Source organism: Caulobacter sp. GW821-FHT09B08 (genome assembly GCF_059418225.1).
Genome location: NZ_JBWKPL010000002.1, coordinates 634,751 through 690,666 on the forward strand (window position 1 = coordinate 634,751; position 55,916 = coordinate 690,666).

Consider the following 55,916-nt stretch of genomic DNA (forward strand, 5'->3'; position numbering starts at 1 on the left):
CCAATCGCCGTCGGGCGCATTGTCCAGTTGTATCCCCCCTTTGATTTGCACTCGCCCCGAAGCCCCAAAGCTTCGGGGCTTTTATTATCCGGGGATGTCGGCCAGCAGCGTCGAGACCGTGTCGAGGGCTTCGCCCAGCACGGCCGCCTTCGGGGCCGCGCCCAGCGAGATCCGCAGGCCGCCGGGATGATCGGGCGTTGTCGCGAACGCGTCGGCGGTCACCAAGGACAACCCCCGGGCGGCGGCCAGGGCGCGGACCCGGCTGGGATCCCAGCCGGCGGGCAGGTCCAGCCAGACGTGAACGCCCTCGGCCGCGCCCCGCGCCATCGGCAGACGCTCGGCGGCGATGGCGCGGCGCAGCCGGGCCTCCTTGCGCACCCCGGCCAGGACGCGCTCGGCGGCGCCGTCGCGAATCCAGCGCACAGCGACGGCCGTGGTCAGGGGCGAGCCCATCAGCGCGGTGGCGTGGAGCTCGGCGGCGATCCGATCGGCCATGACGCCGTCCGGCGCCGCCAGAAACGCAGTCCGCAGACCCGGCGACAGGGTCTTGGACAGGGTCGCGATATATAGGGCGCGGTCCGGAATCAGCGAGGCGAGGGCGGGCAGGGGACTGTCGAACAGCCGGCTGTAGGGATCGTCCTCGATCAGCCAGGTCCCGGCGCCCCGAACGATCCGGGCGATGTCGCAACGCCGCTCCAGGCCCATGGTCGTGGCGACGGGGTTGCGTGTCGTTGGGGTCAGATAGACGACCGCCGGGGCCTGCTCGGCGCAGAGCCTGGCCAGGGCCTGGGGCAGAAAGCCTTCGTCGTCGACGGGGCAGGGCAGCAGGGTCAGGTCCAGCCGCTGGGCCAAGGCGATCAGGCCCGGATAGGTCAGGGGCTCGACCACGATGCGACCACCCGGGCGGGTCAGGGCGGTGAGAGCGGCGACCAGGGCCGACTGGGCGCCGGGACAGACGACGATCCGCTCGGGATCGACAGGACCCAGACAAGGCTCCAGCCAGGCCGCGCCCGCCGCCCTCTGGCCCGGCGTTCCTGGTCCCGCGTGATAGGCCATCAAGGTCGCCACATCGGTGCGGTCGAGGACGGCGGCGGTCGTCTCCTTCAGCAGGGCGGCCAGCGAAACGCCCTGGGGCGGCGGCGGCAGGTTCATGCCGAGATCGACCAGGCCGGCCTCGTCCTCCACGGCTAGGCGGCGCACGAAGGTGCCGCGACCGACCGCGCCCTCGACCAGGCCTTGCTGGCGGGCGGCGCCGTAGGTGCGGGTCACCGTCGTGAAGTCCACGCCCAGTTGCTCGGCCACGGCCCGTTGCGGAGGAAGCTGGTCGCCAGGCTGCAACTCGCCATCGCGAATGGCGGTCTCCAGCGCGTCCAGCAGCGCCAGATAGATCGGTCGCCCGCTGTCGCGCCGCACGCGCCTGAGCCAGCCGGTGGTGGGGCGATCGCGGCTCACGGTTGCGTTCTCATGCCCGAATACATACATTGTGTAAGAAATGTATGCAAGAAGGCTCGCATTGTATGGAACGCCCGGCCATCACTTCCTTCCACGCCCCATCCAGCCTGCACGCCGGGCTGTTCTGTCGCTGCCCGCGCTGTGGAGAGGGCAAGCTGTTCGCGGGCTTTCTGAAGCTGGCCAAGCGATGCGACCGCTGTGACCTGGACTACGGCTTCGCCGATCCGGCCGACGGTCCGGCCTTCTTCGTGATGACCGGGGTCGGCATCCTGGTGATCGCGATCTGGGCCTGGGCGGTGATCGTCCGCCAGCCGCCGATCTGGGTGCAGTTCGCGACGGTGTTTCCCGCGCTGCTGATCGGTTGCCTGGGCACCCTGAGGCCGGTCAAGGCCTGGCTGGTGGCCGAGCAGTACATCCACAAGGCCAGCGAAGGCGGAGCCTCCAGCGTTCTGGAAAACTAGGCGAGGGGACGCCCACGGCGGGGGCGGTGCGGGCATCCCCTCGGGCGCGCCGCTTGGGGTGCGGCGCGCGAGGCGTCACCAGTTGAACAGCGTGCCGTCTTCCAGGCGGTTCACCGGCAGGCTGGCGGGGCGGTAGGGGTATTTGGCGGCCAATCCTTCGTCGATATCGACGCCATGGCCCGGCGCTTCGCCTGGATGCAGGTCGCCGTCGTTGAAGCTGTAGGCGTGCGGGAACACCGCGTCGGTCTCGGGCGTGTGGCGCATGTATTCCTGGATGCCGAAGTTCGGCACCCACAGGTCGAAGTGCAGGGCCGCGCCCATGCAGACGGGCGATAGGTCGGTGGCGCCGTGGAAGCCGGTGCGCACATTGTTGATCTCGGCCAGGGCCGCGATGCGCCGCAGATGCGAGATCCCGCCCGCGTGGACGATGGTGGTGCGGATGTAGTCGATCAGCTGTTCGTCGATCAGCTGCTTGCAGTCCCAGATCGAACTGAACACCTCGCCCACGGCCAGGGGCGTGGTGGTGTGCTGGCGGATCAGGCGGAAGCTGACCTGGTTCTCGGCGGGGGTCACGTCCTCCAGCCAGAACGGGCGGTAGGGCTCCAGGTCCTTGCCCAGGCGGCCGGCCTCGATGGGGGTCAGGCGGTGATGGCTGTCGTGCAGCAGGTGCACGTCCCAGCCCAGGGCCTCGCGCGCGGCCTCGAACAGCTTGGGCACGGTGGGCAGGTATTTGGACGTGGACCAGACGTTCTCGGTGGGCAGGGCCGCGTCGGCGGGTTCGTAGAACAGCTTGTCGCCCGAGACGCCGTAGGTGCTGGCCAGGCCCGGCACGCCGGTCTGCAGGCGGATGGCCTTGTAACCCATGGCCTTGTACTTCAGCGCCTCGTCGATGGTCTCCTCGACGCTGCCGCCGTTGGCGTGGCCGTAGACCATGACCCCCGTGCGGCTGGCCCCGCCCAGCAGCTGGTAGAGCGGCAGGCCGGCGACCTTGGCCTTGATGTCCCAAAGGGCCGTGTCGACGGCGGCGACGGCCGACATCGTCACCGGCCCGCGCCGCCAATAGGCTCCCCGGTAGAGGAACTGCCAGATGTCCTCGATCTGATGGGCGTCGCGGCCGATCAGGCAGGGGATCACGTGGTCGGTCAGGTAGCTGGCCACCGCCAGCTCGCGCCCGTTCAGCGTGGCGTCGCCGATGCCGTGGACGCCGTCCGAGGTCGTGATCTTCAGGGTGACGAAGTTGCGCCCTGGGCAGGTGACGATGACCTTGGCGTCGACGATCTTGGACATGGGCGTCTTCCGTAAATCCTGACTGGCGCGCTCGCCGTTTCCGGCGATCCAGCGCTCCCGCGTTCCCCCGAGGATTCGCGAAAGGGCTTAAAATGGTCAGGCCAATTGCGTCGTTCGGCGGCCTCGTGTCAAGCCGGATCAATATCGGACGCACGAGTGGCGGGCGGCTTGTCGACCAGCTTGTGGCAATAATAGAAGATAAAATTCAATTCACTACGCCATGACGATGGAAAATTCGGAAACCGGTGTCATCGATTTTTGACGAGAGGCCAGGGGAATATCTTGAAAGTGGCCTGGCCAATGAGTAGTGTGCCGCCACATCGACGCGGTCGCCCAGGGCCGCAAACAAGTCGAAACAACAAAAGGGGGAAACACCATGAAATCGCTGCTTTGCTGCGCGTCCGCGCCCGTGCTCCTGCTGGCCATGTCCGCGCCGGCGCTGGCCCAGACCGCGAACGACACCGTCAGTCTCGACGAGGTGGTGGTCACCGCCCAGAAGCGCGCCGAGAACGTCCAGAGCGTGCCGCTGGCGGTTTCGGTCGTCACCGCCCGCCAGCTGGAAAGCGCCGGCGTCAAGGAGTTCACCGACGTCTCGCGGGTGGCTCCGTCGCTGACGATCCGCCAGGCCGACCAGCCCATCAACGCCTCGGTGGCTCTGCGCGGCATCGGCACCTTCGCCTACGGTATCGGCGTCGAGCCCAGCGTCGCGGTGCAGCTGGACGACGTGCCGGTGTCGTTCCAGGCGCGGGCGTTCTCGGACCTGACCGACGTGGAGCGCATCGAAGTGCTGCGCGGTCCGCAGAGCACCCTCTACGGCAAGAGCGCCTCGGCCGGCCTGATCAACATCACCACCCGCGACCCCAGCGCCCAGTTCAGTGTGCTGGCCAACGTCCTGGCCACCGACGACCACGAGTATCGTGGCGCGGTCAGCCTGTCGGGGCCGATCACCGACACCCTGGGTTTCCGCCTCAGCGCCAGCCGCAGCGAGTACGACGGCAACGTCAAGAACCTCTATGACGGCACCAAGGTGAACGGCCGCGACGAGACCTCCATCCGCGGCAAGCTGCTGTGGAAGCCGACCGACGACCTGAAGGTCACCCTGGGCGCCAGCTATATCGATGGGATCGCCACCTCCGACGCGACGATCCGCACCTATGCGCCGACGGCCACCCTGCGGGGCGTGGCGGGCCTGACCGCGGCCGTGACCATGCCCGGCGTCGTGGCCGGCGAGGACAATCTGACGGTCAGCAACGACACGCCGCCCTACGCCAAGAGCGAAGGTTTCGGCCAGTCTCTGAAGGTCGAGTACGCCCTGCCCAAGGACTTCACTCTGGTCTCGATCACGTCGCACGACCAGTTCCGCCTGGACGACCAGCTGGACTCCGACCGCACCTCGTACGCCGCGATCAAGAATTCCCAGGGCGGCTACTTCAAGGCCAAGGCCAACACCCAGGAGCTGCGCCTGCTGTCGCCCGGCGACGGGGCATTCCGCTACACCCTGGGCCTGTTCTACGGCGACAACGACCTGCGGCGCAGCTTCAAGCGCGGCCCTGTCTTCTCGCAGGCCCAGTGGTACGCCCAGGCCACTTCGGAGAACAAGGCGGCGTTCGGCCAGGCCGAATGGACCTTCCTGCCCAAGACCACGGCGATCGTGGGCCTGCGCTACCAGAAGGAAGACATCGGCTACTATTTCAACGACATCTACAACGGCAACGCCAAGTTCTCGGGCAGCGCCTCGGACAGCTCGGCCACCTACCGCCTGGGCCTGCGCCAACAGGTCACCGACGACGTGATGGTGTTCGGTTCGTTCGCCACCGGCCACAAGGGCCAGACCTACGACCTGACCACCGGCTTCAATCAGGCCCGCGCCAATGTCGGCCCGATCAAGCCGGAGACCTCGGACTCGTTCGAGGCGGGTCTGAAGAGCCAGTGGCTGGATCACCGCGTGATGCTGAACGCGACGGCCTTCCACGTGAAGTACAGCGACTACCAGGCCCAGGGCATCGACACGATCGGCGGGACCCAGAACTTCCGCCTGACCAATGTGGGCAAGGTGCTGACCAAGGGGATCGAGGTCGAGGCCAACGCCATCGTCACCAGGGACCTGCGCCTGAACGCCTCGGTGGCCTATGTCGACGCCAAGATCACCTCGTTCCCCAAGGCGGCCTGCTGGCCGGGCCAGACCGCGGCCCAAGGCTGCGTCGCCGGCTCGCCGTCCTACCAGGACCTGAAGGGCGCGACCCTGCCCAATGCGCCCAAGTGGAAGATGAACGTCGGCGGCGACTTCACCCAGCCGATCGGCGACCTCGAGATGCTGTTCTCGGTGGCCTACGCCTACCAGACCAAGGTCAATTTTTCGCTGAACACCGATCCCGGCACGGTGCAGAAGGCCTATGGCGTGTTCAACGTCTCGGGCGGCTTCCGCAAGCCCGGCGGCGGCTGGCAGGCCGTGGTCTTCGTCAACAATGTGTTCGACAAGGGCTATGGCGTGAACGGCGCCAACCAGTACGGCAACTTCGGCAGCCAGACCGTCACCGAGTTGCAGCCGGCGCGCGACTTCCATCGCTATGCGGGCGTGCGCCTGTCGGTTTCCTACTAGGGCGTCCTCCCAGGCCCCTGAACGGCGGGTCCGCCGCTTTTCCTTCGAGTCCCGCGCGCGCAAGCCGCTAGGCTCCAGCTAGAACGTTCCAAGAGGCGAGGGCGTACGGATGACGGACAATTCCCAGGACGGCGGTCAAACCCGGCGCGGTCTGGTCACCCGCAGGGGCGCGGTCGGCGCGGCCGGCGGCATGGCCATGGCGGGCGTGATGGCCGGCGCGAGCCAGGTCCAGGCCCGCGCCGCCAAGCCCGGTCCCGCCACGGACGCGCCCAGCATTCTCTATCCCCATGAAAGCCCGACCCGCTCGACCAAGAGCCTGGCCGCCACCTGGCGTTTCCGCGTCGATCCCAAGGACGTCGGCGAGGCCGAGGGCTGGCAGAAGGGGCTGAAGGACTTCCGCCTGATCCCGGTGCCGGCCAGCTGGAACGACATCTTCGACGACGTGCGCAACTATGTCGGCTCGGCTTGGTACGAGACCGACTTCCGCGTCGACAAGGCCTGGTCCGGCCAGCGCATCCATCTGCGCTTCGGCTCGGTCAACTACACCGCCAAGGTCTGGCTGAACGGCAAGCCGCTGGGCGGCCATGTCGGCGGGCACCTGCCGTTCGCCTTCGACATCACCGACGCGGTCTCGCTGGATGGCGACAACGTCCTGACCGTGCTGGTCGAGAACAAGATTCAGCTGGACCGCGTGCCCGCGACGCCCGACCGGGCCCGCTGGCACATGCACACCATCCACTTCCCGCAGACGGCCTACGACTTTTTCCCCTATGCGGGCATCCACCGCCCGGTGCTGCTGTTCACCACGCCCGACATCCACCTGAAGGACGTGACGGTGAAGACCACTCTGGACGGCAAGGTCTCGATCGACCTGGAGGCCAGCGCGCCTTGGTCGGGCAAGGCCGGCGTGACGATCTCGGACGACAAGGGCGAGCACAAGGGCTCGGTGAACCTGTCGGGCGGCAAGGGCTCGACAGTGGTCGCGATCAAGGGGGTGCGCCCGTGGAGCCCCGAGGATCCGCACCTCTACAGCCTGACCATCCGTCTGGAGAACGGCGCGGGCTCGGACGAATACGCCTTCAAGATCGGCGTGCGCACCATCGAGGCCAAGGGCGACAAGCTGCTGCTGAACGGCAAGCCGGTGTTCCTGCGCGGCTTCGGCAAGCACGAGGATTTCCCGATCCACGGCCGGGGCCTGGACGTGCCCTCGATCATCCGCGACTTCGAGCTCTTGAAATGGATCGGCGGCAACAGCTTCCGCACCTCGCACTATCCCTACAGCGAGGAAGCCATGATGCTGGCCGACGAGTACGGCCTGCTGGTCATCGACGAGACGCCCGCCGTCAGCCTTGTGTTCGCCGACCCGCCGGAGATCCAGGAAGCGCGGTCCAGGCAGCTTCGTCAGGACATCGTCGAGCTGGTGCGCCGCGACAAGAACCATCCCTGCGTGATCATGTGGTCGCTGGCCAACGAGCCGCTCGTGAAGCCCTTCCACACGACCGATCCCGAACCGCCCGGCGGCAACGAGACCGGCCTGAAGTTCTTCTCGCCGCTGTTCGACCTGGCGCGCCAGCTGGACGACACCCGCCCGGTGACCATCGTCAGCGTCCAGGGCGGTTCGATGGACTGGCAGGCCCTGGGCGACGTGATCTGCACCAACTCCTACCAGGGCTGGTATTCGCTGTCGGGGCAACTGGACCTGGCCGAGCAGGCGCTGAAGAACGACGTGGCCAAGCTGCGCGCCCGCCATCCGAACAAGCCCATCATGTTCACGGAATTCGGCGCCGACGCCGTGGCGGGGATGCACGCCCATCCGCCCGAGATGTGGACCGAGGAATACCAGGCCGACATGATCGAGATGTATATCCGGGTGCTGGGCGAGTACCCGTTCATCTTCGGCACCCACCCCTGGGCCTTCGCCGATTTCCGCACCTCGCAGAGCATCATGCGGATCGGGGCGCTGAACCATAAGGGCTTCTTCACCCGCGAGCGGAAACCCAAGCTGGCGGCCCACCGCGCCCGCGCCCTGTGGAGCACGCCGGCCAAGGTCTGAGCTAGGGCTGACGCCCCCGTCCTTTTTCCGTTTTGCCCGATGGCGCGCGAACCCTAGTCTGGTCAGACTCAAGAATCTGACGCGCACGGAGCAAACCCGCGTGACGACCACGATCTACGGCATCAAGGCCTGCGACACCATGAAGAAGGCGCGGGACTGGCTGGAGGGTCATGGGGTCGATTACGGCTTCCATGACTACAAGACCGTGGGCGTGGACCGGGCCACCCTGGAGGGCTGGAGCAAGGTCGTGGGCTGGGAAACCCTGCTCAATCGCGCCGGTACGACGTTCCGCAAGCTGCCGGACGCCGACAAGCAGGGGATCGACGAGGCCAAGGCCATCGACCTGATGTTGGCCCAGCCGTCGATGATCAAACGGCCGGTTCTCGTGCGGGGCGAACAGATACTGGTCGGATTCAAGCCTGACGTGTATGGTCGCGCCATGGGTTCGGGGGGCTGAATGGACGCCCAGGTCGATCTGGTTATCTTCGACTTCGACGGCACGCTGGCCGACAGCACCGCCTGGGCGATCCGCGCGGTGCGTCCGTTGGCCGAGCGCTTCAAGTTCAAGGCGGTGACCGAGGATGAGATCGCCATGCTGCGCGGCCGCACCAGCCGCGAGATCATGGCGTATCTGGGCCTGCCGCTGTGGAAGGTTCCGCTGGTGGCGGCCCACGGCAAGAAGATGATGGCCGCCGAGGCCCACGCCATTCCGCTGTTCTCGGGCACCGGCGACCTGCTGCGCGCTCTGTCGGCGTCGGGCCTGCGCCTGGCGATCGTCAGCTCCAATTCCGAGGCCACTATCCGCGCCATCCTGGGGCCGGACCTGGCGAGCCTGGTCGACCACTACGGTTGCGGCGCGGCGATCTTCGGCAAGGCCGCCAAGTTCAAGGCCGTGGTCAAGGCCGCCGGCGTGGCCAAGAACCGCGTGCTTTGCATCGGCGACGAGACCCGCGACATCGAGGCGGCGCGCGAGGCGGGCCTGGCCTGCGGGGCGGTGGAGTGGGGCTACGCCACGCGCCGCGCCCTGGCCGACCACAGCCCGACCATGATGTTCGCCGCCATGGACGAAATTATTTCGCGGATCGGCGCATCCAATCCCGTGGTCGGCGCCGACTAGTCTTCAGAAACGGCGCGAAGGCTCGCGCCGCACGGAGACGAGAGATGGACGACTTCGGTCGAGTCACCGCGATCCAGGACCTGTTCCGGTCGTTCTGGTGGATGATCTTCCCGCTGAGCTGGATCGTGATCGAGGCCTACCAGAAGTGGCTGGCCCATCGCGTGCGCCGCGACACGGTCGAACTGCTCAAGACCTATGCCGAGGCGGGGCGCGAGCCGCCGCCCGAGCTGCTGGCCCGGCTGAACCAGGGCTGATCCCGATTTCGGCGCCCGAGCGCGCCTGGAGACGATGACGATGGAAGACCTGTTTCGATCCTATTGGTGGCTGATCTTTCCGCTGAGCTGGTTCGTGTTCGGCGGCTACCAGAGCTGGCTGTCCTATCGCGCCAACAAGGATACCCTGGACCTGATCAAGGCCTATGCTCAGTCCGGCCGCGAGCCGCCGCCCGAACTGCTGGCCAAGCTGAACAAGCGGTGGAACGAGGGCGACGAGTTCGACGACCGTCCCCGCCACGACCGCCGCCACCGTCGCCAGCGCAGCTGGTATCAGGTGGCTCTGTTCGCCTGCCTGGGCATGGGCTTCACCTACGCCTCGGTCAGCGACCTCTACGAGGCCGGGCCGGCTTTCCTGATCGTCGCCTTCGTGATGGGCGCGCTCTGCGTGGCCTCGGTGGTGTCGATCCTGGCGGACCGAGGGTCGAGGGACTGATGGACGCGCCGCTTGTCCGGGCGGCGCGCGGTGGATCGCAATCGGCCTTCGCGCGGCTGGTGGCGGCGCACGAGAGGGCGCTGCGCGGGTTCCTGCGCAAGAGCGGTTTCGGCGACGCCGACGACATCGCCCAGGAGGCTTTCCTGGCGGCCTGGTCGAGCCTGGGGCGGCTGCGCGACGACGAGGGCTTTCGCGCCTGGCTCTTCGGCATCGCCTGGCGCAAGGCGCTGGATCACAGCCGATCCGCGCGCCGGGCGGCTCGGCGAGACGAGGCCTGGCGCGAGGAACAGGACGGGGAGGCGACGCGGCAGGCCGATCCGGCTGACCGCATGGCGCTCCAGACCGCCCTGGCCGACCTGCCGCCGGACCAGCGCGCCTGCGTCACCCTATGCCTGGGCCAGGGCTGGTCGCACGGCGAGGCGGCTCAGGCGTTGAATCTGCCCCTGGGCACCGTGAAGTCGCATGTGAACCGCGGACGTGAGAGACTGTTGGCCGTATTGGGAGACGCGTCATGAGCCCCGAAGATCGTTTGGCCGCTTTCCTGTCGGAGGATGAGACTCCGAACCGCGCTCCGACCGGCGTGGACGCCGTGTTCGTGGCCGAGGTGATGCAGAAGGTGGCGCGGCGCGAACTGGCCCTGACCCTGGGCTCGGCCGCCATGACCGCCCTGGCCGCCGGCGCGGTGCTGTGGGCCTGCGCCCCGGCGCTGGACCTGGCCGTCCGGACCCTGACGCCCGCCCTGACGCCTACCGCCGGTATCCTGACCCTGGTGGCCGCCGCGAGCCTGGTTGGAGGGCGGTTGCTGGCGCGTCGCTAGCCTTACGAAAGTTTCATCCGGCCGGGCGCCTCCAATCGCCATGGCTCAGGTCTCTTCCCTACAAGAACGACGCGCGACACGCTGTCGTCGGGAAAAGCGAGAGATTCGACATGGAAGACATTCTGGTTCCGTTGGGCCTGTTCACGATGATCGCCGCCATCGTCATCGTTCCCAACTATCTGCGGATCCGCGAACGCCGCGAGATGCAGAAGACGGTTCGCGCGGCCATCGAGAAGGGCCAGCCGCTGCCGCCCGAGCTGATCGAGGCGATGTCCAAGGACGTGCGGCCGCGCAAGGTTTCGTCGGCGCACCGCGACCTGCGGATCGGCGTGATCCTGCTGTTCGTGGCCGGCGGCATCGCCCTGACCGGCGTGGCCCTGGGCGGCATCAACGACAACGCCATGTTCGGCACCGTCAGCGGCGCGGCCATTCCCGGCATGATCGGCCTGGCGTTCCTCATTCTCAGCTTCTTCAACCCCAACAAGGGTCCGCCCGAGCTCTAGGCGCGGATACGGGGAGAGGGAAACAGATCCATGGGCCATGAACGCCCACCCACCGGCCACGATATCGAGCTGGCCGCCCTGGCGGCGGCCGGCGATCGAAGGGCCTTCGGCGAGCTGGTGCGCCGCCACGGCTCGGCCGTGCGGGGCCTGCTGCGCCGGCTGGGGGCCGACCCGGCCACCGCCGACGACATCGCCCAGGATGCGTTCCTGGTCGGTTTCGAGCAGATCGCCGACTATCGCGGGGAGGGGGCCTTTGCGGGCTGGATCAAGAAGACCGCCGCGCGGCTCTATCTGCGCAAGGTCAAGCGTGAGGCGCGGATGGTGCTGACCGAGGCGCCCGAGGACGAGGCTCCGGTCTCGTCGCAAGGGCAGGCGGCCACCGCCGATCGCCTCGATCTGGACGAAGCGCTCAAGCATCTTTCGAAGGCCGAGCGCCTGTGCGTCTCGCTTTGCTATGGGGCCGATTGGTCGCACGCCGAGGCGGCCGAGGTCTTGAATATCCCCCTCGGGACGGTCAAATCCCATGTCAAACGTGGTCTGGATAAACTCAGAGCCCGGATGGCCGCGCCGTCCGAAAGCGTATCGAACGACACCGTTCGGAGAGAAAGCCGTGGCTGACCTCGATTTCGAAGCTCAACTTTCGCGCCTGTATGGCCAGACGCCGGCGTTTCGCGACGCCGAGTTGTTCGCGCAGGAAGTGACTGATCGGCTGGATCGGGGCTGGGCTCTGCGCCGCGTGGCGATCGGTGCGACGGGCGTGGTCGCCGGCCTTGCGGCCGCGGTCCAGCTGGTCGGCAGCCGGTTCTCCAGCGAGCTGTCGACCGTCTCGCGGGACGGCGCCCAGCAGCTGGGCCTGAGCCTGGACAAGCTGACCAGCCGTTACGACCAGCTGTTCACCATGGGCGGGTCGGAGACCCTGTGGATCGCCGCCGCCCTGGCCATCCTGGCCGTGGCCTTCGGCGTCACGCGCCTAGTGGACGAGGTCTAGGCGGGTTTCACGGCCAAGTTTCGGGCCGCTTTTCATCGACGATGTTGCGGCGCCGCACGATCTGGCGGAAAACGGCACGCGTTTTTCGCTGGAGTACCGACCCTGTCCGCCCATCGTGAAGAGAAAATCCGTCGCCTGGCGGCCCCCGACATCGCCGCGCGCAAGGGCGGCGAGCCCATCGTCTGCCTGACGGCCTACACCGCGCCCATCGCCGCGGCGCTGGACGAGTCGTGCGACGTGCTGCTGGTCGGCGACTCGCTGGGCATGGTGGTCCACGGCCTGCCCAACACGGTGGGCGTGACCATGGAGATGATGATCCTGCACGGCCAGGCGGTGATGCGCGGCTCGCGCAAGGCCATGGTCGTGGTCGACATGCCCTTCGGCTCGTATGAGGGCGCGCCCGAGCAGGCCTACGCCAACGCCGTGCGGATCATGAAGGAGACCGGCTGCCAGGCGGTGAAGGTCGAGAGCGGCTCCACCGTCCCGGCCACCATCGCCTACTTGGTCCAGCGCGGCATCCCGGTCATGGGCCACATCGGCCTGCGCCCGCAGGCGGTGCTGGTCGACGGCGGCTTCAAGGCCAAGGGCAAGGACGAGGCCGGCCGACTCAAGGTGCTGGAGGAAGCGCGGGCCACGGCCGAGGCCGGGGCCTTCGCCGTCGTGGTCGAGGGCGTGGCCGAAGGGCTGGCGCGCGAAGTGACCGCGGCGATCTCGGTTCCCACCATCGGCATCGGCGCCTCGGCGGGCTGCGACGGCCAGGTGCTGGTCGTCGACGACATGCTGGGCCTGTTCGACTGGACGCCCAAGTTCGTGCGCCGCTACGCCGACCTGAAGGGCGAGATCGAACGCGCCGCCGCCGACTACGCGCGGGACGTCAAGGCCCGCACCTTCCCCGGCGAGGCCGAGACCTACTACGCCAAGAAGGGCTGACGAGGCTCGCGCGGCGGTTCCGCCCCGTTGCGGCTGATCCAGACACGCTATAGGTTCGCCGCCTCGGCGGGTCCGCTCGTCATGTGTTCATCTCTCGCGTGGGGCTCGGAGCGATCCGGGGCTCGCGCTTCAGGGCGCGGTTGTCGCCCGTATCGGAGCCTCGTTCGTGGTCGATGTGTTTGACGAGGTCGAAGAGCAGCTTCGCTCCGACCGCTACAAGTCCCTGGCGCTGAAGGCCCTGCCCTGGGCGGGCGCGGTGGCGGTGGCGGCGATTCTGGTCGCGGGCGGCTGGATGGGCTGGACCAGCTATCAGGAAAGCCAGACCAACAAGGCCGGCGAAGCCTATCAGGCGGCGCTGATGAGCCTGGAGAAGTCCGGCCCGACCAGCGCGTTCCCGGCCTTCGAGGCGATCTCCAAGACCGGCCCCAAGGCCTACAAGGCCCTGGCCTTGATGCAGATGGGCGCCGTCCGCCTGGATGCGAACAAAACCGCCGACGCGGTGCGTTATTTCGACGAAGCGGCCAAGCTTGCGCCCAATCCGGTGCTCGCCGACGAAGCCGGCCTCAATTCCGCCTTGGCGCTCCTCGACACGGCTCCATACAAGGATGTCGAGGCGAGGCTGACCCCGTTGATGGGCGAGAAGAGTCCCTATCGCGTGCAAGCGAAGGAAGCGCTGGCGTTCGCCAAGCTGCGCAACGGCGATCTCGTCGGCGCGCGCGCCGATTTCGTGGTGCTGGCCACCTCGCTGGACAACTCGTCGGACGACGTGCGCCAGCGCGCCCAAGCCGCGCGCGACATGATCGATTCCGGCTCGGCCAAGTCGCTGCCGGACGTGGTCAAGGCCGCCATCGCCATGCCGCGCCCCTCCGCCGCCCTGCCGCCGCCGACCGGCCCGCAAGCCGCCCCCGCTACCGCCCAATGAGCCGACGCCCCATGACGACTAAGCGCTATCTGCTTCTCACCGCGATGCTGACCGCCGCGGTGTCGGTGGCCGGCTGTTCGACGGTTTCCAAACTCAATCCCTTCGACAAGAAGGAAGCCAACAAGACCCTGGCCACCCAGGGTCAGCGGATCTCGGTCATCGCCTTCGACCAGAAGGTCGAGCAGTCCGAAGGGCTGAAGGGCACAGACTTCTACCTGCCGGACGCCACGGTCCAGGCCGACTGGCCGCTGCCGGGCGGCAACGCCGAGCAGTCGGTGGAGCATGTCGCCGCCGCCGCCAATTTCGACGTCGCCTGGAAGAAGGGCTTCGGCCAGAAGGGCACGCGCAAGTTCCACATCACCGCCCCGCCGGTGGCCGCCGACGGCAAGATCTTCGTGATGGACGGCGAGGCGACCGTGGTCGCCATCGACGCCAAGAGCGGCTCGACCCTGTGGCGCAAGGACCTGCGACCGGCCAAGGCCCCGGGCAAGAAGCACGGCCTGCTGGGCTTCGGCGGCTCGGGCGATCGCCTGGGCTTCGGCGGCGGCGTGGCCTATGCCGGCGGCAAGCTGTACGTCGCCTCGGGCTTCCGCTTCGTGGCTCAGCTTGACGCGGCGACCGGGAACGAAGCCTGGCGCCAGCAGATCGGCACGCCGATCCATTCGGCGCCCACCGTCGCGGACGGCCGGGTGTTCGTCATCTCGACCGACAACGAACTGCTGACCTTCAACGCCGCCGACGGCGCTCCGGGCTGGACCTACCAGGCCCTGATCGAGCCGGCCCGCATCCTGGCGGCCACCAGCCCGGCCGTCAGCGGCGACACGGTGATCAGCGGTTTCGCCTCGGGCGAGCTGGTGGCCCTGCGCGCCACCAACGGCAACGACCTGTGGAGCGAGGCGCTCAGCCGCGCCAGCCGCACCAACGCCCTGTCGGAAATCCGCGACATCGCCGGCCGTCCGGTGATCTACAAGGGCGACGTGTTCGCCGTCAGCCATTCGGGCGTGTTCTCGGCCACCGACCTGCGCACGGGCCAGGCCCGCTGGAACCTGCCGGTCACCGCCATCACCACGCCCTGGGTCGCCGGCGACGTGGTCTATGTGGTCGACAAATCGGGCCAGGTGATCTGCGCCTCGCGCGAGAACGGTCAGGTCTATTGGATCCGCGACCTCAACAACACCGACAAGCTGAGCAAGAAGCAGAAGAAGAAGCGCGCCAAGCACCCGGTGCTGTGGTCGACGCCGATCCTGGCTTCGGGCCGCCTGATCACGGCGTCCAGCGACGGCCAGGCCGTGGCGCTGAACCCCAAGACCGGCGAGACCGTCAAGACGCTGAAGCTGGGCCAATCGGTGCTGCTGGGCCCGATCGCCATGGGCGACACGGTCTATATCGCCACCGACGAAGCCGACCTGATCGCCATCCGCTAGGTCATTCCGGACTCGTTCCGGAACCACAATTCAGTCGCCATGAACCCGGGCTGGTCCTTACCAGTCCGGGTTTGTCGCTTTTGTCCCCGAAATCGACTAATCACAGCCCATGCCTTTGAAACTCGCCATCGTCGGCCGCCCCAATGTGGGCAAGTCGACCCTGTTCAACCGTCTGGCCGGCAAGAAGCTGGCCCTGGTCGACGACCAGCCGGGCGTCACCCGCGACCGCCGGTTCGCCCACGGCCGCCTGGGCGACCTTGACCTGGAGCTGATCGACACCGCCGGCTTCGAGGACGTGGCCGACGAGAGCCTGGAGGCGCGGATGCGCGCCCAGACCGAGCTGGCGATCGACGAGGCCGACGTGTCCCTGCTGGTGTTCGACGCCCGCGAGGGCCTGACGCCGCTGGACAAGATCTTCGCCGAGATCCTGCGCAAGCGGAACAAGCCGGTGCTGGTCGCGGCCAACAAGTCCGAGGGCAAGGCCGGCGACCACGGCGCGGCCGAGGCCAATGTCCTGGGCCTGGGCGAGCCGATCCAGATCTCGGGCGAGCACGGCGAAGGCATGGCCGAGCTCTACGCGGCCCTGATCGCCATCGCGCCGGAAGAGCTGCAGGACGAGCACGACGACGAGGACGACGACAAGCCGATCCGGATCGCCATCGTCGGCCGTCCCAACGCCGGCAAGTCGACCCTGATCAACCGCCTGATCGGCGAGCAGCGCCTGCTGACCGGTCCGGAAGCTGGCATCACCCGCGACTCCATCTCGGTCGACTGGGACTGGGGCGGGCGCAAAGTGCGCCTGGTCGACACCGCCGGCCTGCGCAAGAAGGCCAAGGTCAACGAGAAGCTGGAGAAGCTCTCGACCGCCGACACCATCCGCTCGCTGACCTTCGCCGAGGTGGTGTTGCTGGTGATGGACGCCACCCATCCGTTCGAGACCCAGGACCTGCAGATCGCCGACCTGGCCGAGCGGGAAGGGCGCTGCGTGGTCTTCGTCCTGGCCAAGTGGGACCTGATCGAGGATCCGGCCCAGATCCTGAAGGACTTCAACGAACACGCCGAGCGCATGCTGCCCCAGCTGCGCGGCGCGCCGGTGGTGGCGCTGTCGGGCGAAACCGGCAAGGGTGTCGAGCGCCTGATGCCGGCCGTGCTGAAGAGCCACAAGGACTGGGCCACCAAGGTCAAGACCCGCGACCTGAACGACTGGCTGCAGATGGCCATGCAGCGCCACCCGCCGCCCAGCGTCGGCGGCAAGCGCATCAAGCCCAAGTACATGGCCCAGACCAAGGCCCGTCCGCCCACCTTCGTGCTGTTCTCCAGCCGCGCCGACCAGATGCCCGACCACTATCGGCGCTATCTGATCAACAGCCTGCGCGAAAGCTTCGACCTGCCGGGCGTGCCGCTGCGCATCACCATCAAGTCGGGCGCCAACCCCTATGCCGAGGGCGAGGCCAAGGGCCACAGCGGCAAGGGCAAGCGCGAATTCGAACGCAAGGAGCGCGAGAAGGAACGCATCCGCGCCTCGCGCAACACGGTCAAGAAATCGGTGCGCGTAGCCGAGGCCGCCGCGGTGGCCGCAGCCGAAGCCGCGGGCCTGCCCCCGCCGTCGCCGAGCACGGGCAAGCCCGCCTCGAAGGCTTCCAAGGCGCCCAAGCCGACCGAGATCGCCGCGACGCCCGCCGCCGAGCCGGGCAAGGCGGCGGTCAAGTCGGTGAAGAAGCAAGGCCCCAAGGCCCAGAAGAAGTCGACCACGCCCAGCTACAAGGTCGGTTTCAAGTCGGCCGGCGGCAAGATGGCGGGCTCCAAGACCGCCGCGCGTCGTCCGGTGGCGGGCGCGAAAGTGGTGCGAGGCAACAAGGCTCCGCCCAAGGGACGCTAGAGCTTCGTCCGGCGTCTTGCTGGACCGCAGAATCTACCCTAGGTGTCGCTCTTGGGGCGATCCGGCCATGGCGGCCGGGTCCTGGGGAAGTTGCGTATGTCCATCGTCGTCGCCTGGTTGGCCGTGGCCCTGAGCCAGGCCGAAGCCGCTGTCGCGCCGCCACCGCCGCCAAAGCCGGCGACCTGCGTGGCCCCCACGCCGCCGGTCTCCATTCGGCCGACCCTGCCGCCGGTTCCCAAGCTGCCCGGCTGCGTAAACGAAGCCAAGGGCACGCACACCTGCCGCAAGGGCGAGATCGACCGCTACAACGCGGCCATGAAGTCGCGCAATAACGCGATGGAAGACTTCATCTCCGCCGCCAATGCCTATTCGGTGCTGCTGAACCAGTACACCCTGGCCGCCAACGACTATGCGCGTTGCGAACTGCGCGAGGTCCGCAAGGCCGAGGACTAGGCAAAGCGAACGGGCCTCCCCGCGAAGGAAGGCCCGGCGAACGCTTTGGGGTACGCAACGCTTACTGACGCTTACTGAACAAGGGCGCGCCGGGAGACGAGGGGGGGGGGGAATCGCCCCCCGGCGCATTCACGATCCGGATCTTCCGGAAACCGGATCGAGAAACCGTCTAGAACTCTTCCCACTCCGCCGCGAGCGCGGCGCTGGAGCCAGGGCGCAGCTGGGTGGCGAGGCGGGCCTGGGCCTGGCCGACCGGATTGGCGGCCGGGCGATGGGCTTCGGCGCGGGCCGGTTCGGGGCGCCGAACGGGCGCCGAGGCCGTGGCCCCGCCGGTGTCGAAGCGCTCGACCAGATTGGCCAGGGCGCGGGCTTCCGAGCGCAGGTTGGCGGCGGCGGCGGTGGCCTCCTCGCACATGGCGGCGTTGCGCTGGGTGACCTGGTCCATCTGGTTGACCGCGGTGTTGACCTGGTTGAGGCCGGTGGCCTGTTCCTGGGACGACTGGGCGATCTCGGAGATCAGGGTGTCGATCTCGGCGATCTTGCCGACGATGCCGCTGAGCGACTGGCCAGTGTCGCTGACCAGGCGGGCGCCGCGCTCCACCTGGGCGGTGCTGCTGGCGATGAGGGTCTTGATCTCCTTGGCCGCCTCCGCCGAGCGCTGGGCCAGGGCCCGCACTTCCTGGGCGACGACGGCAAAGCCTCGGCCGGCTTCACCGGCGCGGGCCGCCTCGACCCCGGCGTTCAGAGCCAGCAGGTTGGTCTGGAAGGCGATCTCGTCGATCACGCCGATGATCTGGCCGATCTTGCCCGAGCTCTGCTCGATCTCGCCCATGGCGGCGATGGCGTCGCGCATGATCTCGCCCGAGCGGGTGGCGTCCTCGCGAGTGTTGGAGGCGGCTGTCGAGGCCTGCTTGGCCCCCTCGGCGCTGCGGCGAACCGTGGCGGTGATCTCGTCCAGGGCGGCGGCGGTCTCCTCCAGGGAAGCGGCCTGCTGCTCGGTGCGCTTGGCCAGGTCTTCGGAGGCGTTGGTGATCTCGTCGGAGCCGTTGCGCACCCCGCTGGTCGAACCGGAGATCTCGAGCATGGCGTTGCGCAGCGAGACCAGGGCGCTGTTGAAGTCTTCCTTGATCGGCAGGAAGCGGCCTTCGAAATTCTCGGTGATCTGGGCGGTCAGGTCGCCGTTGGCCAGGCGCTTGAGATAGGTGGCCAGCGAGCAGACCACGGCGCTCTGCTCGGCCTCGGCCTTGCGGCGCTTTTCGTTCTCGATGCGCTCCAGCTCGACCTCGGTGATGTCGATGGCGAACTTGATGACCTTGTAGGGCTTGCCGTCGGCGTCGAAGATCGGGTTGTACGAGGCCTGGATCCAGACGTCCTTGCCGCCCTTGCCCACGCGCTGGAACTTGTCGGAGAAGAACTCGCCTCGGTTCAGCGTTGCCCAGAAGGTGCGGTACTCGGCGCTGCGGGCGTAGTCGGCGTCGACGAACATCTCGTGATGGCGCCCGACGATCTCCTCGAGACCATAGCCGACAGCGCCCAGGAAGTTACGGTTGGCGGTGATGATCGTGCCGTCGAGTTGAAACTCGATCATGGCCTGCGACCGGTTGATCGCGGCGACGGTGCCCTCCAGATCGGTCAGGCGTTGGGCCGCCTTCGGATCGGTACGCTTGGTTGAGAACAGCGACATGGCATTTCCCCGTGCAGGACCAATGGCGGCCCTATTGCACGAGGAGCGTGCATCCCTCGCGTTGAAAAAGGTCTTAACGTTAAGCGGGGAAAACACGCGTTATGCTGCGTCAGGTTGGCGCAGATCAATTTTAGGGCGACCTTGAAAAAGCTCGACCACGACACTGAAAATCAAAGCTAAAGCTCTGATTTTCAGGACTTTGTCGATATCCCGACACTCGGTCGACACGAGTGGAGTCGGCCACCGTCACGCTTTGGGGTGGAAAGGTGACGTTAATGCTCAACCTTCGGATCGAGGCCGCGCCTCAACCCACGCTGGCCGACTCCTGGCCGCGATCCTTTAGACGCACCACGCCCTTGGGTGGAACCCGGTCGGGGCGGGCCAGGTCGACGATCAGCGGGACGATGGTGTCGGGCGCCGGGACGCTCTGTGGGTCCTCGCCCGGGAAGGCGCCGGCCCGCATGCGGGTGCGCATGGCGCCGGGATCCACGCTGACGGCGCGCACCGTGGTGTTCTCCATCTCGTCGTCGTAGCAGGCGACGATGGCCTCCAGGCCCGCCTTGGAAGCCGCATAGCCGCCCCAGAAGGCCCGATGGGTCTGGGCGACGCTGCTGGTCAGGAAGATGGCCCGTCCGGCCTCGGCGCGGCGCAGCAGCGGGTCCATGGCCCGGATCAGCCGCCAGTTGGCCGTCAGGTTGGTGGCCATGATCATGTCCCAGCCCTTGGGGTCCAGGTGACCGACCGGGGTCAGGGCGCCCAGAACGCCGGCGGCGCCGACGACGACGTCCAGCTTGCCGAACCGCTCGTAGAGGGCCGCGCCCAGCTGGTCCAGGCCGTCGGCCTCGCGCAGGTCCAGCGGGACCAGGGTGGCGTGCTCGCCGGTGGCGGCGAAGATGGTGTCGTCCAGGGCTTCCAGAGCGCCCTGGGTGCGGCCCAGCGCGATGACATGGGCGCCGGCCTTGGCCAGGCCCACGGCGATGGCCTCGCCAATGCCGCGCGTGGCGCCGGTGACGAGGGCGATGCGGCCGGCCAGCGGCTTTTCGGAGTCGGAATTCATGGGCGGGTTCTAGTGGCTATGGCCGGCGATGGGAACCGGGATCAGGCTTCGTCCACCGGACGCGCGCCGTAGCGCTGGGCCAGGACCGAGCAGGCCATCAGTTGCACCTGGTGGAACAGCATCACCGGAAGGACCAGGATGCCCGCGGTGGGCCCCGGGAATAGGATGCCGGCCATGGGCACCCCCGTGGCCAGGCTCTTCTTCGAGCCGCAGAACACGATGGCCACCTCGTCGGCCTTGGAGAAGCCCAGGGCGCGCGAGCCGAACATGGTCGCGGCCATCACGACGGCCAGCAGCAGAAGGCTGGCCACCAGCAGGGCCAGCAGCTCGGGCAGCGAGACCTTGTTCCAGATGCCCTCGACCACGGCGGCGCTGAAGGCCGAATAGACCACCAGCAGGATCGAACCCCGGTCCACCCGGCCGACCAGGGTCTTGTGCTTTTCGATCCAGGCGCCGAGCCAGGGGCGGGCGATCTGGCCGGCCACGAAGGGCAGGAGCAGCTGGATGATGATCGACTTGATCGAGTCCCAGCCGCCGACGTCGCCATGGGCCTGCATCAGCAAGCCCACCAGCACCGGCGTCAGGAAGATGCCCAGCAGGTTCGAGGCCGAGGCGGCGCAGACGGCGGCGGCCACGTTGCCTCGCCCGATCGAGGTGAAGGCGATCGAGGACTGCACGGTCGATGGCAGGCAACAGAGGAACAGCATGCCGGTCGACAGGGTGGGCGACAGCAGGCCCGACTTACTGATCAGCAGGCCCAGCACCGGGAACAGCACGAAGGTGAAGGCCAGGATCGTCAGGTGCAGCCGCCAGTGGGTCATGCCCGCGACCACGGCCTCGCGCGACAGCTTGGCGCCGTGCAGGAAGAACAGCAGGGCGATGGCGATCTTGACCACCCAGCCCACGATCGTCGCCGCCTCGCCCCGTACGGGCAGGATCGAGGCCAGGACCACCATGCCGACCAGGGCGATGATGTAGCCGTCGATCTTCAGCTTGGCGAGGAGCGTGGAAACGGGATTGGGCACTGGGCGTCTCTCGATGCGTCTTCGCCCGGTCATCCGCGCGACCCAAGCCAAGCCGCCGGGACGTCCCGGTTAGCCCAGCTTGGGTCCCCCGAACAAGTCGGGGGATGACGCAGGTTGAGGAAACCTAGGCGCTCAGCAGCGACAGCTGCTTTTCGGCCTGGTCGTTGCGGCCTTCGGCGATCTCGCGGTCGGTCAGGCGGGTGGGATAGTCGCCGGTGAAGTAGTGATCGGTGAACTGCGGGTGGGCCGGGTCGCGCGGACCGGCTTCCAGCGCCTGGTAGAGGCCGTCGACCGACAGGAAGCCCAGGCTGTCGACTTCCAGGAACCTGGCCATCTCCTCCAGCGACTTGTTGGCCGCCAGCAGCTGATCGCGCTCGGGCATGTCGATGCCGTAGAAGTCGGGCCACTTGATCGGCGGGCTGGCCGAACGCAGGTGGACCTCGGCGGCGCCCGCCTCGCGGACCATGCGCACGATCTTCAGCGAGGTGGTGCCGCGCACGATGGAGTCGTCAATCAGGATCACGCGCTTGCCTTCCAGCACGGCGCGGTTGGGGCTGTGCTTCATGCGCACGCCCAGTTCGCGCACGCCCTGGGTCGGCTGGATGAAGGTGCGGCCCACATAGTGGTTGCGAATGATGCCCAGGTCGAAGGGCAGGCCGCTCTGCTGGGCGAAGCCGATGGCGGCGGGCACGCCGCTGTCGGGCACGGGCACCACCACGTCGGCCTCGACGCCGGTCTCGATGGCCAGGCGCTGGCCCATGCGCTTGCGCACCTCATAGACCGAGCGGCCGTTCACGACGCTGTCGGGACGGGCGAAGTAGACATACTCGAACACGCAGGGGCGAGCGGCGACGTTCTGGAACGGCTTGAGCGACTTCACGCCGGTCTCGGAGATCACAACCATCTCACCGTGCTCGACGTCGCGCACGAAGCGGGCGCCGATCATGTCCAGCGCGCAGGTCTCGGACGCCAGGATAGGCTGGCCGTCCAGGTCGCCCAGCACCAGCGGACGGATGCCCAGCGGGTCGCGCAGGCCGATCATCTTCTTGTTGGTGATGGCCACGATGGCGTAGCCGCCCTCGATCTGGCCGACGGCGTCGATGAAGCGATCGACGATGCGGGCCTTCCGCGAGCGGGCGATCAGGTGGAGGATCACCTCGCTGTCCGAGGTGGACTGGAAGATCGCGCCTTCCTGCACCAGGCGCTCGCGCAGGGTGAGGAAGTTGGTCAGGTTGCCGTTGTGGGCGATGGCCACGCCGCCGGTCTCGAGATCGGCGAACATCGGCTGGACGTTGCGGATGCCGCTGCCGCCGGCCGTGGAATAGCGGGTGTGGCCGATGGCCATGCCGCCGGGCAGGCGCTGGACCAGGTCGTTGCCGGTGAAGGCGTCGCCCACGTGGCCCATGTGGCGTTCGGTGTGGAAGCGCTGGCCGTCGAAGGCGGCGATGCCGCAGGCTTCCTGGCCGCGATGCTGCAGGGCGTGCAGGCCCAGGGCGGTGACGGCGGCGGCGTCGCGCACGCCGTAGACGCCGAAGACCCCGCATTCGAGGCGCAGGGTGTCGTCTTCGGGATCACGCCAAGGCTTGGACGAGAAGCGGTCGGTCGACTGGCCGAAGGACGTCATCGCGATTTCTCCACCAGATCGTCGACGGAACGACGCTGGTCCTTATCATAACCTGCTTCGCCCGACTTGCCGTCGGACGGTTTGTCGCTGGCGCCGTCATGGACGGCGTCCTCGATGGCGGGAGCCAGCTTGCCGGCCAGACCCGCGCCCTTGGGGGCGAACACCTTCAGCACGCGGCCGGCGGCGTTGGACAGGGGGTAGAGCGCCGACTTCGACATCCAGCTGGGGACGCGGTCGGGCGGGGTGGCCATGTGGAACACCAGGCTGAACACGCCCAGCACCACCAGGCCGCGCAGCAGGCCGAAGGCCAGACCCATCAAGCGGTCCAGCGTGCCCAGGGCGCCGTCGGCGTGCAGGGTCTTGCTGATCTGGGCGCCCAGCAGGCGCAGCAGGACGAAGATGATGACGAAGCTGACCAGGATCGCGGCCGCCGTGGCCGCCCAGTCCGGATCCATCATGCCGCGGAACAGCGGGCCGGTGACCCGCAGGGCCAGCAGGGCCAGCACGGCGGCGACGATGAACGACAGGGCCGAGGTCAGCTCGCGCGAGGCGCCGCGCGCGAAGCCCACCACGGCCGAAACCACCAGGATCAGGCCGAAGATGATGTCGAAAGGCGTCACGTCAGCTGGCCCCAGATCTCGTCGCCGATGCGCCGGACGGCGTCGGCCAGTCGCGCCACCCCGGCGACGGGCAGGGCTCCGCCGCCTTCGGGAAGCCCCGACAGCGGTCCCAGGGCCCGGCCAAAGCCGAGTTTCGCGGCCTCTTTCAAACGTGTCTCCATACGGCTCACGGGCCGCACTTCACCGGAAAGACTGACCTCGCCGAAGACGACGCAGTCCTGCGGCAGGGCGATGTCCAGGGCCGAGGAGGCCAAGGCCGCCGCCGCCGCCAAGTCCGCCGCCGGCTCGGTGATCCGCAGGCCGCCAGCGACGTTCAGATAGACGTCCTTGTTGCCAAAACCAAGGCCGCACCGTGATTCAAGCACGGCCAGGACCATAGCCAGGCGTCCGGAATCCCATCCGACCACGGCGCGTCTGGGCGTTCCGTACGCGGAGGGCGCGACCAGGGCCTGGAATTCCACCAGGACGGGCCGCGACCCCTCGATGCCGGCGAATACCGCCGCGCCCGCCGCGCGCTCGCCGCCCTCGTTGAGGAACAGGGCCGAAGGGTTCTTCACCTCGCGCAGGCCCGCGTCGCCCATCTCGAACACCCCGATCTCGTCGGTGGCGCCGAAGCGATTTTTGGCGCCGCGCAGCACCCGGAACGGATAGCCCCGTTCGCCCTCGAAGCTGAGCACCGCATCGACCAGATGCTCGACCACGCGCGGGCCGGCGATCTGGCCGTCCTTGGTGACGTGGCCAACCATCAGGATGGCCACGCCCTGCTTCTTGGCCAGACGGACCAGCTCGCTGGCGCAGGCGCGGACCTGGGTGACCGTGCCGGGCCCGGCCTCGTGGGCGTCGCTCCACAAGGTCTGGATCGAATCGATGACGACGAGGTCGAACTTCTCGCGCTTCAGCCCGTCCAAGATGTCGCGCAGGCTGCTCTCGGCGGCCAGCTTCACGGGGGCCTGGGCGAAGCCCATGCGGTCGGCGCGGCCGCGGATCTGGGCCACGGCCTCTTCGCCCGAGATGTAGGCGCAGTTGACGCCGGCCAGGCTGGCCTTGGCCATCACCTCCAGCAGCAGGGTCGATTTGCCGACGCCGGGGTCACCGCCGATCAGGATCGCCGAGCCCGGCACCACGCCGCCGCCGCAAACCCGGTCGAACTCGTCGACGCCGGTGATGATGCGGGGCGGGGGCGGGGCGTCGCTTTCCAGACCGGTGAACTGCAGGCCGCGCGTACGCGTGGCCTTGGTGCTGGACATCGAGCCGGGGGCGCGGACGCCGGTCTCCTCGACCAGGCTGTTCCAGCTCTGACAGGACGAGCATTGCCCCGACCACTTAGTCGAGACCGCCCCGCAGGACTGGCAGGCGTAGACGGCGCCGTCGCGGGCCATGGGTGCTCCTGATTCGAGGATGACAGAAGCGTACAGCCTGGGCGCCGCCCGCGCCAAAGGCGGACGTAGGTTCCGCCCGTCCGTCGATTACAAACCGTTACACAGAACCTTGTTCTCAATGTCGCGCAGGGCTGGCTATACAGAAACCGCGTCGGGGGACGTTCAGGATTCGCCAAGGAGGGCGCATGACTGTCATCGAACCCGGGAGCGCCTCGTCCGACCTGGTCGGCCGCGCCAAGCGCCTGCTGCTCTCGCCGTCTTCCGAATGGGACCGCATCGACGCCGAACCGGCGACGATCAAGGGCATCTACGTGGGCTATGTCTGCATCCTGGCCGCCATCCCGCCGTTGGCCGGACTGATCGGCGGACAGGTGTTCGGTCACGGGGGCTTCGGCTTCCACTTCAAGCCCGCGCTCGTGCCGTCGATCATCAGCGCGGTCCTGGCCTATGGGCTGAGCTTGCTGGCGACCTTCCTCGTGGCCCTGATCATCGACGCCCTGGCGCCCAGCTTCGGCGGCCAGAAGGACCGGGTCCAGGCGTTCAAGGTGGCGGCCTACAGCTACACGGCCGCCTGGGTGTTCGGCATCCTCGGGATCTTCCCGCCGCTGGGGATCATCGCGGGCCTGGCCAGCCTCTACGGCCTGTACCTGCTGTACCTGGGCCTGCCCAAGCTGATGAAGGCCCCGCAGGACAAGGCGCTGGGTTACACGGTCGTGACCATCCTCTGCGCCATCGTGATGTCGATCGTCATCGGCGCGATCACCGGCGCGGTGGCCGGAGCGGCGATGCTGGGCGGGATCAACCATGCGGCCAATGTCGGCACGACCACCGGCTCGGTCGAGTTCAACGGGACCAAGGTCGACCTCGGCAAGCTTGAGGCCGCGACCAAGCAGATGGAGGCCGCCAACAAGGCCGCCGCCGACGGCAAGCCCGTGCCCACCGTGCCGGCAGAGACCCTGAAGGGCCTGCTGCCCAACGACGTCGCGGGCTTCCAGCGCACCAGCGTGGAAAGCAATTCCGGCGGCGCGGGCGGCGTCTCGATGAGCGCGGCCTCGGCCAACTATTCCAAGGACGGCGGCAATTTCGACCTGCAGGTCACCGACATGGGCGGGATCGCCGGCATCGCGGCCTTGACCACGGCCATCGACGCCCAGTCCTCGCGCGAGACCGCCACCGGCTACGAGAAGATGGGCAAGGTCAACGGCCGGATGACCAACGAGGAATGGGACCGCGAGTCCAAGTACGGCAAGTATTCGGTGGTGGTCGGCGGCCGCTTCACGGTCGAGGCGCGCGGCAACGCCGACAGCGTCGAGGTGCTCAAGCAGGCCGTGGCTTCGGTGGACGCCGGACGGCTGGAGGCCCTGGCGCGCTAGCCGACGACGACGCGCCGCGCCCGGGGCGCGATGCGGGTCAGGAGTTCGTAGGCCGAGGTGCCGGCCGCCGCGGCGGCGTCGTCCACCGGCAGGTCGGGACCCAGGATCTGCATCATCGCGCCGGGGCGAGCGGCGTCGCAGTCGGTGATGTCGACGGCGATCAGGTCCATCGAGACCCGGCCCAGCATCGGCCGCAGGTCGCCGTCGAACCACACCGCGCCGCGCGGATGGGCGGCGCGCGGCACGCCGTCGGCATAGCCGGCCGCCAGTATGGCGATGCGGGTGGTGTCCTTGGCCACATAGGCCGCGCCATAGCCGATACTCTCGCCGCGCGGCACGACGCGGACCTGAAGGATCGGGGCCTCGAAGGTCGCCACGGCCTTGATCCGGGCGTCCGGCACGTCGTGCGGCCCGCCGCCGTAGAGGCTGATGCCCGGCCGGCACTGGTCGAAGTGGTAGTCGCCCCCCAGGAAGACGCCGCCGGAATTGGCGAGACTCCGGCGAGCGTTGGGGAAGAGGGCGGCGGCCTCGACGAAGCGCTCCAACTGCCGGGCGTTCAGGGCGTGCTCGGGCTCGCCGGCGCAGGCAAGGTGGCTGATCACCAGGCCGATGTTCAGGAACTTCAGCCGGTCCATGGCGCCGGTCAGCACCACGGCCTCCTCGGGACGAAGGCCCAGGCGGTTCATGCCGGTGTCGATGTGCAGGGCCGCGTCCAGCACCCGGCCGCGCGCGTGGCTGTTCCAGGCCTCGACCTGGGGCAGGCTGTTGAGCACCGGCGTCAGGCGGGCGGACTCGATGGCCGGGGCCGAGCCGGGGGTGACGCCGTCCAGCACGTAGATGGTCGCATCGCGGTCGCCCAAGTCGCGGCGCAGGGCCAGGCCTTCCGACAGGCGGGCCACATAGAAGCTGCGCGCGCCTTCGCCCCACAGCCGCCCGGCGACCAGGGCCGCGCCCAGGCCGTAGCCGTCGGCCTTCACGGCCGGCGCGATCTCGGTCCCGCCGGCGGCGGCCCGGAGCGTGGCGTGGTTGGACGCCAGGGCGTCCAGGTCGAGGGTGAGGCGGCTGGTTTCGGTCACGGGCCGGGACGTAGCCGAGCGCGCCGCCCAAGACCAGTGGAGATCGAGTGCAGCATCAATGCTTGGCCAGGAACTGCACGGCGAGGTTCTCGATGCCGCTGGCGACGATCTGCACGCCGATGCACATCAAGAGGAACGCCATCAGCCGCGACATCACCCGCGCGCCCGAAACGCCCAGGAACGACAGCACCCGGTCCGAGGCGCGGTACAGCAGCCAGACAAGCACCGCGATCACGGCGACGGCCGCGCCCGCACCGGTGAAGAACGGGATCGCCGAGGCGCCGCTCGCCGGCCGCTGGGAGGAGAGGGCGATGGCCACCGAGATCGCGCCGGGTCCCGTGGTGAAGGGCATGGTCAGCGGAAAGAAGGCGATGTCTTCCGGCTTGGTCAGCACGGGGGCGTCGTCGCCGGTCTTGTGCTCGGCATGGACCTCCGGCGACATCAGCAGCGCCCAGGCCCGGATCGCCACCACTAGACCGCCCGCCACCCGCAGGGCGCCCAGGCTGACCCCGAAGAAGTTCAGGATGTAGCCGCCCAGCAGCAGCGAGCCCAGCAGGATGCAGAAGGCGTAGAGCGCGATGGTCGGCGCCAGCTTGCGGCGGGTCTCGGCCGGGTGATCGACCAGGAGCTGGTGGAAGATCAGGGCCGAGCCGACCGGATTGACGATCGAGAACAGGGCCGGGAAGGCCAGCAGGAACGCGCCGACGGCCGTCGAGACGGGCAGGGGGCTGAATTCCATCTCGGCGACCTTGAGCAAGCGGACTTGAGAAAGGTCACCGTGACCCGGTTCGTCCGTTCACGTCAAACGCACTGGATCCCGTCTTCGTCGCTACTCGTCGTCGCCGCTGCGCATCTGGTGGAAGTAGTGGTCGCGGGCCAGGTTGCCGAAGCGCGTGGTGTCGCTGTTGAACGACAGGCGCACGGTGCCGATGGGACCGTGACGCTGCTTGGCGATGATCACCTCGGCCAGGCCCTGCAGGCGGTCCATGTCTTCCTGCCACTGCAAGTGCTCGGGCGTGCCTTCGCGTGGTTCCGACCGGCCGACATAGTAGCTTTCGCGATAGACGAACCAGACCATGTCGGCGTCCTGCTCGATCGAGCCGGATTCACGAAGGTCGGACAGCTGCGGACGCTTGTCCTCGCGCTGCTCGACCTGACGCGACAGCTGCGACAGGGCGATGACCGGGCAGGCCAGTTCCTTGGCCAGGGCCTTGAGGCCCATGGTGATCTGCGAGACTTCCTGCACGCGGCTGGCGTTGGACGACAGGTCCGAGCCGGTGACCAGCTGGAGGTAGTCGACCACGATCAGGTCCAGGCCGACCTGGCGCTTCAGGCGGCGGGCCCGGGCGGTCAGCTTGGCGATGGAGATACCACCGGTGGCGTCGATATAGAGCGGGGCCTCCTGCAGATCGATGGCCGCGTCGCGCACTCGGCCGAACTCCGAGGCGTCGATCTCGCCCTTGCGAAGCTTGTCGCCCGACACGCCCGAGGCGTCGGCCAGCATACGCAGGGCCAGCTGCTCGGCGCTCATTTCCAGCGAGTAGAAGGCCACCACCCCGCCGCTGACGGTCTTCTTGGTGCCGTCCGGCTGGGGCTCCCAGGCATACTTCTTGGCGATGTTGAAGGCGATGTTGGTGGCCAGCGCCGTCTTGCCCATCGAGGGACGGCCGGCCAGCACGATCAAGTCGGAGGGGTGCAGACCGCCGATCTTGGTGTCCAGGTCGATCAGGTCGGTCGAGACGCCCGACATGCCGCCGTCGCGGCTGTAGGCCTCGGCGGTCATCTCCACGGCGCCGCGCAGGGCGTCGCCGAAGCTGACGAAGCCGGAGCTGGCGGTGCCGCTTTCGGCCAGGGTGTAGAGCTGCTGTTCGGCCGCCTCGATCTGGTCGCGGGCCGGCAGCTTGACGTCGTCCTTGCCGACACCGCCGTGGGCCGTGGAGGCGATCTCGCCGCCGATGCGGATCAGGTCGCGACGCAGGGCCAGGTCGAAGACGGCGCGGGCGTAGTCGCCCACATTGGCGGCGGGCGGGGCGCGGTCGACCAGGTCGGCCAGATAGCGCAGGCCGCCTAGCTCGTCGAAGGCCGGGTCGTGCTTGAACTCGTCGGCCAGCAGGATCGGCTCGGCCAACTGGCCCTTGCGGATGTGGGTCTCGATCGAGCCGAACAGCCGCTGATGGAAGGGCTCGTAGAAATGGCGGCCTTGCAGGCTGTCGGTCAGGCGCTCGTAGGCGGCGTTGTCGTACAGCAGCACGCCCAGAAGCGCCTGTTCGGCCTCCAGGTTGTGCGGAGCAACGGCGACGACGATGTCGCCCATCGGGGAGGGTGGGCGAAGGTCTAGAGCAGGAACGAGAGACATTGGCACAAGTTAACGCGACGGCTGTGAGCGCGCGCGGCTTGCATGGCCGAACGCGTCAGATGAACGGGGATGTTCTGTGTATGTTTTGAAGCCCGGATTCGACAGAAGCGGACGTAGAAAAAGGGGCGCGACGGTCATCCGTCACGCCCCTTCGGCCTTAGTTCAAGTCGGTCAGCGACTTACCAGCTGTAGCTCAGACGCGTGTAGAGGAAGCGGCCGTTGAAGCCGTAGGGCGAGAAGTTGCTGAACGGTCCCGCGCCGCTGGTGTTGAGGTTCGGCGGCACCTGGTTGGTGTACTGGTCGAACAGGTTGTCGGCCCCGGCCGACAGGGTCAGACCGATGGGGAAGCTGTAGCGGACCTCGGCGTCGATCACGCCGCTCTTGCCGGTACGCCAGTCGGTGCTGCCGTCATTGGCCGTGCCGGGCGCCAGGACGTCGCCATAGAAGGTCGAGCGCAGGGTCGCCCCCCACTGGTCCTTCGTCCAGTCGCCCTGGAAGGTGACCTTCTCGCGCGGCGTGCCCTTCTCGAAGCGCAGGGTGGCCTGGCGGGCGAACAGCGACTGGGGCGTGGCCAAGGTGGTGGTGACCGGGGTCTTTTCCACGTCGAAGTCGTTGACGTTGGCCGCCAGGGTCAGGTCGAACACGCCGGCCTGGTCGTCGTGGATCCGGTAGCGCGCCACCACGTCGATCCCCTTGGTCGAGGTGTCGACGCCGTTGATGAAGAAGCGCGCGGCAGTCGTGCCGTAGGGGGCCAGAAGGGCGCCGATCTGGGCGGCGTTGGGGTTGGAGGCGCCCGGGGCGTTGGAGAACAGCTCCGACAGCACGATGCGGTCGTCGACGTCGATCCGGTAGCCGTCGACCGTCAGCTCGAAGGCGCCCTTGCGATAGACCAGGCCCAGCGAATAGTTGGTCGATTCCTCGGCCTTCAGCGGCTTGCCGCCCAGGGCCAGGCCCACCGGGCTGATCGAGGGATAGGTCCCGGATTCGAACGGCACCAGCACCGTGCCGCCATTGCCGTCCGGCTGGGCGACATAGGTGATCGAGGTGGCCGTGTAGTACTGCTGCTGCAGGCTGGGGGCGCGGAAGCCGGTCGAGACCCCGCCGCGCAGGGCGAATTCCGGGGTGAAGTCGTAGCGCGCGGTCAGCTTGCCGGTCGTGCTGGAGCCGAAGTCGGAATAGTCCTCGTAGCGGCCCGCCACCCCGAAGCTCAGTTTCTCGGTCAGCTTGCCTTCCAGGTCCAGATAGACGCCCACGGCGTGGCGGTCGACATCGACGGCGTTGCTGGGCGCGAAGCCGGTGAAGCCGCGCGAGCCGAAGGCGAGGGTGGGCGAGACCGTGCCGCGGGCGTAGGAGGCCGGTTCGCCGGCGTTGATCTCGAAGCCCTCGCGACGGGCTTCCAGGCCGAAGGCCACGTTCAGCGGTCCGGCCAGGCCGACCTCGACCTCGCGGCTGGCGTCCAGGCCGAAGGTCAGCTGGTCGTAGGTCAGGCCGCCGGCCTTGAAGCTGTGCGGCGAGGTGGGGCCGTACGATGGGTTCAGGGTGTTCTCGACCCCGAAGTCGATGTCGTTCTTGCCGTAGACCAGGTTGGTGTCGATCTTGAACCCGCCCAGCTCGCCGCGCAGGCCGGCGGCGGCGGTGACGTCCTCGGTGTCGGTGGTCAGCAGCGGCAGGTAGCCGTTGGGATAGACCGAGATGATGTTCTGGCTGCTGTCGGTGGGCAGGCGGAAGCTGGCGGCCGAATTGGCGTCGCGCTGCTGATAGCCGTACCAGCCATAGGCTTCCCAACCGGCGGCCAGGGGCTTGGCGGCGTTCAGATAGACCGAGACGTCCTCGGTCTTGGGATCGCCGGTCCGGCCGGTGATCCGCGAAGGCGTGACGCGCGGGTCGTTGTCGGCGCGGTTGGTGGGATCCAGGTCGCGGTACTGGGCCGAGACGGTCAGGAAACCGTCCGAACCCAGCTTGAAGCCCTGCCAGGCGGCCACGGTCGCCGAGGCGCCGTCGGTGATATTGTGCTTGCCGCCGTAATAGCCTTTGAAGCTGGTGACGTACTCGCCGTAGGTCACCGTCAGGCCGCCGCCGTGGTCGGCCTCGCGCAGGCGCAGGTTCACGACCCCGGCGATGGCGTCCGAGCCGTACTGGGCCGAGGCGCCGTCGCGCAGCACCTCGATGCGGTCGATGGCGCTGGACGGGATGGCGTTCAGGTCCACGGCGGCCGAGCCGCGGCCGACCGAGCCGTTGACGTTGATCAGGGCCGAGGTGTGACGGCGCGCGCCGTTGACCAGCACCAGGGTCTGGTCCGGACCCATGCCGCGCAGCACCACCGGGCGGATGGCGTCGGTGCCGTCGGTGTTGGACGGGCGGGGGAAGTTGATAGACGGCACGGTGGCGGCCAGGGCGGTCGAGATGTCGGTCGCGCCGCGCTGCTGCAGCGCCTTGGCCGTGACCACGTCGACCGGCGCCAGGGTGTCCAGGCGCGAGCGGCCGGTGGTGCGGGTGCCGGTGATGACCACCTCTTCGACCGAGGCCGCGTCGTCGGTCGGCGCGGCGTCCTGGGCGTGGGCGGCGCCGGCGACGGCGACCAGCGACGTGGCGGTCAGCAGGAAACTCTTGAAACGCATGTGCGAAATCCCCTCGCAAGGCTTCCGAGGCTCGAGGCCTTTTCTTCCGGAAGCGGAGGAGCCCGTCTCCCCCTTGGGAAAGGATGGGTATCCGTGCGTTCGCTCACAAGCTGAGCAATTCTAGCTAAAGGCGCAGAAAAAAACGGCGCGGATTTCTCCGCGCCGTTCTTCTAGTTTTTCTAAGACGCTACGCGGCCGATCAGGCTTCGTAGTGGTCGCCTTCGAACGAGCCGGCGCCGCCTTCCGCCATGTCTTGGGCGGCTTCGGCGTCAGCGGCGCGGTCTTCCTCGAACTGCGAGGCGATGACGTTTTCGCCGCGCGCTTGGCGATCGGCTTCGTCTTGGCTGCGCGCGATGTTGAGGGTGACCGTGACGGTCACTTCAGCGTGCAGCTTCACCTTCACTTCGTGGACGCCCAGCGTCTTGATCGGCTTGTCCAGCACGATCATCGAGCGGTCGACCTTGCCGCCTTCGGCCTTGATGGCGTCGGCGACGTCGCGGCCCGCGACCGAACCGTACAGCTGGCCGCTTTCGCCGGCTTGACGGATCATCACGTACTGGTTGCCGTCAAGACCTTCACCGGCCTTGCCGGCGTTCTCGCGGTTCTTGACGTTGCGGGCTTCGATTTCAGCGCGCTGAAGTTCGAAGGTCTTCAGGTTGGCCGAGTTGGCGCGCAGGGCCTTGGAGCGCGGCAGCAGGAAGTTACGGGCGAAGCCGTCCTTCACGGTGACCACGTCGCCGAGGACGCCGGTGCCTTCGACGCGTTCGAGCAGAATGACTTTCATCGTGGTGTCTCCCTTACTTCACGACGTAGGGGAGCAGAGCCAGGAAGCGGGCGCGCTTGATGGCCTTGGCCAGTTCGCGTTGCTTCTTGGCCGACACCGCGGTGATGCGCGACGGCACGATCTTGCCGCGTTCGGAAACGTAACGCTGCAGCAGCTTCACGTCCTTGTAGTCGATCTTCGGCGCGTTGGCGCCCGAGAACGGGCAAACCTTGCGGCGACGGAAGAAGGGGCGGCGGGCGCCGCCACCGGCGGCGGGAGCGCCGGCTTCGGGAGCAGTGGTATCGGTCATGATCTCTCTTCTCCCTTACGCGGCCGGCGCGAAGTCGTCGCGCGGGCGCTCGGTGCGCTCGCCACGTTCGCGGTCGCGACGGGCCAGAACCGGCGACAGTTCCAGGTCCAGCTCTTCGACGCGGATGGTCATGAAGCGCAGAACGTCTTCATTGATCAGCAGCTGACGTTCCATCTCCTTCACGGCCGCGGCCGGAGCGTCGATGGCGAGCAGGGAGTAGTGGCCCTTGCGGTTCTTCTTGATGCGGTAGGTGAGGTTGCGAAGGCCCCAGTACTCGATCTTGGCGATGTGGCCGCCATTCTCTTCCAGGAGGGTCTTCAGTTGCTCGTTGAGAGCTTCGGCCTGTTGCGGCGAGATGTCCTGCCGCGCGATGACCACGTGTTCGTAGAACGCCATGTTTTCCTTCTTCCGCTGTGGAAAGCGGCGCGGGCGACGGCGGAAGTCCGTCGACCACGATGGATCCTGCATGCCGAGCGGGAAATCCCGACCCAAAGGGCTGCGCGCAAGACCGCCTTCCGTGAGAGGGCGCGCTAATAGCCGAAAGGACGCGCGAAGGCAAGGAAAGCCTTGACCTTGCATCCCTGGGTGGTTTTGGGCTGACTGGCGACCAGTTGCTTTGGGGGACTTTTATCATGAAACGTCTGGCTGTCGCCGTTCTGGCGTCGCTGTGTCTCGCCGCCGGTTCGGCCCAGGCCCAGCAGGCCCCCGCGCCGGCCGGAGCGGTCGCGACGCCGTCTCCCAAGGCCCTGGCCCTGACCAAGCGCTACATCGCCGCCCTGCATGTCGACCAAACGATGAAGCCGATGATGCAGAGCATGATCGGCCCGATGCTGGACGAGCAGGCCAAGGCCTATCCCAACCTCACCGAGGCCCAGCGCAAGGCGGTCCGCGAGTCGGTCGAGGAGTTCACGGCGGGCGACCTGATGGACGATGTCCTGGAGCGCATGACGCCGGTCTACGCCACCACCTTCTCCGAGGAAGAACTGCAGGCGCTGGTCGACTTCTACGAAGGCCCCACCGGCCAGTCGATCATCGGCAAGATGCCCTCCATGGGGCCGGCCATGGCGCGGATCATGGTGGAGATGATGCCGGAGATCCGGACCAAGATGACCCAGCGCGTCTGCAAGAAGCTGGGCTGCGACAAGGCGCCGGCGCACAAACCCAACCGTTCGTAAACCGCCTCGAAACCGGTCATCGAATAAATGTCATACAAATTTGGCGGCCAAGCCCTTTGGACGCGAAAAGGCTTGTGCTATCCGGCGAACATGGGGTTTCGAAAGCTTGCATCCCTGATCACGGCCACGGTCGTGACCGCCGCCTGCGCCGGTTCGGCGACGGCGGGCGAGATGCTGCGCAAGCCCGACCTCTCGGTCTGGGGCGCCGACGGCCATTTCCAGGGCTATTCGGCGGCCCTGCCGATCGACCTCTCCAGCGACGCCGACAAGGCGATGTTCACCGCCCGGGTGGCCGGCGGCCTGGACGATCCGACCTATAATCTGGACCTGAAGCTGGACCAGAAGCCCGACGAGGACAGCCAGGCCAATCGCGCCCTGGGCCTTGGCGCGTCGTGGAACGCCCGCGAGGCGGCGATCCGCTCGTCCCTGGCCCGCTCGTTCGGCTTCGGCCTGCTGCCCAAGACCAACTATGTGCGTCTGTCGATGGACATGAACGCCACCCAGCCGGTCTATCTGCGCGGCCGCACGCCGGTCACGCGAGCCAATGTCCGCTCCGAACTGACCCTGGACGGCCGCCCGGTAGCCTCCATCGCCCTGGGCGGCGGCACCCAGGGCGACGAGGGCGTCGATCTCTGCCTGACCCGGCCGTTCGACATCCCCGCCGAGTTCACCGTCAGCCTGCGGGCCGCCGACGAGCGGGTCCAGGACGGCCGCCTGATGGTCAAGCTGGTGCGGACCACCTGGTAGGCCCTAGGCCGCCTTCGCCTCCGGAACGATTTTCTCCACCTTCGGCCGACGCACCGCCGCGGCGAACCGCGCCAGATATTGCGGGTCCTCGGTGCCCATCATCCGGTCCCACCAGGTGAAATAGAGCCCGTAATTATAGCCGGCCCGGGCGTGGTGCAGGTCGTGATGGGTCACGGTCGTCAGCCAAGGCAGCAGGGGGCGGCCGTCGCGCGTGGCGGGAAACAGCTCGTAGCCGCTGTGACCCAGGGTGTTGCGGACGATCTGGTGCAGCATGAACAGCCCCGCCACCGGCCACTGCGTCGGGACCAGCAGCATCCATAGTGGCACGAACAACGCGTTGATCGCCGCCTCGCCCAGGTCGAAGCTATAGGCGGTGAAGGGCGAGGGATTGTTCGACCGGTGATGGCGGCGATGGAAGGTCCGGAACAGCCGCCGGTCGTGGATCAGCCGATGGGTCCAGTAGAACCAGGCGTCGTGGGCCACGATCATCAGGACCAGGCTGGTCCAGAACCACGCCGGTCCCCATTCGCGAGCGATGTAGGGACCGGGCATCAGGCCGGCGCGGAACAGCCCGAAGTTCAGCAGGCCCACGGTCGAGAAGACCATGATCGAGCGGATCGAGCAGGCGAACTCGATCAGCAGCTGCCGCGCGGGCGGGCGGCCTTCGCGGATCTTGCGCCCGGCCAGGGGGACGGCGAGCACGACCCAGAGCGCCAGCCAGACGCCGACCGCGAACATCACGTAGCGGCTCACGTCGGTGAAGGCGGCGCTCAGCCAGCTTTCGGCGAAGGGGACAAGGAAGGACGGCATCGGGATCTCCTCGGATGGAATGGTCCGAGGAAGGCCCAGCGGCGCTCGCGCCGTCGCGCCGATCCCGAAATCAGGCCGATTTGTCGGCTTTCGGCGCGGGATCGGCGGTTTCGACCAGCCGCAGGCGGGCCGGGGCGGGCGTTCGGCCGGCGCGCCATTCGGTCGGGGTGACGCCGGTGGCGGCGCGGAAGGCGCGGTTGAACGGCCCCAGCGAGGCGAAGCCCAGGTCGTAGGCGATGGTCGAGATCGACTTCAGGGCCATGTCGGGGGCGGCGAGGGCGGTCTTGGCCGCCTCGATCCGGCGGCCGTTGACGTAGTCGGCGAAGTTGCGATGACCCAGCACGCCGTTGATCAGGCGGCGCAGGCGGTGTTCCGGCGCGCCCACCAGCGCGGCCAGGGCGGTGATCGACAGGTCCTCGCCGCGCCAGACCTCGTCCTGGTCCATGGCGGTCTCCAGGCGGGCCAGGACCAAGCGGTCGGCGGGCGTCAGGTCCAGGGCGGGCTTGGGCGGGGCGACGACGTCGTCCTCGACCCGAGGGGCCTCGACCAACAGTGGCTGGGGTCGCAGCAGGACCACCGAGGCGGCCACGGCCAGGACGGCCAGGACGATCGCCTGATGCAGGCCCGTGGCGTCAAACCACGGCAGGCCGGTGGCCCAGGCCACGTCCTCGGCGCTGAGCAGCAGCATGTAGCCGGCGGCGGCGACCATGACCGGGCCGCGCAGCCGGCGCCGCTCGATCACCAGGTCGCCCCGCCAGCCTCGCCAGATGACCAGCAGGGCGTGCAGCACCAGGGTCACCGAGGCCAGGTTGAAGACCAGCCAGAACGGCCGGCAGATCGCTTCGGGCAGGAACCGCGCCAGGGCCCACACGGCCACCAGCCCGGCGGCCGGCCATAGGCGATGGGGCGAGAATCGCCGCTCGTCGGCGAACAGGGCGTAGGCCAGCGGCCAGAAAAGACCCGTGGTCGCCACCGACATCGCCCAGATCACCGGATCGCCGTGGTTGACCCCATTCAGCCGCAGGCCGTCCAGCACATGGGCGATGGCGCAGAGGAAGAAGAGGCCGCCCACCCAGCGCATCGGCGTGGGCCGTCGGTCCAGCGCCAGGGTCAGGCCGACGACGCCAAAGCCGCCGATGGCGACGCCGCGCGCCAGGATTTCAAGAAGGACCGTATCGACCATGGCCGGACCCTAGCCGAAACGCGGGCACCCGTTGGGATCCGCCCGCGCCGTTTTCGAAAGAGGCTGGCCGAAACCTACTTCTTGGCCTTGTAAGCCTTCACCGCGTCCATGGTCTGGGTGACGTGGCCGGCGAAGTTGCCGTCGGTATAGGCCATCAGGATCTTGCCGTTCGGGGCGATCACATAGGAGGTGCGGTTGGACCAGCCGCCCGGCACCTGCATGCCGACCGCCTTGAGTTCGACGTCGTACGACTTCACCAGGCCGGCCGGCGCGGCCGCCACGGCGAACTTGTCGCGGCAGTGCTCCTTGGAGAAGTCCTTGATGCGGTCGGCGTTGCCGGCGGTGACGCCGATCACGGTGGCGCCCAGCTTCTCGAACTCGGGCGTGGCTTCGGCGAACTCATGGGCCTCGGCCGTGCAGCCCGAGGTGTAGGCGGCGGGGAAGAAGTACAGCACCACCGGCCCCTTCTTGAGCGCCTTGGAGAGCGTGAAGCTGAAATCCTTGCCCGCCAGAGCGCCCGGGGCGGTGAAGTCGGGCGCGGTGTCGCCGACCTTCAGGGCGGCCAGGGCGGGGGAGGCGGCCAGCAGGGCGCCGCAGAGCGCGAGGGCGGGAACGAGGCGTTGCATGCGAAGGCTCCAGAAGGCGCGGCCGGGAACGGCGCTCCTTGAATAACCCCATTCTTCCGGCTTCCAAACGCCGTCGTGCGTCGCTGGCCGGGCGTTTCTCGCCATGGTAGAGACGGGCGACAGCGGAGAAGGCTCTATGCGCGGCGCGATCCTCGGCATGACGGTCCTGGCGGCTTGCGTCGCGGCCCTCGCGGGCGCGGCCCCGGCTCGCGCCGGCGAAACCCCGACCACCTGGAAACCGCCCGGCCCCATGCCGCGTCCGGTCGTTCCGGCCTCGATCGCTCCGAAGTTCACGCCGCCGCCTCCGGCGACGCCCCGACCGTCACCGTCGGTCGCCGTCAAACCCGTCAAGACGCCCAACTACAGCCAGCGGACCATGGCGCTGATCCAGCAGAACATCGCCCTGCAGGCGGCGCTGCGGGCGGGACAGGACGCGTCGCCGGCCTCGCGCTGCAAGGCGTCGTGGAGCCAGGAGAAGCTGCGGCGCAAGGGATGCCTGGCCTCGCCGCCGGAGACCGCGCCGGTCGAGCCCCCGTCGGCTTTCCTGATCGCCGACGCCCGCCTGTGCGCCTCCGCCGTCGAGGGCGCGGACTGCGGGGCCTTGCAGGCCGCGCGCGAGCGGGCGGCGGGCGAGGGCGGACGAAACTGATCCTTGCCCGTAACGCGGTGATCCCATAACCCTCCCGCCCTCGGATTTGTAACGACGGAGCGGGCCCATGAGCATCGCCTTCATCTTCCCCGGTCAGGGCAGCCAGACGGTCGGCATGGGCGCCGATCTCGCCCAGGCCTTCGCCGCCGCCCGCGAGGTCTTCCAGGAAGTCGACGACGCCCTGGGCCAGAAGCTGTTCCAGCTGATGTCCGAAGGCCCCGAGGGCGACCTGACCCTGACCGAGAACGCCCAGCCGGCCCTGATGGCCGTCAGCCTGGCCGTGACGCGTGTGCTGGAGAAGGAATTCGGCGTCGGAATCGACAAGGCCGCCTTCGTGGCCGGTCACAGCCTGGGCGAATACAGCGCCCTGGCCGCCGCCGGCTCGATCACCCTGGCCGACACCGCGCGCCTGCTGAAGCTGCGCGGCCAGGCCATGCAGCGCGCCGTGCCGGTGGGCGAGGGCGCCATGGCCTCGCTGATCGGTCCCAAGACGGATCTGGCCCTGGCCGAAGCGGCCGCCGCCGCCGGCTCGGAAGTCGGCGTCTGCGTCGTGGCCAACGACAACAACAACGGCAACGTGGTGATCTCCGGCGCCAAGGCCGCCGTGGACAAGGCTATCGAGAAGGCCAAGGAACTGGGCGCTCGCGCCATTCCGCTGAACGTCTCGGCGCCTTTCCACTGTCCGCTGATGCAGCCGGCCGCCGACGAGATGGCCGAAGCCCTGGCCAAGACCACCATCGTCTCGCCGCGCGCCCCGCTGGTGGCCAATGTCACCGCCGCGCCGGTCCACGACCCGGACGTCATCCGCAAGCTGCTGGTCGAGCAGGTCACCGGCCGCGTGCGCTGGCGCGAGAGCATGACCTGGCTGGCCGGCGACGGCGGCGTCACCCGCTTCGCCGAGGCCGGTGCGGGCAAGGTGCTGTCGGGCATGGCCAAGCGGATCGCTCCGGACGCCGAGGCCGTTCCCCTGAACAGCCCGGCCGACCTCGAAGCCTTCGCCAAGTCGCTCTAAGCAGCAGGAAATTCAGATCATGTTCGATCTCACAGGCAAGACCGCCCTCGTCACCGGCGCCACGGGCGGCATCGGCGGGGCCATCGCCAAGGCCCTGCATGAGCAAGGCGCCCATGTCGTGCTCTCGGGCACCCGCGAATCGGCCCTGTCCGACCTGGCCGCCCAGTTCGGCGAGCGCGTGTCGTTCGTGGCGGCGAATCTGTCCGACGCCGCCGCCGTCGACGGCCTGGTCGCCAAGGCCGAGGAAGCCGCCGGCGCGCCGCTGGACATCGTGATCGCCAACGCCGGGATCACCCGCGACGGCCTCATCGTGCGCATGAAGGACGAGGACTGGGACACCGTGATCAAGGTGAACCTGGAAGGCTATTTCCGCCTGTCGCGAGCCGCCGCCAAGGGCATGATGAAGCGCCGTTCGGGCCGGATCATCGGCATCACCTCGGTCGTCGGCGTCACCGGCAATCCGGGCCAGACCAACTACGCCGCCTCCAAGGCCGGCATGATCGGCTTCTCCAAGGCCCTGGCCCAGGAGCTGGCCAGCCGTAACGTCACCGTCAACTGCGTGGCCCCCGGCTTCATCGCCAGCCCGATGACCGACGCCCTGAACGAGCAGCAGAAGGCCGGCATCCTGTCGACCATTCCCGCCGGTCGCTTGGGCGAAGGGAGCGATATCGCCGCCGCGTGCGTTTACCTCGCCAGTGACCAGGGCGGCTATGTCACGGGTCAGACCTTGCACGTCAACGGCGGCATGGCCATGATCTGACCGGCCGTCTTTTCCTGGGTTTCACAGCTTTCTGCTTTGAAAGGGTGAAGCCCCGATTTCTGAGCCGACGTGCCGCTAGTCACCCGAAAAAGAACGTGATAGGCGGTGGCCCGACAATTCCCGTGGGTGGTTAAGGTTCGTCCGACCGCTTGCGGAAACTGCTAGATTCAAAACGAGGGACTAACAGAATGTCCGACATTCTCGAGCGCGTGCGTAAGATCGTCATCGAGCACCTGGACGCCGATCCGGAAAAGGTCACCGAAAAGGCCAGCTTCATCGACGACCTGGGCGCCGACAGCCTCGACAACGTCGAGCTGGTCATGGCGTTCGAAGAAGAATTCGACATCGAAATTCCGGATGACGCCGCCGAGCACATCCAGACCGTCGGTGACGCCGTGAAGTTCATCACGGAAAAGACCGGCGCCTAAGGCGTCGGGTTCGCGCATTCCAGCGAACTGACTATCAACCGCCGCGTCGCACGGGCTCTTGCCATCGTGCGCGCGGCGGTTTTCGTATGTGGCCGAGATTCGCGGCCAAGGTCCGAGTGACTCGGGGGGACGTGTCGGATTCGTCTGCGTCCCTATATGTCCGCGATGCGAAGGTTAGGAGTGATCCATGCGTAGAGTCGTCGTTACCGGGCTCGGCCTTCTGACCCCTCTGGGTCAGGGCGTCGATGTGTCCTGGAAGAACATTCTGGCCGGCAAGTCCGGCGCGAACCGCATCTCGGCCTTCGATCCGACCGAATACGCCTGCCAGGTGGCCTGCGAAGTGCCGCGCGTCGACGGTCGCGGCGGCGGCGGTCCGGACGTCGAAGGCAGCTTCGATCCCGACCAGACCATGAGCCCGCGCGACCAGAAGCGCGTCGACGACTTCATCCTGTACGGCATCGCCGCGGCCGACGAGGCCGTGAAGGATTCGGGCTGGGTTCCGGAAACCGAAGAAGACAAGTACCGCACCGGGGTGATCCTGGGTTCGGGCATCGGCGGTCTGTCGACCATCGCCGACACCGCCCTGGAGCTCGAGGCCAAGGGCCCGCGCCGCGTCAGCCCGTTCTTCATCTCCTCGGCCCTGATCAACCTGATCTCGGGCCAGGTCTCGATCCGCTATGGCTTCAAGGGCCCCAACCACGCCGTGGTCACGGCCTGCGCCACCGGCGCCCACGCCATCGGCGACGCCACCCGCCTGATCAAGTACGGCGACGCCGACGTGATGATCGCCGGCGGGGCCGAAGCCGCCGTCTGCAAGGTGGGCATGGCTGGCTTCATCGCCTGCCGCGCGGTCTCCACCGACTGGAACGACACGCCCGAGAAGGCCTCGCGTCCCTACGACAAGGACCGCGACGGCTTCGTGATGGGCGAGGGCGCCGGCGTCGTCGTCCTGGAAGAATACGAGCACGCCAAGGCGCGCGGCGCGAAGATCTATGCCGAGGTGATCGGCTACGGCCTGTCGGGCGACGCCTATCACATCACCGCGCCCTCGGAAGACGGCGACGGCGGCTTCCGGGCCCTGTCGGCGGCCGTGAAGGACGCGGGCATCGCCCCGTCGGACATCAACTACGTCAACGCTCACGGCACCTCGACCATGGCCGACGGCATCGAGGCCGGGGCGGTCGAACGCTTCCTGGGCGACCACGCCAAGAACGTGGTGATGTCCTCGACCAAGTCGATGACCGGCCACTTGCTGGGCGCGGCCGGGGCCATCGAGGCGATCTTCTCGATCCTGGCCATCCGCGACCAGATCGCCCCGCCGACCATCAACCTCGACAATCCCAATGTGGACGTCGCCATGAACCTGGCGCCGAACAAGGCCGTGCCGCACAAGATCGACGTGGCCGTGTCCAACAGCTTCGGCTTCGGCGGCACCAACGCCTCCGTCGTGTTCCGCAAAGTCTCGTGACCCGCAAGCCCGCGCCCCAACGCCGAAATCCGGCTCCGAAGACCGCGCGGGCTCCCCGCAAGGCGCCCTCGCGTCGCGGCGAGACCGCCCCGGTCGGACAACGGATCGTGGCCATGGGCGCGGGCCTGCTGACCATGCTGGGCCTGGCGGCCATGGTGGTCGTGCTGGGCGCGATGTGGGTCTATCAGGGCCCCGGTCCGGCCGCCCGTTCGGGCGACCAGACCACCGTGGTGCTGCGGCGCGGGGCCAGCCTGCCCGAGATCGCTGGCGCCCTGGAGCAGGCGGGGGTGATCCGCTCGTCCTCGCTGTTCCTGACCGCCGCCCAGACCACCGGCGCGGCCCGCAAGCTGAAGGCCGGCGAGTACGAGTTCGCCTCGGGCGCCTCGCTGCGCCACGTGCTGGCCAAGATCCGCGACGGCAAGATCGTCCGCCACCAGGTGACCGTCGCCGAGGGCCTGACCTCGGACATGGTGGTCGATATCCTGATGAAGGCCCCCGAACTGACCGGCAGCGTGCCGACCCCGCCGGAAGGCTCGATCCTGCCCGAGACCTACCAGGTCCAGCGCGGCGAGGATCGCGCCGCCGTGCTGCAGCGAATGATGGACGACCGCGACGAGCTGCTCGACCGGCTGTGGGCTAACCGCCAGCCGGGCTTGCCGTTCGAGACCAAGGACCAGGCCGTGACCATGGCCTCGATCGTCGAGAAGGAAACGGGCCTGGCTCGCGAACGCCCGCACGTGGCGGCGGTGTTCATCAACCGCCTGCGCCAGGGCATCCGCCTGGGCAGCGACCCGACGATCATCTACGGCCTGACCCGGGGACGGCCGCTGGGCCGGGGCATCCGCCAGTCGGAGCTGGAGCGCGAGACGCCCTACAACACCTATCTGATCACCGGCCTGCCGCCGACCCCGATCGCCAATCCGGGCAAGGCCGCCCTGGAGGCCGTGCTCAATCCGATGAAGAGCGACGACCTCTATTTCGTCGCCGACGGCACCGGCGGCCACGTGTTCGCCTCGACCTACGAGGAGCACGAGCGCAATGTCGTCAAGTGGCGGCAGATCGAGCGCACGAAGGCGGCCAGCAAGACGCCGCTCGCCGGAGGATAACATGGCCTTGTCAGGCATGACCGGCTTCGCCCGCGTCGAGGGCTCGCACGGGGCCTGGTCGTGGGCGGTGGAGGCGCGCAGCGTCAATGGCCGCAACCTGGAAACCCGCTTTCGCGGCCCGCCGGGCTTCGAGAGCCTGGACCGCGCGGCCCGCGACGGCGCCCAGGCCCGCTTCCAGCGCGGCCAGCTGACCGTCAACCTGCCGGCCAAGCGCGCGGAGGCCACGGCGACCACCCAGGTCAATGTCGAGGTGCTGGAGCGCTACCTGAAGGCCGGCGGTCCCTATGTGGCCACCGGCATGGTCGCCAAGCCCACTCTGGACGGCCTCTTGGCCCTGCGCGGGGTGATCGACGCCCGCGAGGAGGACGACGCCGCCGAGGACCGCGCCGAGGTCGAGGCCGCCATGGTCGCCACCATCGGCCAGGCCCTGGACGGGCTGAAGACCGCGCGCCTGGAGGAAGGCGCCGCCCTGGCCCCGATCCTGACCGGCGCCGTCGACCGCATCGAGACCCTGACGGAGCTGGCTTCCCAGGAAGCCGCTGGCCAGCCGGCCGTGCTGAAGGAACGCTACGCCCGCAAGCTGGTCGACCTGATCGGCGAGGCGGCCTCCGAGGAGCGCATCGTCCAGGAAGCCGCCGCCCTGGCGGTCAAGGCCGACGTCCGCGAGGAGCTGGACCGCCTGACCAGCCACGTGGCCGCCGCGCGCGCCCTGTTGTCGGCCGACACGGCTTCCGGCCGCCGCCTGGATTTCCTCAGCCAGGAATTCATGCGCGAGGCCAACACCCTTTGCAGCAAGTCGGCGCTGACGGCGCTGACCACGCACGGCCTGGATCTGAAGGCCACGATCGAGCAATTCCGGGAACAGGTTCAGAATGTCGAATAACCCGCACGGACGCACGCGCGGCCTGCTGATGATGGTCGTGGCCCCTTCTGGCGTGGGCAAGACCTCGCTGACACGTCGCCTCGTGGCCGACCATGGCGACCTGCACCTGTCGATCAGCGCCACCACCCGTGATCCGCGTCCGGGCGAACATCACGGCCGCGACTACCATTTCGTCACGGGCGACACCTTCCAGACCATGATCCAGGACGAGGCCTTCCTGGAATGGGCCGAGGTCTACGGCAATCACTACGGTAGCCCGCGCGGCCCCGTGGTCGAGGCGCTGGAACGCGGCGAGAGCGTGCTGTTCGATATCGACTTCCAAGGCGCGATGAAGGTCCACGCCCAGCTGCCCGACGACTCGGTGCTGATCTACGTCCTGCCGCCGTCGCTGGCCGAGATGAGCCGCCGCCTGCACGCCCGCAGCCAGGACAGCGAAGAGGTCATCGCCCGCCGCCTGGCCCGCGCCAAGGACGAGGTCGCCGCCTGGGAGCGGTTCGACTACGTCATCCTCAACGACGACTTCGACAAGGCCTATTCGGACCTGGCCCACATCTACCACGCCGAACGCCAGAAGCGGGTCCGCAACCCGTGGATCGGCAACCTGGTGGGCGACCTTCTGAAGGAAGAGATCTAGGGCCGGACCGGCTCAGCCCGGCAGCGCCCGCGCCAGGGCCTGGAAGCCGGCCACGTCGATGGTCTCGGCGCGGGCGTCGGGATCGATGCCGGCCTTTTCGCACAGGGGGGCGCCGCCCAGGGCCTTGAGGCTGGAGCGCAGCATCTTGCGGCGCTGGCCGAAGGCGGCGGCGGTGACCTTCTCCAGGGCCGCGACCAGGGCCTTGTCGGGCGCCGGCTCCAGCGGGACCAGCCGCACCACGGCTGAGGCCACCTTGGGCGGCGGGGTAAAGGCGCGGGCCGGCAAATCCATGACCACCTTGGCCGAGCACACCGTCTGGGACACCACGGCGAGGCGCCCATAGGCGTCGTCGTTCGTATCGGCGGCGATACGGTCGGCGACTTCCTTCTGGAACATCAGGGTCATGGACAGCGGCCGATAGGGACCGGTCAGCCAGTTGATCAGCAGCGGCGTGCCGACGTTGTAGGGGAGGTTGGAGACCATATGGGCCGGGCCGCAGGCGATGGCTGCCATGTCGGCCTTCAGGGCGTCGCCCTGGACGATCGTCAGCCGGCCGTCGGCGGCGGCGGACAGCTCTTCCAGCAGCGGAATGAAGCGTTTGTCCATCTCGACCGCCACGACGCGCGCGCCGGTCTCCAGAAGGGCGCGGGTCAGGCCGCCTGGGCCGGGGCCGACCTCGATCACCACGTCGCCTTCGCCGACCTCCGAGAGGCGGGCGATCTTGCGGGTGATGTTCAGGTCCAGCAGGAAGTGCTGGCCGAAGCTCTTGTTGGCCAAGAGGTCATGCTCGGCGAGAACCTCGCGAAGCGGCGGCAGGTCGGCGAGGCTCATGGTCTCTCGGGTAAATTCAGGCGATGGAACGCCGGTCGGCGATCTCGGCGGCCAGGCGAATGGCGGCGATCAGGCTGTCGGCCCGGGCCAGGCCCCGGCCAGCGATGTCGAAACCCGTACCATGATCGGGCGAGGTGCGCACGATGGGCAGGCCCAGGGTGACGTTCACCCCGGCCCAGAAGTCCAGCATCTTGACCGGGATCAGGGCCTGGTCGTGGTACATGCACAGCACGGCGTCGTAGGTCGCGCGGGCCTCGGCGTGGAACAGGCTGTCGGCGGGGGCGGGGCCCTTGGCCGCGATTCCCAGGCCGCGAAGGATGCGCACCGCCGGCTCGATGATAGCCGCTTCCTCGCCGCCCAGCGCCCCGCCTTCGCCGGCGTGTGGATTGAGGGCCGCCACGGCCAGGCGCGGGACGGCGATGCCGAAGTCCTTGCGCAGGGCCTCGACCGTCACCCGGCCGGCGTTGACGATGGCCTCGATCGACAGGGCGGCGGGCACGGCCGCCAGCGGCGTGTGGATGGTCACCAGGGTGGCGCGCAGGTCGCGGGCGGCTAGCATCATGATCGGGCCGTGCGGCGCCTGGCGCTCGCCAACATGGGTCAGCTCGGCCAGGAACTCGGTATGGCCGGGAAAGGCGAAGCCGGCGTCGTAGAGCGGCGCCTTGGCGATGGGGGCGGTGACCAGGCCGGTCACGGCGCCCGACAGGGCCAGGCCGGCCCCGGTCTCGATCCAGCGGATAATCTGCGGCGCGTGGGCGCTGGACGGCTGGCCGGCCACGACGGGCGCCTGCAGCGGGATGTCGAGGACCGGCAAAGCCTCGCCGAACACCTTGACCGCCTCGACCGGACCGGTGACCGCCCGCACCTTCACCCCGCCGCCGGCCGAGGCCAGCAGCTGGGCGTCGCCCACCACCATGAAGGCGGGTCCCTCGGCGCGCAGGGCCGACCAGGCCTTGGCGATGATTTCCGGCCCGATGCCGGCCGGATCGCCTGCGCTGAGGGCGAGAGCCGTCGTCTTCACCGGGTTTCGATGGTCGCCGAGTTGCGCAGGTCTCGCAGATAACGTTTGGAGATCAGCCCAAGCTGTTGGCCGCGCAGACGATTTTCGATCTGGTCGTGCGTCGGCGCCTGGGCGCCCGACTGGCGCTTGCCGCAGACGGCGATCAGGTGCAGGCCCGCGTCGGTGCGGATCGGATCGGAGATCTGGCCGATCTTCAGCGTGTTGGCGGCTTCCTGGAAGGCCGGGGCCAGGTCGGTGATCTCGGCCTCGCCCAGATCGCCGGCCACGACGCCGTCCACCTTGCCGGCGGTCGCTTCCAGGGTCTCGCAGCTGGTGATCTTCGGCTTCAGGTCCAGCAGGACCTTGTTGGCCGCGTCGACCTGGGCCTGGGTGGCGTCCTTGGACAGGGCCAGGGCCACCTGCTTGAGGTCGACCAGGGCGGTCTTGGCCCCCGAGCGCTTGTCGCGCAGATAGACGATGTAGACGCCATCACGCACCGGGATCGGCGCCGACAGCTGGCCGGGACGCAGCTGCTCCAGCGCCGCATCGACCTCGGGCGGCATCTCGCCGGGGCTGACCCAGCCGGCGTCGCCGCCGTTGGCCGCCGTCGGCGAGGCCGAGAACTGGCGGGCGACGGCGGGGAAGGGCGCGCCCTGCTGCATCTGGGTGACCAGCTGCTTGGCGCCGTTCACGGCCGTGTCCATGCCGCCGACGCGCACGGCGTCGATGAACACTTCGCTGACCTGGTACTGCGGCTTGCTGGCCGCTTCGGCGGCGCGGCGCTCGAAGGCCTTGATCTGGTCGTCGCCGATCCGCAGGCGCGAACCGTAGCGGCCGCTGATCCAGGCCTGCCAGCTGCTGTCGGCGCGGATCTGGGCCTTCCAGGTGTCGATGCCCACGCCCTGGGCCGCCAGCTGCTGCTTGAGCTGGGCGGCGGACATGTTGTTGCCCTTGGCGATGTCCTCGATCTGCTCGTCGACTTCCTGATCGGTCGAGATGATCGTGATCTTCTGGGCCTTCTCGACCCGACGCAGCTCCTGCATCTGGACGTGTTCGTCGATCAGCGAGCGCAGGGCCTCCTGCTCCAGCTGGGGCAGGTTCTCCTGGGTCGGTTGCAGGCCCGAGGTCACCATCAGCAGACGCATGCGCTGCATCAGGTCGTAGCTGGAGATGATGTCGTCGTTGACGACCGCCGCCACGCTTTCCGACAGCGGATTGGCGCGCTGAGCGGCCGGCGCCGCCGGGGCGGCGTCCTGCGTCGCGGGAGCCGGGGCGACCGCGGGCGCGGCGTCCTGGGCAACGGCGGGCAGGCCGAGGCCGGCTACGGTCAAGGCGAGGATGGAGGCGGCGCTGGCCGTCAGGATTGTCACGCTACGCGCAGACCGCATCGGTATTGTCGTTCCTCTAGACGCGTCCAAAGGAAGGCGCGTGCAGAGCCGCACGTCCCCCGACGCGATGATATTCTAATCGCTGTACAGTGTGTCGCCCAATGTGGCGAGGGTTAGGCGCAGAACCACGGACTCGTCGGACTTCAGCTTCAGCTGACCGCTGGACACCTGGCTGTAGCGATCCTCGTTCTGGTAGACGACGTCGATACGGATGCAGTCGTCCTTGTAGTACACGCCCAGGTCGCGGCGGGTCCACGACCAGGAGCTGGACGAGGAGGGCAGGCCGAAGGCGCGCGCGTCCTGGTAGGACAGGCGGCCCAGGGCGGTGATCCCCCAGTTCTCGTGCACCTTGAAGTCGCCGACGAAGTCCAGGTTCTCCTGGCGCAGGCCCGAGGTGTCCTTGTTGTCGCGCAGGTAGCGGACCGAGGCGAAGCCGCGCGACACCGAGGCGTCGACCCCGGCCTCGATGCGGTTCAGCTTGCCGTTGTCGTCGTCGAAGCGGGCCCGGGTGAAGGCGTTGACGCCCCGGATCGGCGTGACCTGCGCCGCCACGATCCAGTCGGACGCCTTCTGGTCGAGACCGGCCCGAGTGGGCAGCAGGGGATCGACCTTGGTGCGCAGGCTGCGGCCGACCAGCACGCTGCCGCCCCGGCCGTCGGCGAACTTCACCGTGGCGCGGCCGCCGACGTTCATCCGCGTGCCGCCCTCGTAGAGATCGAAGCCCGGCGACTTGTTGACGTCGAACAGGTTGGTTTCGTCGAGCTCGAAATTGGTGCTGTCTTCGTTGAAGTAGATCGGATTGCCGGAGGCGTCGCGCGCCACCACGATCGGCACGCGCGAGCTGTCGGAACCGGACGCGATCTGGACCAGCGGCTCCAGCACGATGCTGCCGCCGTTCTTCAGGGGTTTGAAGAAGGGCATGCTCAGATCGACACCGGCCACGCCCAGGCCGCGCGAATAGTTGATGCTCTGCGTGTCGCCCGCGGCCAGGGCCGAGGCGGGCAGGAAGACGTCGCGAACGCGATAGGCGTCGCCGCGAGCCTGAGCGAAGGGCTCGATGCGCACGCCCGGACCGACCACCAGGCTGCCGCGCCAGTCGCCCTGGATCGTGCCACGCGTGGAGTCCACGCCGTCCTCGCCCTTGTAGGCCAGGTAGTTGTACGGGGCTTCGCCGAACTGCGACTCCGAGCGGGTCAGGATCACGCCCGAACCCTGGACGCGCAACCGGCCGCCCAGAACGTGGGCTTCAGGTTCCCAGCGCCCTTCGACCAGCGGACCGATCAGCGGGAAGGCGCCGCTGTTCTCGAACTTGCTGCCCAGGCCCGTCAGCGGGTCCACGGCCACGACCCGCAGGCCCTGGACCGAGATCATCGAGGCCGAGAAGTAGGACCGCTTGTCCTGGCGGGTGGCGTAGATCTGCGACATCAGGCGATGGTCGTCGCCCGTGAACTGGCCCCGGGTCTGGTAGACGTCGTTGATGTCGTAGTCGTCGAAGATCAGCGCTTGCGAGGCCCGCTCGGCGGTGAAGCCCCACTTCCACTTCTCGTCGATGTCGAACAGGCCCTTGGCCAGGATGTAGCTCTTGGCCGTCGCCTCGCCGAACCGGTCGCCGTGGTTGTCGAAGTCCTTGTCGTAGGTCGCGCCCGCCCGCACCTCGACCGCGCCGGAATAGAACCGCTTGCGGTAAGTCCCGTTGAGGAACGGGTTAACTTTCGTGTTGATTTGAGGGGTTAGCACCAAATCCTGAGACGGCGAAAGCGCGAACAGATAGGGCTGTTGATAGGACACGCCGCGTCGCTTGGAGACGCCCAGCTTGGGCGTCAGGAAGCCCGACTGGCGCTCGGTCTGCGGATCGGGGTGCCAGAACACCGGCAGGTACAGCAGCGGCGCGCCCCACATGCGGATCGTCGCGCCGTGGTAGTAGACCAGGTGCTTGTTCTTGTCCTGGACCACCTTGTCGGCCTGGATGCTCCAGGTCGGCTTGGGCTTTTCGGCGCACACCTCGCAGGGGGTGTAGATCGCCTGGTTCAGTTCGGTGATCTGCTCGTTGCGCCGCACGGCGGTGTCGGCGGCGATCTTGATGTTCTTGTCCAGGCGGGCCGAGAAGCCGCGCGCGAAGCCCGCCTTCATGTCCTTGTCCATGGTCATGTCGTCGGCGAACTCGGCGGTGCCGTCGGGATTGATCAGGGTGACGTGGCCGTGGGCCGTGACCACCTCGGTCTTGGTGTCGTAGACCACCTCGTCGGCGCGCAGGGTGCGGCCCTGGTAGCGGGCCTCGACGTCGCCGCGGGCGATCATCTTCTGATTGGCGTCGTCGCGGATCAGCAGGTCGGATTCAAGGTAGTAGCCGGTGTCGCCAAGGCCGTCGTCGACCGCCTTGGACGGCGCCGGAGCGGCGGGAATGGTGGTGAGCGGCTGCTGCGCCTGCGCCGAGCAGGCGAGCGCCAGCCACGCGGCTCCGGCCAGCAGGACCGCGCGCCCCGCGCCTTTCGCCCCCCAGCGAAGTTCCATCATCAACGACCTCGATCCCGGCGACACAGACTCAACCATCCTCGGTATAGCAAAGCAGCGTCAGACCCGCCAAAAGCGCCACGATCGGTGGGGTCCAGGCCGCCATGGCCGGCGACAACACATCGGCCTTGCCCAGTGCGCCACACAGCTCGTTAAAGAAGAAGAAACCAAAACCCAACGTCACCCCGGCGCCGGCGAGACCCGCCAGGCCGCCCAGCCGCATCAGCCGCAGCGAAAACGCCGCCGCCAACACCGACATCGCCGCGAACAGCAGCGGCGTGGCCAGAAGCTGTTGTAACCGCAGACGGAACGGAATCGACGAAAAACCCGCCGCCTCGGTGCGCTTGATCATTTCGGGCAGCCGCCAGACGGCGATGGCCTGGGGATTGTTGAACCGCTCGGACGCCGTGCGGTCGTCCAGGTTCGAGGGCATGGTGTAGGTCTCGGAGCGGATGGCCCCGGCGCCGGGCGTGGCGACGCGCACGCCCGACAGCCGCCAGAACCCCGGCTCCAGCCGAGCCTCCTCTGCCTCGATACGCTGGGCGAACTGCAGCGAGCCGTTGGGCTGGACCTGGTAGACGAACAGCGAGACCCCGCGCAGCCGCACCGCCCCGTCGGCCTGGTCGCGGGCTCGGGCCCGGATCACCACCTGGGTCTTCTCGTCGCCCTGGCGCAGCCACAGCCCCTTGGGCGCGGACTTCAGGTAGTTCTCCATCATCGCGTTGCGCGAGGTTTCGAACTGGGCGCTCATCGCCGAGGTCAGCGGGTTCAGCAGGATCAGGGTCAGCAGGCCCATCACGAAGGCGGCGGTGGCGGCCGGCATGATGAACCGCCAGGCCGAGACGCCCGCGGCCCGCATGGCGATCAGCTCGCTGCGCCGGTTCAAGCCCACGAAGGCGCCGAGGGTGCCGAACAGGAAGATGAAGGGCGTCAGCACCAAGATCGTGGCCGGCGCCTGCAGCACCGTCAGGAACAGGAGCTCGGCGAAACCGACCTCGGCGCGGGTGCCGACGTTCTTGGAGATGTCGACGAAGGCGATCAGCATGACCAGCACGCTGACCACGGCCAGGGCCGCGGCCAGCGAGCCCAGGGTCTTCTTGAGCACGTAGCGCTCGATCATGCCCACGCCGATCATGGCGCGCCCAGGGGCTGGAGGACGTCGTCCTCGTGGCTGATGGCGATGTAGCGGCTGACCTTCTGGCGGAAGATCTGGCTCAGGCCCCACCAGCACGCGGCCAGGGGCACGATGTACTGCAGCGGGTTCAGCCAGGCGTCGTTATCGCAGGCGGCCTTCACGCCGAAGCCCAGGATCTGGATCATGGCGGCCGCGGCGCCGACAATGGCGATCCGCTTGCCATAGCCCATGCGGCTGAACGAGCCGCCGATGACCGCCGCCAGGGCCATGGCCATCATGGCCATGTTGTAGAGCGGGCTGGCCATGCGCCAGTGCCCCTCGGACAGCAGCTTGACGCGGTTGTGCTGCTCCCAGTCCTGGGTCAGGTCGGGAAAGAACAGCTCGTGCGGATAGCGGTCGCCGATCTTGTAGTGCAACAGCTCGTCGCTCTGGAACAGCGAGCTGAGATCGAAGGTGTACTCGTCCCACGACAGGTACTGCAGCACGCCGGAGCTGGAGAACTCCTGGTTCGAACCCTTGCGCAGCACCAGCACGGGCAGGCCCTTGCGCTCGGCGATCACGCCTTCGCGGGCCGTGTAGGTGACCGCGCCGCCGTTGGGCTTTTCCTGGTGGATGAAAAGGTTGTGGATGATCTGGTCGCGGTCGATGACCTGGGCGTAGACCGTCAGGCCCGGTCCCGGCTCGGTGAACTCGCCCGGGCGCACCAGGGTGGAGGCCAGGTCCGACTTGATGTCGAAGAAGGTCTCGCGAATCGCCCGCGCGCTCCACGGGGCGGCCCACAGGCTCATGGCCAGCGACAGCAGGGTGGCGAAGGCGGCCAGGCGGATGGCCGGCGAGATCACCCGCCAGCGGCTCATGCCCCCGGCGAAGCAGACCACGATCTCCTGCTCGGTATGCAGCCGGTTCAGGGCCACCAGCGTGGCCACGAACAGGGCGATCGGGAGAATCATGCCCAGCAGCTGGGGCAGGGCCAGGGCGATGATCTTCAGGAACACCGTCGCGCTCTGGCGCTGCTCGATCAGCACGTCGAATTCCGACAGGCTGCGCGCCAACAAGGCAAGCGCCACCAAGGCCAGCGTCGCCAGCAGCGTCGGGCCCAGGAGCTGGCGGAAAAGATAGCGTTCGATCAGGCGCATCGACGACGGGGCTGGCGGGGCAAGGAAAAGAAGCGGAGTCGCGCGGCGCGCTCCGAGGGTGGTCCCTTCTACACGGCGTGTTCGCGTGGGCACAACCGCTCAAGTCAGGCGGGAAAGTGGCGTTCGTATCCGTCCGTCGACGGGGCCTCGCGACGGGTCCGTCGATTGGTGCTTTTCTTCGGTCCGGGTTTGGGTCAATCCAGCGGACAAAGGTCCTCTTCGGCGCTTCGGGGGTCCCCGATATCGCGCCGCCGGTTTTCAGGAGCGCGTCATGCGTATCGAGTTCGTCCCCGCCGACGCCCAGGCGGGCGCCAACGCCGCCTTGGCTGTGCTGGCCTACGAGGCCGCCGCGCTGTCGCCCGAGGCCAAGGCCGTCAACGAGGCGACGGGCGGGGCCCTGGCCCGCGCCATCGCCGGCGGTCGCTTCACCGGCGCCAAGGGCCAGACCCTGGACCTGATCGCCCCGGCCGGCCTGGAAGCCGCCCGCGTGCTGCTGGTCGGCGTCGACGGCCAGGGCGCGGTCGAGCCTGAAACCGTCGAGGTGGCCGCCGGCCACGCCTTCCAGGCCCTGAAGGCCTCGGGCGTCACCGAGCTGGTCCTGAAGCTGGGCGGCGACGCCGAGACGGCCGCCCGCGTGGCCTTCGGGGTCAAGCTGGCCGCCTATCGCTTCGACAAGTACCGCACCACCGAGAAGGCCGAGAAGAAGCCGTCGGTCAGCCTGGTCAAGGTGGCCGCCGCCGATCCGGCCAAGGCCCAGAAGGCCTTCGCCGCCCTGGAGGCCCTGGCCGACGCGATCCTGTTCAGCCGCGACCTGGTCTCCGAACCGGCCAACATCCTGCATCCGGAAGAGTTCGCCGCCCGCGTGAAGGGGCTGGAGAGCCTGGGCCTGGAGGTCGAGATTCTCGGCGAGGCCGAGATGGCGAAGCTGGGCATGGGCTCGCTGCTGGGCGTGGGGCAGGGCAGCCGCCGCGAAAGCCAGCTGGTGGTGATCAAGTGGCTGGGCGCCGCCGACAAGTCGGCCCAGCCCGTGGCCTTTGTCGGCAAGGGCGTCACCTTCGACACCGGCGGCATCAGCATCAAGCCGGCCGACGGCATGGAGGACATGAAGTGGGACATGGGCGGCGCGGCCGCCGTGACCGGCGTCATGCACGCCCTGGCCGGCCGCAAGGCCAAGGTCAACGCCATCGGGATCCTGGGCCTGGTCGAGAACATGCCGGACGGCAACGCCCAGCGCCCCGGCGACGTGGTCACCTCGATGTCGGGCCAGACCATCGAGGTCATCAACACCGACGCCGAGGGCCGCCTCGTGCTGGCCGACGCCCTCTGGTACTGCCAGGACCGCTTCAAGCCCAAGTTCATGGTCGATCTGGCCACCCTGACCGGCGCGATCATCATCTCGCTGGGTCATGACTACGCCGGTTTGTTCAGCAATAACGATGGCTTGTCGGAAAAACTTCTCGCCGCCGGCAAGGCCGAACGCGAGAACCTGTGGCGTCTGCCGCTGCCGGGCGCCTACGAGAAGCAGATCGAAAGCCCGATCGCCGACATGAAGAACATCGGCGGCCGCCCGGCCGGCTCGATCACCGCGGCCCTGTTCCTGCAGAAGTTCGTCAACGGCGTGCCGTGGGCGCACCTGGACATCGCCTCGACGGCCTGGCGCAAGCCCTCGACCGACCCCACCGTCCCCGACGGCGCGGTCGGCTACGGCGTGCGCCTGCTCAACCGCCTGGTGGCGGACGCGTACGAAGGCTGACCTTGACCGCCGCGCCCTGCGACATCTGGTTCTACCACCTGGAGCGCTCCCCCATGGAGGAGGTGCTGCCCGGGCTGCTGGAAAAGACCCTGGGGCGCGGCTGGCGGGCCCTGGTGCGCGGCGGCGATCCGGCCCGCCTGCGGGCGCTGGACAGCCATCTCTGGACCTTCCGGGACGACAGCTTCCTGCCGCACGGCCTGGCCGAGGAGCCGATGGCCGACCGCCAGCCGGTGCTGCTGACCGACAGACTGGACAACCCCAACGGCGGTCAGGCGTTGTTTCTGCTCGACGGGGCCGAGCCGGGGGATCTTTCGGCGTTCGAACGCTGCATCCTGCTGTTCGACGGTCGCGACGAGGAGGCCCTGCGTCTGGCGCGGGGCCGCTGGAAGGCCTTCAAGGGCGCGGGGCACCCGGTGTCGTACTGGCGCCAGGGCGCGGAACGTGGATGGGAGAAGCAGGCATGAAGCGGTTTGGTCTGATCGGCGCGGTGCTGTTCCTGGCGTCCTGCTCCAGCGGCGCCCCTGCGCCCGCGCCCATGCCGCCGCCGGCCACCCCGACCGCGCCGCCGGCCATCGCCCTGCCCAAGCCGCCCGAGCCGGAAAAGGACCAGTGCGGCCTGAAGGACGCCCAGGCCTTCGTCGGCAAGAACCGCACCGAACTGCCGGCCCCGGTCGATCCGTCGCGCTGGCGGGTGGCCTGCACCACCTGTCCGGTGACCATGGACTTCCGTCCCGACCGGCTGAACATCCTGTTCAATCCCGACACCGGGATCGTCCGGGAAGTCAAATGCGGCTGACCCGCCGGGGGTCTTGAAGGCCTGGCACGCAACGCATAGTCGCCACGCCGGCGCCGTGGCAGCGTTTGGGCCATGGATCGCATGGCCGCCAAAGGTCTTCGCCGCTTTTTCTGGACCGCTCTTGCCGGCCTGGCGGTTGCGCCCGCCGCCTGGGCGCAGTCCGCCGACGACCTCCTGACGGTCCACACCACCATTCGTCCGCAATGCCGGGTGCAGTCCGGCGACCTGGACCTGGGCCTCTACAGCCCCTCGGCGCCCGCCCGCGCCACCTCGTCCATCGAGCTGCGATGCACGCCCGGCGTCGTGGCCAGCGTGGCCCTGAACGGCGGCCAGTCCGGCGATCCTTCGAACCGGACCATGCGGGCCAGGGGCCAGCTTCGCTACCAGCTCTACAAGGACGAGGCGCG

At 68.2% G+C, this 55,916-nt stretch carries 56 protein-coding genes (1 of these 56 cut by a window edge); 32 read left to right on the forward strand and 24 right to left on the reverse strand.

Translation table 11 applies throughout. The features are described from left to right. Positions 1-84: 84 nt before the first annotated feature. A complete protein-coding gene (locus tag AC07OA_RS09230; RefSeq protein WP_494663498.1) occupies positions 85-1,452 on the reverse strand; it encodes an aminotransferase-like domain-containing protein in 1,368 nt (455 codons plus the stop codon). A 65-nt stretch (positions 1,453-1,517) separates the two neighbouring features. Between AC07OA_RS09230 and AC07OA_RS09235 the strand changes: the two genes are divergently transcribed. Then, positions 1,518-1,913: a DUF983 domain-containing protein gene (locus tag AC07OA_RS09235; protein ID WP_494663499.1), complete on the forward strand. Its 396-nt coding sequence runs from the start codon at positions 1,518-1,520 to the stop codon at positions 1,911-1,913. A 75-nt stretch (positions 1,914-1,988) separates the two neighbouring features. On the opposite strand, the gene manD is transcribed toward AC07OA_RS09235, so the two are convergent. Then, positions 1,989-3,200 (reverse strand): D-mannonate dehydratase ManD, encoded by a 1,212-nt coding sequence (manD, locus tag AC07OA_RS09240; protein ID WP_494663500.1) that lies wholly within the window; start codon positions 3,198-3,200, stop codon positions 1,989-1,991. A 376-nt stretch (positions 3,201-3,576) separates the two neighbouring features. On the opposite strand from manD, the gene AC07OA_RS09245 reads away from it, so the two are divergent. The 16 genes from AC07OA_RS09245 to AC07OA_RS09320 all read left to right on the forward strand — a co-directional run bounded on the left by AC07OA_RS09245 (position 3,577) and on the right by AC07OA_RS09320 (position 17,593). Further along, complete coding sequence (locus tag AC07OA_RS09245; RefSeq protein WP_494663501.1) at positions 3,577-5,799, forward strand: TonB-dependent receptor; 2,223 nt, start codon at positions 3,577-3,579, stop codon at positions 5,797-5,799. 109 nt (positions 5,800-5,908) lie between these two features. Next, entirely contained in the window at positions 5,909-7,852 is a 1,944-nt protein-coding gene (gene uidA, locus AC07OA_RS09250) for a beta-glucuronidase (RefSeq protein ID WP_494663502.1), read from the forward strand. Positions 7,853-7,952: 100 nt separating this feature from the next. Further along, positions 7,953-8,309 (forward strand): ArsC family reductase, encoded by a 357-nt coding sequence (locus AC07OA_RS09255; RefSeq protein WP_494663503.1) that lies wholly within the window; start codon positions 7,953-7,955, stop codon positions 8,307-8,309. Beyond that, entirely contained in the window at positions 8,310-8,969 is a 660-nt protein-coding gene (locus AC07OA_RS09260) for an HAD hydrolase-like protein (protein WP_494663504.1), read from the forward strand. A 44-nt stretch (positions 8,970-9,013) separates the two neighbouring features. Further along, complete coding sequence (locus tag AC07OA_RS09265; RefSeq protein ID WP_494663505.1) at positions 9,014-9,223, forward strand: hypothetical protein; 210 nt, start codon at positions 9,014-9,016, stop codon at positions 9,221-9,223. A gap of 40 nt (positions 9,224-9,263) precedes the next feature. After that, positions 9,264-9,677, forward strand: a complete 414-nt coding sequence (locus AC07OA_RS09270) for a hypothetical protein (RefSeq protein WP_494663506.1) — start codon at positions 9,264-9,266, stop codon at positions 9,675-9,677. Then, a complete protein-coding gene (locus AC07OA_RS09275; RefSeq protein ID WP_494663507.1) occupies positions 9,677-10,192 on the forward strand; it encodes an RNA polymerase sigma factor in 516 nt (171 codons plus the stop codon). Before AC07OA_RS09270 ends, AC07OA_RS09275 begins: the two co-directional genes overlap by 1 nt. Beyond that, complete coding sequence (locus AC07OA_RS09280; RefSeq protein WP_494663508.1) at positions 10,189-10,494, forward strand: hypothetical protein; 306 nt, start codon at positions 10,189-10,191, stop codon at positions 10,492-10,494. Before AC07OA_RS09275 ends, AC07OA_RS09280 begins: the two co-directional genes overlap by 4 nt. Positions 10,495-10,604: 110 nt before the next feature. Beyond that, the gene (locus tag AC07OA_RS09285; RefSeq protein ID WP_494663509.1) at positions 10,605-10,997 is read left to right on the forward strand and encodes a DUF6249 domain-containing protein; all 393 of its coding nucleotides are present in this window, start codon (positions 10,605-10,607) and stop codon (positions 10,995-10,997) included. Between the two features lie 30 nt (positions 10,998-11,027). Next, positions 11,028-11,615 carry an RNA polymerase sigma factor gene (locus AC07OA_RS09290; RefSeq protein ID WP_494663510.1) on the forward strand — a complete coding sequence of 196 codons (588 nt, stop codon included), beginning with the start codon at positions 11,028-11,030 and terminating at the stop codon, positions 11,613-11,615. After that, entirely contained in the window at positions 11,608-11,985 is a 378-nt protein-coding gene (locus AC07OA_RS09295) for a hypothetical protein (RefSeq protein ID WP_494663511.1), read from the forward strand. Before AC07OA_RS09290 ends, AC07OA_RS09295 begins: the two co-directional genes overlap by 8 nt. Positions 11,986-12,087: 102 nt before the next feature. After that, positions 12,088-12,915: a 3-methyl-2-oxobutanoate hydroxymethyltransferase gene (gene panB, locus AC07OA_RS09300; RefSeq protein WP_494663745.1), complete on the forward strand. Its 828-nt coding sequence runs from the start codon at positions 12,088-12,090 to the stop codon at positions 12,913-12,915. 166 nt (positions 12,916-13,081) lie between these two features. Further along, the gene (locus tag AC07OA_RS09305; RefSeq protein ID WP_494663512.1) at positions 13,082-13,837 is read left to right on the forward strand and encodes a tetratricopeptide repeat protein; all 756 of its coding nucleotides are present in this window, start codon (positions 13,082-13,084) and stop codon (positions 13,835-13,837) included. 11 nt (positions 13,838-13,848) lie between these two features. Beyond that, complete coding sequence (locus AC07OA_RS09310) at positions 13,849-15,261, forward strand: PQQ-binding-like beta-propeller repeat protein (protein ID WP_494663513.1); 1,413 nt, start codon at positions 13,849-13,851, stop codon at positions 15,259-15,261. 109 nt (positions 15,262-15,370) lie between these two features. Continuing rightward, a complete protein-coding gene (gene der / locus AC07OA_RS09315; protein WP_494663514.1) occupies positions 15,371-17,140 on the forward strand; it encodes a ribosome biogenesis GTPase Der in 1,770 nt (589 codons plus the stop codon). Positions 17,141-17,236: 96 nt separating this feature from the next. Continuing rightward, complete coding sequence (locus AC07OA_RS09320) at positions 17,237-17,593, forward strand: hypothetical protein (RefSeq protein ID WP_494663515.1); 357 nt, start codon at positions 17,237-17,239, stop codon at positions 17,591-17,593. Positions 17,594-17,762: 169 nt separating this feature from the next. On the opposite strand, the gene AC07OA_RS09325 is transcribed toward AC07OA_RS09320, so the two are convergent. The 6 genes from AC07OA_RS09325 to radA form a co-directional block, all read right to left on the reverse strand. Beyond that, positions 17,763-19,277 (reverse strand): methyl-accepting chemotaxis protein, encoded by a 1,515-nt coding sequence (locus tag AC07OA_RS09325; protein WP_494663516.1) that lies wholly within the window; start codon positions 19,275-19,277, stop codon positions 17,763-17,765. Positions 19,278-19,581: 304 nt separating this feature from the next. After that, positions 19,582-20,334 carry an SDR family NAD(P)-dependent oxidoreductase gene (locus AC07OA_RS09330; protein ID WP_494663517.1) on the reverse strand — a complete coding sequence of 251 codons (753 nt, stop codon included), beginning with the start codon at positions 20,332-20,334 and terminating at the stop codon, positions 19,582-19,584. Positions 20,335-20,375: 41 nt separating this feature from the next. Further along, entirely contained in the window at positions 20,376-21,392 is a 1,017-nt protein-coding gene (locus tag AC07OA_RS09335) for a bile acid:sodium symporter family protein (RefSeq protein ID WP_494663518.1), read from the reverse strand. Between the two features lie 91 nt (positions 21,393-21,483). Next, a complete protein-coding gene (gene purF, locus AC07OA_RS09340) occupies positions 21,484-22,983 on the reverse strand; it encodes an amidophosphoribosyltransferase (protein WP_494663519.1) in 1,500 nt (499 codons plus the stop codon). Then, complete coding sequence (locus tag AC07OA_RS09345; protein WP_494663520.1) at positions 22,980-23,603, reverse strand: CvpA family protein; 624 nt, start codon at positions 23,601-23,603, stop codon at positions 22,980-22,982. Before AC07OA_RS09345 ends, purF begins: the two co-directional genes overlap by 4 nt. Continuing rightward, positions 23,600-24,982, reverse strand: a complete 1,383-nt coding sequence (gene radA, locus AC07OA_RS09350) for a DNA repair protein RadA (protein WP_494663521.1) — start codon at positions 24,980-24,982, stop codon at positions 23,600-23,602. Before radA ends, AC07OA_RS09345 begins: the two co-directional genes overlap by 4 nt. 185 nt (positions 24,983-25,167) lie before the next feature. Here radA and AC07OA_RS09355 point away from each other — a divergent pair, with 185 nt between their 5' ends. Beyond that, positions 25,168-26,355, forward strand: coding sequence for a Yip1 family protein (locus tag AC07OA_RS09355; protein WP_494663522.1), 1,188 nt, complete (start codon positions 25,168-25,170; stop codon positions 26,353-26,355). On the opposite strand, the gene alr is transcribed toward AC07OA_RS09355, so the two are convergent. From alr to rpsF, 7 genes are all read right to left on the reverse strand, one after another. After that, positions 26,352-27,431, reverse strand: coding sequence for an alanine racemase (alr, locus tag AC07OA_RS09360; RefSeq protein ID WP_494663523.1), 1,080 nt, complete (start codon positions 27,429-27,431; stop codon positions 26,352-26,354). The two genes, AC07OA_RS09355 and alr, sit on opposite strands and share 4 nt — an antisense overlap. 55 nt (positions 27,432-27,486) lie before the next feature. Then, entirely contained in the window at positions 27,487-28,170 is a 684-nt protein-coding gene (locus tag AC07OA_RS09365; RefSeq protein ID WP_494663746.1) for a MarC family protein, read from the reverse strand. A gap of 90 nt (positions 28,171-28,260) precedes the next feature. After that, the gene (locus tag AC07OA_RS09370; RefSeq protein ID WP_494663524.1) at positions 28,261-29,793 is read right to left on the reverse strand and encodes a replicative DNA helicase; all 1,533 of its coding nucleotides are present in this window, start codon (positions 29,791-29,793) and stop codon (positions 28,261-28,263) included. A 173-nt stretch (positions 29,794-29,966) separates the two neighbouring features. Continuing rightward, the gene (locus AC07OA_RS09375; RefSeq protein WP_494663525.1) at positions 29,967-32,405 is read right to left on the reverse strand and encodes a TonB-dependent receptor plug domain-containing protein; all 2,439 of its coding nucleotides are present in this window, start codon (positions 32,403-32,405) and stop codon (positions 29,967-29,969) included. A gap of 199 nt (positions 32,406-32,604) precedes the next feature. Beyond that, the gene (gene rplI / locus AC07OA_RS09380) at positions 32,605-33,189 is read right to left on the reverse strand and encodes a 50S ribosomal protein L9 (protein ID WP_494663526.1); all 585 of its coding nucleotides are present in this window, start codon (positions 33,187-33,189) and stop codon (positions 32,605-32,607) included. A 13-nt stretch (positions 33,190-33,202) separates the two neighbouring features. Beyond that, a complete protein-coding gene (gene rpsR / locus AC07OA_RS09385; protein ID WP_029914647.1) occupies positions 33,203-33,478 on the reverse strand; it encodes a 30S ribosomal protein S18 in 276 nt (91 codons plus the stop codon). A gap of 15 nt (positions 33,479-33,493) precedes the next feature. Then, positions 33,494-33,874, reverse strand: a complete 381-nt coding sequence (gene rpsF / locus AC07OA_RS09390) for a 30S ribosomal protein S6 (RefSeq protein WP_494663527.1) — start codon at positions 33,872-33,874, stop codon at positions 33,494-33,496. A 236-nt stretch (positions 33,875-34,110) separates the two neighbouring features. On the opposite strand from rpsF, the gene AC07OA_RS09395 reads away from it, so the two are divergent. Then, positions 34,111-34,653 (forward strand): DUF2059 domain-containing protein, encoded by a 543-nt coding sequence (locus AC07OA_RS09395; protein WP_494663528.1) that lies wholly within the window; start codon positions 34,111-34,113, stop codon positions 34,651-34,653. 90 nt (positions 34,654-34,743) lie between these two features. Then, the gene (locus tag AC07OA_RS09400; RefSeq protein ID WP_494663529.1) at positions 34,744-35,400 is read left to right on the forward strand and encodes a hypothetical protein; all 657 of its coding nucleotides are present in this window, start codon (positions 34,744-34,746) and stop codon (positions 35,398-35,400) included. Between the two features lie 3 nt (positions 35,401-35,403). Here AC07OA_RS09400 and AC07OA_RS09405 read toward each other — a convergent pair whose 3' ends face one another. The 3 genes from AC07OA_RS09405 to AC07OA_RS09415 form a co-directional block, all read right to left on the reverse strand. Continuing rightward, the gene (locus AC07OA_RS09405) at positions 35,404-36,210 is read right to left on the reverse strand and encodes a sterol desaturase family protein (protein WP_494663530.1); all 807 of its coding nucleotides are present in this window, start codon (positions 36,208-36,210) and stop codon (positions 35,404-35,406) included. A gap of 70 nt (positions 36,211-36,280) precedes the next feature. After that, positions 36,281-37,393 (reverse strand): helix-turn-helix domain-containing protein, encoded by a 1,113-nt coding sequence (locus tag AC07OA_RS09410; protein WP_494663531.1) that lies wholly within the window; start codon positions 37,391-37,393, stop codon positions 36,281-36,283. A gap of 74 nt (positions 37,394-37,467) precedes the next feature. Then, positions 37,468-38,019 carry a peroxiredoxin gene (locus AC07OA_RS09415; protein ID WP_494663532.1) on the reverse strand — a complete coding sequence of 184 codons (552 nt, stop codon included), beginning with the start codon at positions 38,017-38,019 and terminating at the stop codon, positions 37,468-37,470. 136 nt (positions 38,020-38,155) lie between these two features. Between AC07OA_RS09415 and AC07OA_RS09420 the strand changes: the two genes are divergently transcribed. The 8 genes from AC07OA_RS09420 (at position 38,156) to gmk (ending at position 44,959) form a co-directional block, all read left to right on the forward strand. Then, positions 38,156-38,668 carry a hypothetical protein gene (locus AC07OA_RS09420; protein ID WP_494663533.1) on the forward strand — a complete coding sequence of 171 codons (513 nt, stop codon included), beginning with the start codon at positions 38,156-38,158 and terminating at the stop codon, positions 38,666-38,668. A 67-nt stretch (positions 38,669-38,735) separates the two neighbouring features. Further along, positions 38,736-39,680 (forward strand): ACP S-malonyltransferase, encoded by a 945-nt coding sequence (gene fabD, locus AC07OA_RS09425; protein ID WP_494663534.1) that lies wholly within the window; start codon positions 38,736-38,738, stop codon positions 39,678-39,680. Positions 39,681-39,699: 19 nt separating this feature from the next. Then, on the forward strand, positions 39,700-40,440 hold the full coding sequence (gene fabG, locus AC07OA_RS09430) for a 3-oxoacyl-[acyl-carrier-protein] reductase (protein WP_494663535.1): 741 nt from the start codon (positions 39,700-39,702) through the stop codon (positions 40,438-40,440). Positions 40,441-40,628: 188 nt separating this feature from the next. Then, entirely contained in the window at positions 40,629-40,868 is a 240-nt protein-coding gene (locus AC07OA_RS09435) for an acyl carrier protein (protein ID WP_007672577.1), read from the forward strand. 187 nt (positions 40,869-41,055) lie between these two features. Beyond that, positions 41,056-42,336: a beta-ketoacyl-ACP synthase II gene (fabF, locus tag AC07OA_RS09440; protein ID WP_494663536.1), complete on the forward strand. Its 1,281-nt coding sequence runs from the start codon at positions 41,056-41,058 to the stop codon at positions 42,334-42,336. Further along, positions 42,333-43,442: an endolytic transglycosylase MltG gene (mltG, locus tag AC07OA_RS09445; RefSeq protein WP_494663537.1), complete on the forward strand. Its 1,110-nt coding sequence runs from the start codon at positions 42,333-42,335 to the stop codon at positions 43,440-43,442. Before fabF ends, mltG begins: the two co-directional genes overlap by 4 nt. 1 nt (position 43,443) lies before the next feature. After that, positions 43,444-44,325 (forward strand): YicC/YloC family endoribonuclease, encoded by an 882-nt coding sequence (locus tag AC07OA_RS09450; protein ID WP_494663538.1) that lies wholly within the window; start codon positions 43,444-43,446, stop codon positions 44,323-44,325. Beyond that, entirely contained in the window at positions 44,315-44,959 is a 645-nt protein-coding gene (gene gmk / locus AC07OA_RS09455) for a guanylate kinase (protein WP_494663539.1), read from the forward strand. The genes AC07OA_RS09450 and gmk overlap by 11 nt, the downstream gene beginning before the upstream one ends. A gap of 12 nt (positions 44,960-44,971) precedes the next feature. On the opposite strand, the gene rsmA is transcribed toward gmk, so the two are convergent. From rsmA to lptF, 6 genes are all read right to left on the reverse strand, one after another. After that, a complete protein-coding gene (rsmA, locus tag AC07OA_RS09460; RefSeq protein ID WP_494663540.1) occupies positions 44,972-45,790 on the reverse strand; it encodes a 16S rRNA (adenine(1518)-N(6)/adenine(1519)-N(6))-dimethyltransferase RsmA in 819 nt (272 codons plus the stop codon). Positions 45,791-45,806: 16 nt separating this feature from the next. After that, on the reverse strand, positions 45,807-46,811 hold the full coding sequence (pdxA, locus tag AC07OA_RS09465; protein ID WP_494663541.1) for a 4-hydroxythreonine-4-phosphate dehydrogenase PdxA: 1,005 nt from the start codon (positions 46,809-46,811) through the stop codon (positions 45,807-45,809). Next, positions 46,808-48,178 (reverse strand): peptidylprolyl isomerase, encoded by a 1,371-nt coding sequence (locus AC07OA_RS09470; RefSeq protein ID WP_494663542.1) that lies wholly within the window; start codon positions 48,176-48,178, stop codon positions 46,808-46,810. The genes pdxA and AC07OA_RS09470 overlap by 4 nt, the downstream gene beginning before the upstream one ends. Positions 48,179-48,253: 75 nt before the next feature. Then, a complete protein-coding gene (locus AC07OA_RS09475; protein WP_494663543.1) occupies positions 48,254-50,692 on the reverse strand; it encodes an LPS-assembly protein LptD in 2,439 nt (812 codons plus the stop codon). 28 nt (positions 50,693-50,720) lie between these two features. Continuing rightward, positions 50,721-51,824, reverse strand: coding sequence for an LPS export ABC transporter permease LptG (gene lptG, locus AC07OA_RS09480; RefSeq protein ID WP_494663544.1), 1,104 nt, complete (start codon positions 51,822-51,824; stop codon positions 50,721-50,723). Next, positions 51,821-52,960, reverse strand: coding sequence for an LPS export ABC transporter permease LptF (lptF, locus tag AC07OA_RS09485; RefSeq protein ID WP_494663545.1), 1,140 nt, complete (start codon positions 52,958-52,960; stop codon positions 51,821-51,823). The genes lptG and lptF overlap by 4 nt, the downstream gene beginning before the upstream one ends. Before the next feature lie 271 nt (positions 52,961-53,231). Between lptF and AC07OA_RS09490 the strand changes: the two genes are divergently transcribed. The 4 genes from AC07OA_RS09490 to AC07OA_RS09505 all read left to right on the forward strand — a co-directional run. Beyond that, on the forward strand, positions 53,232-54,713 hold the full coding sequence (locus AC07OA_RS09490) for a leucyl aminopeptidase (protein WP_494663546.1): 1,482 nt from the start codon (positions 53,232-53,234) through the stop codon (positions 54,711-54,713). A gap of 2 nt (positions 54,714-54,715) precedes the next feature. Further along, the gene (locus AC07OA_RS09495) at positions 54,716-55,177 is read left to right on the forward strand and encodes a DNA polymerase III subunit chi (RefSeq protein WP_494663547.1); all 462 of its coding nucleotides are present in this window, start codon (positions 54,716-54,718) and stop codon (positions 55,175-55,177) included. After that, complete coding sequence (locus tag AC07OA_RS09500) at positions 55,174-55,509, forward strand: peptidase inhibitor I78 (RefSeq protein WP_494663548.1); 336 nt, start codon at positions 55,174-55,176, stop codon at positions 55,507-55,509. The genes AC07OA_RS09495 and AC07OA_RS09500 overlap by 4 nt, the downstream gene beginning before the upstream one ends. 81 nt (positions 55,510-55,590) lie before the next feature. Then, positions 55,591-55,916: the 5' portion of a Csu type fimbrial protein gene (locus AC07OA_RS09505; RefSeq protein ID WP_494663549.1), read on the forward strand. Its footprint extends 157 nt past the window's final position; only the first 326 of its 483 coding nucleotides appear in the window; its start codon is at positions 55,591-55,593; the stop codon falls past the right edge of the window.

Coding starts and splice junctions, on each gene's coding strand:
- AC07OA_RS09355 (WP_494663522.1), top strand. CDS start 25,168: ATGACTGTCATCGAACCCGGGAGCGCCTCGTCCGACCTGGTCGGCCGC.
- der (WP_494663514.1), top strand. CDS start 15,371: ATGCCTTTGAAACTCGCCATCGTCGGCCGCCCCAATGTGGGCAAGTCG.
- AC07OA_RS09375 (WP_494663525.1), bottom strand. CDS start 32,405: ATGCGTTTCAAGAGTTTCCTGCTGACCGCCACGTCGCTGGTCGCCGTC.
- AC07OA_RS09325 (WP_494663516.1), bottom strand. CDS start 19,277: ATGTCGCTGTTCTCAACCAAGCGTACCGATCCGAAGGCGGCCCAACGC.
- AC07OA_RS09245 (WP_494663501.1), top strand. CDS start 3,577: ATGAAATCGCTGCTTTGCTGCGCGTCCGCGCCCGTGCTCCTGCTGGCC.
- AC07OA_RS09285 (WP_494663509.1), top strand. CDS start 10,605: ATGGAAGACATTCTGGTTCCGTTGGGCCTGTTCACGATGATCGCCGCC.
- AC07OA_RS09395 (WP_494663528.1), top strand. CDS start 34,111: ATGAAACGTCTGGCTGTCGCCGTTCTGGCGTCGCTGTGTCTCGCCGCC.
- rpsF (WP_494663527.1), bottom strand. CDS start 33,874: ATGGCGTTCTACGAACACGTGGTCATCGCGCGGCAGGACATCTCGCCG.
- AC07OA_RS09410 (WP_494663531.1), bottom strand. CDS start 37,393: ATGGTCGATACGGTCCTTCTTGAAATCCTGGCGCGCGGCGTCGCCATC.
- AC07OA_RS09405 (WP_494663530.1), bottom strand. CDS start 36,210: ATGCCGTCCTTCCTTGTCCCCTTCGCCGAAAGCTGGCTGAGCGCCGCC.
- AC07OA_RS09290 (WP_494663510.1), top strand. CDS start 11,028: ATGGGCCATGAACGCCCACCCACCGGCCACGATATCGAGCTGGCCGCC.
- fabF (WP_494663536.1), top strand. CDS start 41,056: ATGCGTAGAGTCGTCGTTACCGGGCTCGGCCTTCTGACCCCTCTGGGT.
- AC07OA_RS09475 (WP_494663543.1), bottom strand. CDS start 50,692: ATGATGGAACTTCGCTGGGGGGCGAAAGGCGCGGGGCGCGCGGTCCTG.
- AC07OA_RS09435 (WP_007672577.1), top strand. CDS start 40,629: ATGTCCGACATTCTCGAGCGCGTGCGTAAGATCGTCATCGAGCACCTG.
- AC07OA_RS09320 (WP_494663515.1), top strand. CDS start 17,237: ATGTCCATCGTCGTCGCCTGGTTGGCCGTGGCCCTGAGCCAGGCCGAA.
- gmk (WP_494663539.1), top strand. CDS start 44,315: ATGTCGAATAACCCGCACGGACGCACGCGCGGCCTGCTGATGATGGTC.
- fabG (WP_494663535.1), top strand. CDS start 39,700: ATGTTCGATCTCACAGGCAAGACCGCCCTCGTCACCGGCGCCACGGGC.
- fabD (WP_494663534.1), top strand. CDS start 38,736: ATGAGCATCGCCTTCATCTTCCCCGGTCAGGGCAGCCAGACGGTCGGC.
- rsmA (WP_494663540.1), bottom strand. CDS start 45,790: ATGAGCCTCGCCGACCTGCCGCCGCTTCGCGAGGTTCTCGCCGAGCAT.
- AC07OA_RS09235 (WP_494663499.1), top strand. CDS start 1,518: ATGGAACGCCCGGCCATCACTTCCTTCCACGCCCCATCCAGCCTGCAC.
- AC07OA_RS09470 (WP_494663542.1), bottom strand. CDS start 48,178: ATGCGGTCTGCGCGTAGCGTGACAATCCTGACGGCCAGCGCCGCCTCC.
- AC07OA_RS09420 (WP_494663533.1), top strand. CDS start 38,156: ATGCGCGGCGCGATCCTCGGCATGACGGTCCTGGCGGCTTGCGTCGCG.
- AC07OA_RS09450 (WP_494663538.1), top strand. CDS start 43,444: ATGGCCTTGTCAGGCATGACCGGCTTCGCCCGCGTCGAGGGCTCGCAC.
- AC07OA_RS09490 (WP_494663546.1), top strand. CDS start 53,232: ATGCGTATCGAGTTCGTCCCCGCCGACGCCCAGGCGGGCGCCAACGCC.
- manD (WP_494663500.1), bottom strand. CDS start 3,200: ATGTCCAAGATCGTCGACGCCAAGGTCATCGTCACCTGCCCAGGGCGC.
- AC07OA_RS09275 (WP_494663507.1), top strand. CDS start 9,677: ATGGACGCGCCGCTTGTCCGGGCGGCGCGCGGTGGATCGCAATCGGCC.
- AC07OA_RS09270 (WP_494663506.1), top strand. CDS start 9,264: ATGGAAGACCTGTTTCGATCCTATTGGTGGCTGATCTTTCCGCTGAGC.
- AC07OA_RS09365 (WP_494663746.1), bottom strand. CDS start 28,170: ATGGAATTCAGCCCCCTGCCCGTCTCGACGGCCGTCGGCGCGTTCCTG.
- uidA (WP_494663502.1), top strand. CDS start 5,909: ATGACGGACAATTCCCAGGACGGCGGTCAAACCCGGCGCGGTCTGGTC.
- AC07OA_RS09335 (WP_494663518.1), bottom strand. CDS start 21,392: ATGACCGGGCGAAGACGCATCGAGAGACGCCCAGTGCCCAATCCCGTT.
- AC07OA_RS09260 (WP_494663504.1), top strand. CDS start 8,310: ATGGACGCCCAGGTCGATCTGGTTATCTTCGACTTCGACGGCACGCTG.
- AC07OA_RS09280 (WP_494663508.1), top strand. CDS start 10,189: ATGAGCCCCGAAGATCGTTTGGCCGCTTTCCTGTCGGAGGATGAGACT.
- AC07OA_RS09500 (WP_494663548.1), top strand. CDS start 55,174: ATGAAGCGGTTTGGTCTGATCGGCGCGGTGCTGTTCCTGGCGTCCTGC.
- rpsR (WP_029914647.1), bottom strand. CDS start 33,478: ATGACCGATACCACTGCTCCCGAAGCCGGCGCTCCCGCCGCCGGTGGC.
- AC07OA_RS09330 (WP_494663517.1), bottom strand. CDS start 20,334: ATGAATTCCGACTCCGAAAAGCCGCTGGCCGGCCGCATCGCCCTCGTC.
- rplI (WP_494663526.1), bottom strand. CDS start 33,189: ATGAAAGTCATTCTGCTCGAACGCGTCGAAGGCACCGGCGTCCTCGGC.
- purF (WP_494663519.1), bottom strand. CDS start 22,983: ATGACGTCCTTCGGCCAGTCGACCGACCGCTTCTCGTCCAAGCCTTGG.
- AC07OA_RS09310 (WP_494663513.1), top strand. CDS start 13,849: ATGACGACTAAGCGCTATCTGCTTCTCACCGCGATGCTGACCGCCGCG.
- AC07OA_RS09415 (WP_494663532.1), bottom strand. CDS start 38,019: ATGCAACGCCTCGTTCCCGCCCTCGCGCTCTGCGGCGCCCTGCTGGCC.
- lptF (WP_494663545.1), bottom strand. CDS start 52,960: ATGCGCCTGATCGAACGCTATCTTTTCCGCCAGCTCCTGGGCCCGACG.
- radA (WP_494663521.1), bottom strand. CDS start 24,982: ATGGCCCGCGACGGCGCCGTCTACGCCTGCCAGTCCTGCGGGGCGGTC.
- AC07OA_RS09265 (WP_494663505.1), top strand. CDS start 9,014: ATGGACGACTTCGGTCGAGTCACCGCGATCCAGGACCTGTTCCGGTCG.
- AC07OA_RS09400 (WP_494663529.1), top strand. CDS start 34,744: ATGGGGTTTCGAAAGCTTGCATCCCTGATCACGGCCACGGTCGTGACC.
- lptG (WP_494663544.1), bottom strand. CDS start 51,824: ATGATCGGCGTGGGCATGATCGAGCGCTACGTGCTCAAGAAGACCCTG.